Annotated in this window: 53 protein-coding genes and 2 pseudogenes (2 of these 55 cut by a window edge); 21 read left to right on the top strand and 34 right to left on the bottom strand. The window is 72.5% G+C overall.

Annotation, left to right across the window (positions count from 1 at the left end; translation table 11 throughout):
• On the top strand, positions 1–455 hold the 3' portion of the coding sequence (locus tag ACSLTV_RS13115; RefSeq protein WP_432135777.1) for a beta-glucanase. It extends 217 nt beyond the left edge of the window; the window shows 455 of its 672 coding nt (coding positions 218–672); the start codon falls outside the window, past its left edge; the stop codon is at positions 453–455.
• A gap of 47 nt (positions 456–502) precedes the next feature.
• Here ACSLTV_RS13115 and ACSLTV_RS13110 read toward each other — a convergent pair whose 3' ends face one another.
• From ACSLTV_RS13110 to ACSLTV_RS13040, 15 genes are all read right to left on the bottom strand, one after another.
• Positions 503–1,243 (bottom strand): sirohydrochlorin chelatase, encoded by a 741-nt coding sequence (locus ACSLTV_RS13110; RefSeq protein WP_435612164.1) that lies wholly within the window; start codon positions 1,241–1,243, stop codon positions 503–505.
• Between the two features lie 6 nt (positions 1,244–1,249).
• Positions 1,250–2,158, bottom strand: coding sequence for an ABC transporter permease (locus tag ACSLTV_RS13105; protein ID WP_432135775.1), 909 nt, complete (start codon positions 2,156–2,158; stop codon positions 1,250–1,252).
• Positions 2,145–2,930: an ABC transporter ATP-binding protein gene (locus ACSLTV_RS13100; RefSeq protein ID WP_432135774.1), complete on the bottom strand. Its 786-nt coding sequence runs from the start codon at positions 2,928–2,930 to the stop codon at positions 2,145–2,147. The genes ACSLTV_RS13105 and ACSLTV_RS13100 overlap by 14 nt, the downstream gene beginning before the upstream one ends.
• Before the next feature lie 73 nt (positions 2,931–3,003).
• A complete protein-coding gene (locus tag ACSLTV_RS13095) occupies positions 3,004–4,110 on the bottom strand; it encodes an aliphatic sulfonate ABC transporter substrate-binding protein (protein WP_432135773.1) in 1,107 nt (368 codons plus the stop codon).
• Positions 4,111–4,315: 205 nt separating this feature from the next.
• A complete protein-coding gene (locus tag ACSLTV_RS13090) occupies positions 4,316–5,650 on the bottom strand; it encodes a sulfate adenylyltransferase subunit 1 (protein WP_432135772.1) in 1,335 nt (444 codons plus the stop codon).
• A 2-nt stretch (positions 5,651–5,652) separates the two neighbouring features.
• Positions 5,653–6,588 carry a sulfate adenylyltransferase subunit CysD gene (cysD, locus tag ACSLTV_RS13085; protein ID WP_432135771.1) on the bottom strand — a complete coding sequence of 312 codons (936 nt, stop codon included), beginning with the start codon at positions 6,586–6,588 and terminating at the stop codon, positions 5,653–5,655.
• A complete protein-coding gene (gene cysC, locus ACSLTV_RS13080) occupies positions 6,585–7,121 on the bottom strand; it encodes an adenylyl-sulfate kinase (RefSeq protein WP_432135770.1) in 537 nt (178 codons plus the stop codon). The genes cysD and cysC overlap by 4 nt, the downstream gene beginning before the upstream one ends.
• A gap of 107 nt (positions 7,122–7,228) precedes the next feature.
• The gene (locus ACSLTV_RS13075) at positions 7,229–7,939 is read right to left on the bottom strand and encodes a phosphoadenylyl-sulfate reductase (protein ID WP_432135769.1); all 711 of its coding nucleotides are present in this window, start codon (positions 7,937–7,939) and stop codon (positions 7,229–7,231) included.
• Positions 7,936–8,124 (bottom strand): hypothetical protein, encoded by a 189-nt coding sequence (locus tag ACSLTV_RS13070; protein ID WP_432135768.1) that lies wholly within the window; start codon positions 8,122–8,124, stop codon positions 7,936–7,938. Before ACSLTV_RS13070 ends, ACSLTV_RS13075 begins: the two co-directional genes overlap by 4 nt.
• On the bottom strand, positions 8,121–9,821 hold the full coding sequence (locus ACSLTV_RS13065) for a nitrite/sulfite reductase (RefSeq protein WP_432135767.1): 1,701 nt from the start codon (positions 9,819–9,821) through the stop codon (positions 8,121–8,123). The genes ACSLTV_RS13070 and ACSLTV_RS13065 overlap by 4 nt, the downstream gene beginning before the upstream one ends.
• A gap of 144 nt (positions 9,822–9,965) precedes the next feature.
• On the bottom strand, positions 9,966–10,049 hold the full coding sequence (locus tag ACSLTV_RS13060) for a putative leader peptide (protein WP_310739661.1): 84 nt from the start codon (positions 10,047–10,049) through the stop codon (positions 9,966–9,968).
• 151 nt (positions 10,050–10,200) lie between these two features.
• Entirely contained in the window at positions 10,201–10,779 is a 579-nt protein-coding gene (locus tag ACSLTV_RS13055) for a GNAT family N-acetyltransferase (RefSeq protein WP_432156278.1), read from the bottom strand.
• Positions 10,780–10,796: 17 nt separating this feature from the next.
• Positions 10,797–12,227: a hypothetical protein gene (locus ACSLTV_RS13050; protein ID WP_435612163.1), complete on the bottom strand. Its 1,431-nt coding sequence runs from the start codon at positions 12,225–12,227 to the stop codon at positions 10,797–10,799.
• Between the two features lie 165 nt (positions 12,228–12,392).
• The gene (locus tag ACSLTV_RS13045) at positions 12,393–13,673 is read right to left on the bottom strand and encodes a GAF domain-containing protein (protein ID WP_432135764.1); all 1,281 of its coding nucleotides are present in this window, start codon (positions 13,671–13,673) and stop codon (positions 12,393–12,395) included.
• Positions 13,674–14,031: 358 nt separating this feature from the next.
• Positions 14,032–15,678: an acyl-CoA dehydrogenase family protein gene (locus tag ACSLTV_RS13040; RefSeq protein WP_432135763.1), complete on the bottom strand. Its 1,647-nt coding sequence runs from the start codon at positions 15,676–15,678 to the stop codon at positions 14,032–14,034.
• Positions 15,679–15,749: 71 nt separating this feature from the next.
• Between ACSLTV_RS13040 and ACSLTV_RS13035 the strand changes: the two genes are divergently transcribed.
• From ACSLTV_RS13035 to ACSLTV_RS13025, 3 genes are all read left to right on the top strand, one after another.
• Entirely contained in the window at positions 15,750–16,913 is a 1,164-nt protein-coding gene (locus tag ACSLTV_RS13035; RefSeq protein ID WP_435612162.1) for a YihY/virulence factor BrkB family protein, read from the top strand.
• A gap of 220 nt (positions 16,914–17,133) precedes the next feature.
• Positions 17,134–18,075: an AraC family transcriptional regulator gene (locus ACSLTV_RS13030; protein WP_432135761.1), complete on the top strand. Its 942-nt coding sequence runs from the start codon at positions 17,134–17,136 to the stop codon at positions 18,073–18,075.
• Between the two features lie 120 nt (positions 18,076–18,195).
• Complete coding sequence (locus tag ACSLTV_RS13025; protein WP_432135760.1) at positions 18,196–18,873, top strand: helix-turn-helix domain-containing protein; 678 nt, start codon at positions 18,196–18,198, stop codon at positions 18,871–18,873.
• Here ACSLTV_RS13025 and ACSLTV_RS13020 read toward each other — a convergent pair.
• Positions 18,870–19,424, bottom strand: coding sequence for a VOC family protein (locus ACSLTV_RS13020; protein WP_432135759.1), 555 nt, complete (start codon positions 19,422–19,424; stop codon positions 18,870–18,872). The two genes, ACSLTV_RS13025 and ACSLTV_RS13020, sit on opposite strands and share 4 nt — an antisense overlap.
• Positions 19,425–19,482: 58 nt before the next feature.
• Between ACSLTV_RS13020 and ACSLTV_RS13015 the strand changes: the two genes are divergently transcribed.
• From ACSLTV_RS13015 to ACSLTV_RS12995, 5 genes are all read left to right on the top strand, one after another.
• Entirely contained in the window at positions 19,483–20,166 is a 684-nt protein-coding gene (locus ACSLTV_RS13015; RefSeq protein WP_435612161.1) for a hypothetical protein, read from the top strand.
• Positions 20,167–20,251: 85 nt separating this feature from the next.
• The gene (locus ACSLTV_RS13010; protein ID WP_432135757.1) at positions 20,252–20,923 is read left to right on the top strand and encodes a ThuA domain-containing protein; all 672 of its coding nucleotides are present in this window, start codon (positions 20,252–20,254) and stop codon (positions 20,921–20,923) included.
• 305 nt (positions 20,924–21,228) lie between these two features.
• Positions 21,229–21,993 carry a GNAT family N-acetyltransferase gene (locus ACSLTV_RS13005; RefSeq protein WP_435612160.1) on the top strand — a complete coding sequence of 255 codons (765 nt, stop codon included), beginning with the start codon at positions 21,229–21,231 and terminating at the stop codon, positions 21,991–21,993.
• A 123-nt stretch (positions 21,994–22,116) separates the two neighbouring features.
• Positions 22,117–22,341: a translation initiation factor IF-1 gene (gene infA / locus ACSLTV_RS13000; protein ID WP_432135755.1), complete on the top strand. Its 225-nt coding sequence runs from the start codon at positions 22,117–22,119 to the stop codon at positions 22,339–22,341.
• A gap of 172 nt (positions 22,342–22,513) precedes the next feature.
• On the top strand, positions 22,514–22,714 hold the full coding sequence (locus tag ACSLTV_RS12995) for an SCO3870 family protein (RefSeq protein WP_432135754.1): 201 nt from the start codon (positions 22,514–22,516) through the stop codon (positions 22,712–22,714).
• Positions 22,715–22,813: 99 nt separating this feature from the next.
• Here the strand turns inward: ACSLTV_RS12995 and ACSLTV_RS12990 are convergent, their stop codons facing one another.
• Positions 22,814–23,860, bottom strand: coding sequence for a LacI family DNA-binding transcriptional regulator (locus ACSLTV_RS12990; protein ID WP_432135753.1), 1,047 nt, complete (start codon positions 23,858–23,860; stop codon positions 22,814–22,816).
• A gap of 271 nt (positions 23,861–24,131) precedes the next feature.
• The gene (locus ACSLTV_RS12985; RefSeq protein ID WP_432135752.1) at positions 24,132–25,145 is read right to left on the bottom strand and encodes a hydroxyacid dehydrogenase; all 1,014 of its coding nucleotides are present in this window, start codon (positions 25,143–25,145) and stop codon (positions 24,132–24,134) included.
• Between the two features lie 470 nt (positions 25,146–25,615).
• Here ACSLTV_RS12985 and ACSLTV_RS12980 point away from each other — a divergent pair.
• Positions 25,616–26,992 (top strand): annotated as a pseudogene (locus ACSLTV_RS12980) (carboxylesterase/lipase family protein); the annotation flags it as partial.
• Between the two features lie 815 nt (positions 26,993–27,807).
• Here the strand turns inward: ACSLTV_RS12980 and mmuM are convergent.
• Together mmuM and ACSLTV_RS12970 are read right to left on the bottom strand one after the other, a co-directional pair.
• Positions 27,808–28,749: a homocysteine S-methyltransferase gene (mmuM, locus tag ACSLTV_RS12975; RefSeq protein WP_432135751.1), complete on the bottom strand. Its 942-nt coding sequence runs from the start codon at positions 28,747–28,749 to the stop codon at positions 27,808–27,810.
• Positions 28,750–28,859: 110 nt separating this feature from the next.
• Positions 28,860–31,094 (bottom strand): autotransporter, encoded by a 2,235-nt coding sequence (locus ACSLTV_RS12970; RefSeq protein ID WP_435612159.1) that lies wholly within the window; start codon positions 31,092–31,094, stop codon positions 28,860–28,862.
• A gap of 212 nt (positions 31,095–31,306) precedes the next feature.
• Here ACSLTV_RS12970 and ACSLTV_RS12965 point away from each other — a divergent pair, with 212 nt between their 5' ends.
• Positions 31,307–32,410, top strand: a complete 1,104-nt coding sequence (locus tag ACSLTV_RS12965) for a glycoside hydrolase family 43 protein (RefSeq protein ID WP_432135749.1) — start codon at positions 31,307–31,309, stop codon at positions 32,408–32,410.
• A 1-nt stretch (position 32,411) separates the two neighbouring features.
• Entirely contained in the window at positions 32,412–33,824 is a 1,413-nt protein-coding gene (locus ACSLTV_RS12960; protein ID WP_435612158.1) for an RICIN domain-containing protein, read from the top strand.
• A 24-nt stretch (positions 33,825–33,848) separates the two neighbouring features.
• On the opposite strand, the gene ACSLTV_RS12955 is transcribed toward ACSLTV_RS12960, so the two are convergent.
• On the bottom strand, positions 33,849–35,588 hold the full coding sequence (locus ACSLTV_RS12955) for a rhamnogalacturonan lyase B N-terminal domain-containing protein (protein WP_435612157.1): 1,740 nt from the start codon (positions 35,586–35,588) through the stop codon (positions 33,849–33,851).
• Between the two features lie 366 nt (positions 35,589–35,954).
• Between ACSLTV_RS12955 and ACSLTV_RS12950 the strand changes: the two genes are divergently transcribed.
• From ACSLTV_RS12950 to ACSLTV_RS12940, 3 genes are all read left to right on the top strand, one after another.
• A complete protein-coding gene (locus ACSLTV_RS12950; protein WP_435612156.1) occupies positions 35,955–36,995 on the top strand; it encodes a rhamnogalacturonan acetylesterase in 1,041 nt (346 codons plus the stop codon).
• A 192-nt stretch (positions 36,996–37,187) separates the two neighbouring features.
• On the top strand, positions 37,188–39,008 hold the full coding sequence (locus tag ACSLTV_RS12945; protein WP_435612155.1) for a DUF2264 domain-containing protein: 1,821 nt from the start codon (positions 37,188–37,190) through the stop codon (positions 39,006–39,008).
• Positions 39,005–39,370 (top strand): VOC family protein, encoded by a 366-nt coding sequence (locus ACSLTV_RS12940; protein WP_435612154.1) that lies wholly within the window; start codon positions 39,005–39,007, stop codon positions 39,368–39,370. The genes ACSLTV_RS12945 and ACSLTV_RS12940 overlap by 4 nt, the downstream gene beginning before the upstream one ends.
• A 28-nt stretch (positions 39,371–39,398) precedes the next feature.
• Here the strand turns inward: ACSLTV_RS12940 and ACSLTV_RS12935 are convergent, their stop codons facing one another.
• The 6 genes from ACSLTV_RS12935 to ACSLTV_RS12910 all read right to left on the bottom strand — a co-directional run bounded on the left by ACSLTV_RS12935 (position 39,399) and on the right by ACSLTV_RS12910 (position 43,980).
• Positions 39,399–40,199, bottom strand: coding sequence for an FkbM family methyltransferase (locus tag ACSLTV_RS12935; RefSeq protein ID WP_435612153.1), 801 nt, complete (start codon positions 40,197–40,199; stop codon positions 39,399–39,401).
• The gene (locus ACSLTV_RS12930) at positions 40,130–41,149 is read right to left on the bottom strand and encodes a phosphotransferase family protein (protein WP_435612152.1); all 1,020 of its coding nucleotides are present in this window, start codon (positions 41,147–41,149) and stop codon (positions 40,130–40,132) included. The genes ACSLTV_RS12935 and ACSLTV_RS12930 overlap by 70 nt, the downstream gene beginning before the upstream one ends.
• Entirely contained in the window at positions 41,142–41,909 is a 768-nt protein-coding gene (locus ACSLTV_RS12925; RefSeq protein WP_435612151.1) for a hypothetical protein, read from the bottom strand. Before ACSLTV_RS12925 ends, ACSLTV_RS12930 begins: the two co-directional genes overlap by 8 nt.
• Before the next feature lie 47 nt (positions 41,910–41,956).
• A complete protein-coding gene (locus ACSLTV_RS12920; RefSeq protein WP_435612150.1) occupies positions 41,957–42,784 on the bottom strand; it encodes an endonuclease/exonuclease/phosphatase family protein in 828 nt (275 codons plus the stop codon).
• 75 nt (positions 42,785–42,859) lie between these two features.
• Positions 42,860–43,009, bottom strand: coding sequence for a hypothetical protein (locus ACSLTV_RS12915; RefSeq protein WP_435612149.1), 150 nt, complete (start codon positions 43,007–43,009; stop codon positions 42,860–42,862).
• 350 nt (positions 43,010–43,359) lie between these two features.
• A complete protein-coding gene (locus tag ACSLTV_RS12910) occupies positions 43,360–43,980 on the bottom strand; it encodes a TetR/AcrR family transcriptional regulator (RefSeq protein ID WP_435612148.1) in 621 nt (206 codons plus the stop codon).
• A gap of 87 nt (positions 43,981–44,067) precedes the next feature.
• On the opposite strand from ACSLTV_RS12910, the gene ACSLTV_RS12905 reads away from it, so the two are divergent.
• The 4 genes from ACSLTV_RS12905 to ACSLTV_RS12890 all read left to right on the top strand — a co-directional run bounded on the left by ACSLTV_RS12905 (position 44,068) and on the right by ACSLTV_RS12890 (position 46,662).
• On the top strand, positions 44,068–44,559 hold the full coding sequence (locus ACSLTV_RS12905) for a nuclear transport factor 2 family protein (RefSeq protein WP_435612147.1): 492 nt from the start codon (positions 44,068–44,070) through the stop codon (positions 44,557–44,559).
• Complete coding sequence (locus tag ACSLTV_RS12900) at positions 44,556–44,777, top strand: heavy-metal-associated domain-containing protein (protein ID WP_435612146.1); 222 nt, start codon at positions 44,556–44,558, stop codon at positions 44,775–44,777. The genes ACSLTV_RS12905 and ACSLTV_RS12900 overlap by 4 nt, the downstream gene beginning before the upstream one ends.
• Before the next feature lie 34 nt (positions 44,778–44,811).
• Positions 44,812–45,216, top strand: coding sequence for a tRNA (N6-threonylcarbamoyladenosine(37)-N6)-methyltransferase TrmO (gene tsaA, locus ACSLTV_RS12895; protein WP_435612145.1), 405 nt, complete (start codon positions 44,812–44,814; stop codon positions 45,214–45,216).
• Positions 45,217–45,432: 216 nt separating this feature from the next.
• Positions 45,433–46,662: a trypsin-like serine protease gene (locus ACSLTV_RS12890; protein WP_435612144.1), complete on the top strand. Its 1,230-nt coding sequence runs from the start codon at positions 45,433–45,435 to the stop codon at positions 46,660–46,662.
• A gap of 162 nt (positions 46,663–46,824) precedes the next feature.
• Here the strand turns inward: ACSLTV_RS12890 and ACSLTV_RS12885 are convergent, their stop codons facing one another.
• Both ACSLTV_RS12885 and ACSLTV_RS12880 read right to left on the bottom strand, forming a co-directional pair.
• On the bottom strand, positions 46,825–47,412 hold the full coding sequence (locus tag ACSLTV_RS12885; protein ID WP_435612143.1) for a TetR/AcrR family transcriptional regulator: 588 nt from the start codon (positions 47,410–47,412) through the stop codon (positions 46,825–46,827).
• A 69-nt stretch (positions 47,413–47,481) separates the two neighbouring features.
• Positions 47,482–48,039 (bottom strand): annotated as a pseudogene (locus ACSLTV_RS12880) (response regulator); the annotation flags it as partial.
• A gap of 315 nt (positions 48,040–48,354) precedes the next feature.
• Between ACSLTV_RS12880 and ACSLTV_RS12875 the strand changes: the two are divergent.
• Together ACSLTV_RS12875 and ACSLTV_RS12870 are read left to right on the top strand one after the other, a co-directional pair.
• A complete protein-coding gene (locus tag ACSLTV_RS12875) occupies positions 48,355–49,173 on the top strand; it encodes an ABC transporter permease (RefSeq protein ID WP_435612142.1) in 819 nt (272 codons plus the stop codon).
• Between the two features lie 160 nt (positions 49,174–49,333).
• Positions 49,334–50,203 carry a potassium channel family protein gene (locus ACSLTV_RS12870; protein ID WP_432136961.1) on the top strand — a complete coding sequence of 290 codons (870 nt, stop codon included), beginning with the start codon at positions 49,334–49,336 and terminating at the stop codon, positions 50,201–50,203.
• A gap of 10 nt (positions 50,204–50,213) precedes the next feature.
• Here the strand turns inward: ACSLTV_RS12870 and ACSLTV_RS12865 are convergent, their stop codons facing one another.
• The 5 genes from ACSLTV_RS12865 to ACSLTV_RS12845 form a co-directional block, all read right to left on the bottom strand.
• On the bottom strand, positions 50,214–50,606 hold the full coding sequence (locus tag ACSLTV_RS12865) for a GntR family transcriptional regulator (protein WP_432136962.1): 393 nt from the start codon (positions 50,604–50,606) through the stop codon (positions 50,214–50,216).
• A gap of 2 nt (positions 50,607–50,608) precedes the next feature.
• Positions 50,609–51,559 carry a DUF1648 domain-containing protein gene (locus ACSLTV_RS12860; protein WP_432136963.1) on the bottom strand — a complete coding sequence of 317 codons (951 nt, stop codon included), beginning with the start codon at positions 51,557–51,559 and terminating at the stop codon, positions 50,609–50,611.
• Between the two features lie 155 nt (positions 51,560–51,714).
• On the bottom strand, positions 51,715–54,588 hold the full coding sequence (locus tag ACSLTV_RS12855; protein ID WP_432156263.1) for a glycoside hydrolase family 2 TIM barrel-domain containing protein: 2,874 nt from the start codon (positions 54,586–54,588) through the stop codon (positions 51,715–51,717).
• A 12-nt stretch (positions 54,589–54,600) separates the two neighbouring features.
• On the bottom strand, positions 54,601–55,485 hold the full coding sequence (locus ACSLTV_RS12850; RefSeq protein ID WP_432136965.1) for a carbohydrate ABC transporter permease: 885 nt from the start codon (positions 55,483–55,485) through the stop codon (positions 54,601–54,603).
• Positions 55,482–55,941 carry the end of a carbohydrate ABC transporter permease gene (locus tag ACSLTV_RS12845; protein ID WP_432136966.1) on the bottom strand. 506 nt of this gene lie beyond the right edge of the window, so 460 of the gene's 966 nt are visible here — the last part of the coding sequence; its start codon lies beyond the right edge, outside the window; its stop codon occupies positions 55,482–55,484. Before ACSLTV_RS12845 ends, ACSLTV_RS12850 begins: the two co-directional genes overlap by 4 nt.

Raw genomic sequence — 55,941 nt, 5'->3', positions numbered from 1 at the left:
CCGAGGGCTTCCAGGTCCGCGCCGGGGACCGGCTCCGGGCCCGGGTGCGGCTGCCCGTCGGACTGGGGGCGTGGCCGGCGATCTGGACGTGGCGGGACGGCGGCAACGAGGTCGACGTGTTCGAGTACCACCCGGACAACCCCGACCTGCTCGAACTGACCAACCACGTACGGCGGTCGGGCGAGTACGTACGCGACGACGCCATCCGTCGCGGAGGCCTCATCGACGTGGGCGTGACCTTCGGCCGGCGCGACGTGGCGTGGTCGCTGAACGGCGAGGAGGTCTTCGCGGACGGGCGCGGCGTGGGCCGCGAATGGCACGCGTACCTCATCGTCAACCTCTCGGTGTCGGCGGGCCGCTACCACCCGCCTCCGGACCCTGACGTGACCGAGCTGTCGTACACGGTGGAGAGCCTCGTCGTGCACCGGCCCACGAGGTGGTGGCCGGCCCGCTGACGCCGTCCGGGCTCCAGAAGGCTCATGAAGATCTCTTCATGAGCCTTCTAGGCGCCGACCGCGGCCGCCAGCGGCAGGCGGGCGGTGTCGTAGCGGCGCAGCAGCAGGCGGGCCACCTCCGGGGCCGGGCCCAGGACCTCGGCCAGGACATCGGCGTCCGCCGCCCCACGCGCGATGCGGTCGGGGAGGAAGCCGGGCGCCAGGACGTACGGCGCCACCGCGACCCGCGCGCAGCCGAGCGCGCGCAGTTCCCGCACCGCGTCCTCGGTGCGCGGCGGGGACGCGGAGGCGAACGCGGGCCGCACGGCGCACCAACCGGTGTGCCGCCACTCCCGCGCGATTGCTGCGATCACCGCGCTCGCCTCCGGGTCGGAGGACCCCGCCGAGGCCAGCACGACCCCGGTCGAGGACTTGTCGGCCGGACTCAGCCCGGCCTCGTACAGGCGGCGCTCCAGAGCGGCCAGCAGCAGCGGCGACGGACCGAGCACCTCGGCCTGCCGGATCCGCAGCCGCGCCGGCGCCTGACGCAGCACCGCCGGGATGTCCGCCTTAGCGTGGAAGGCGCGGGTCAGCAGGAGCGGCAGCGCCACGACGTCCCGCACACCCTCCGCCGCCAGCGACTCCAGCACCCCCGGCACCGACGGCACGTTGAAGTCGAGGAAGCCGGTCTCCACCCGCAGACCCGGGCGCTGCGCGCGGACCCGCTCCACCAGGGCGTGCACGGTCGCGGCGTGCCGCGGGTCACGGCTGCCGTGTGCGACGACGAGAAGAACCGGCTGTCCGAACACGGGCGTTCAGCTCCTCGCCAGCAGACCGCGGCTGCGCAGCACCCACCGCTCCAGCGGACTGAAGATCAGCAGGTCGATCGCGATACCGACGAACAGGATCATGATGATCGCCTGGAACACCATCGCCATGGAACTGGCGTTGCGGCCGTTCTCCAGCAGCGCGCCCAGACCGACGCCCAGGTCGGGCGAGGAGGCGATGATCTCCGCGGCCATCAGGGAGCGCCAGGAGAAGGCCCACCCCTGCTTCAGACCGCCCAGGTACCCCGGCAGCGCGGCCGGCATGACGATGTGCCAGGCGCCCTTCAGCCCCGTCGCGCCCATGGTGCGGCCGGCGCGCAGGAACAGCGGCGGCACCTGGTCGATGCCGGAGACCAGGCCGTTGGCGATGGACGGCACCGCACCGAGCAGGATGACCGCGTACATCATCGAGTTGTTCAGGCCCAGCCAGATCACCGCCGGCGGCACCCACGCCACCGACGGCAGCGACTGCAGACCGGACAGGATCGGCCCGATGGCGGCGCGCACGAACTTCACCCGCGCCACCAGCAGACCCAGCGGCGTGCCGATGGCCAGCGCCAGCAGGAAGCCCAGCAGACCGCGCGAGACGCTGGTCCAGACGAACTCGTGGAGCGTGCCCTCCAGCCACGCCTCGCGGAACTCGGCGCCCACGTCGGCCGGCGAGGGCAGCTTGGTCGGGTCGTCGACGATCTCCAAGGAGATCAGCGCCTGCCAGGCGATCAGGACCACCACGACGGCGACGATCGGCGGCAGCACCTTGTCGATCAGGGTGCGGCGCAGCGGAGTACGGCTCGTCGTCGAGGTCTCCAGGGCGTCCAGGCCCGCCTCCAGACCGCCCAGCTCGCCGCCGCCGTCCTGGTCGCGCGCGGCCGGGTCGGTGGTCTCAGTGCTGGCCATGACGGCGGATCTCCCCACGCAGTACTTCGGTGATCTCTCGGGACAGTTCGGCCACCGGCGCGTCCTCGATCCGCCGCGGCTGCGGGATGTCCACCCGCCACTCACGGGCCACCCGGCCCGGCCGCGAGGACAGCAGCACCACGCGCTGCGCCAGCCGCACCGCCTCGCGCACGTTGTGCGTGACGAACAGCACCGACAGGCCGGTCTCCGCCCAGATCCGGGTCAGCTCGTCGTGCAGCACGTCCCGGGTGATGGCGTCCAGCGCCGCGAACGGCTCGTCCATCAGCAGCAGGTTGCTGTCCTGGGCGAGCGCGCGGGCCATCGCGACCCGCTGCCGCATCCCGCCGGACAGCTCGTGCACCCGCTTGCCGTACGAGCCCCCCAGCCGGACCAGTTCCAGAAGTTCCTCGGCGCGCCCGCGCCGCTCGCCCTTCGCGACCCCCCGGAGCTTCAGGGCGAGTTCGATGTTCTTGCCCGCGGTCAGCCACGGGAACAGGGCGTGCTCCTGGAACATCAGCGCCGGCCGGCCGTCGGTCGTGATGACCCCCGCGGACGGCCTGTCGAGCCCCGCCACCAGGTTCAGCAGCGTCGACTTGCCGCAGCCGGAGGCGCCCAGCAGCGTGACGAACTCGCCCGGCGCGACATCCAGCGAGATGTCGTCCAGGACGAGCTGCTGCCCGGCGGGCCCGGTGAAGGACTTCGATACGTGGTCGATTCGGGCGGCGTGCTCGACGGCCCGGGCGTCCTCGGCCTTGACGGTCGCGATGGCCATGGTCGTCACCTCCTGGGATCTTCGTTGGCTGCAAGCTGGACTGCGGGTCGGTCCGCGGGCTGGTGCACGGGGCTCACCCGGCGCCCAGGCCGGCGTCGTCGACGGCCGGCTCGCCGGCCGCCGCGAGGACCTTGTTGAGCGGCCCGAGGTCGTAGATGCCGGCCAGTTCGGGCCGTTCCAGCAGACCGGCCCGTGCGGCGTGCCGCGCCTGGACGGCGAGCGTCGCGGCCAGCGGGTCGTCGGTGAACCGGATGGACGCCCAGGCCGGGCCGAGCACGTCGGCCGGCAGCGGCTTTCCGGCGTCGGCCTTGAGCTGGGCGTTGGCCGCGGCCTTCGCCTCGTCCGGGTGGGCGTTGATCCACCGGTTGGTCTCGACCGACGCCCTCAGCACCGCCTCGACGGCCTTCGGGTGCTCCGCGAGGAACTTCTGCGACACGATGATGTTCGTGATCACGAACTTCTCGTCCGGCCACAGGTCGGACTCGTCCAGCAGCACCTTCGCGCCCTCGGCCACCAGCTTCGACGCGGTCGGCTCCGGCACCCAGGCACCGTCGACGGAGCCGGACCGGTAGGCGTCGGGCACCACCTTGTTGTCCGTGCGCACCACCGACACGTCGCCCTTGCCGCTCTGGGCGTCGACCGTCCAGCCCTGTTCGGCGATCCAGTCGAGGAGGGCCACGTCCTGGGTGTTGCCGAGCTGCGGGGTGGCGATCCGCCTGCCCTCGACGTCCGCCGGGGTCCTGATCTTCTCCGGGTTCACCACCAGCTTCACCCCGCCCGAGGCGGAACCCCCGATGATGCGCAGGTTGCGGCCCTCGGACCGGGTGTAGCCGTTGACGGCCGGGGACGGCCCGATCCAGCCGATGTCCAGGGAGCCCGAGTTCAGCGCCTCGATCTCGGAGGGTCCCGCGTTGAACACCTGGTACCGCGCCCGGGTGGCGCCGAGGGCCTTCTGGAAGAAGCCCTCGTGGTGCGCGACCAGGGCCGTCCCGTGGGTCAGGTTGCCGAAGTAGCCGATCCTCACGGAGTCGAGTCCGTCGATCTTCTCCGCCCCGGCCGCGATCTGCTGGCGGGCGTCGGCGTCGACGGCCTTGGAGCCGTAACCGCAGGCGGCGAGCAGCAGCAGGGGGAGCACGGCGAGCACCGCGAGCGTGCGGCGGGGCACGGGGGTGGCAGGCACGGGAGGGGTTCCTCTCGGTGGCCCGGCGGTCACGGTCTCAGAGCGTGGCCGGGAGGTCGGCAGGGCGTTTTCGTCGATGACGACGGCTGCGGGTGTACGTCATCGCGCACATCGCGCTACCCCGCCCTGCCCGCAGCCCAGAGCGCCGCTGCCGACGCGGCCGCCCTCCTTGGCGAACGTGGACCAGTAGTCGGTGGGATGCATGTCAGAAGTCCCACCCGTCGTCCTCGGCGCCGTCCCGGACGGGCTCCGGGGCGGCGAAGGACTCGCCGACCATGCCGGCGGTCAGCGTGGTGCCGTCGGCGGGGTCGATCAGGATGAAGGAGCCGGTGCGGCGCGAGTCGGCGTAGGAGTCGACCGGCAGCGGCTCGGCGGTGCGGATCTTCACCCGGCCGATGTCGTTGGCGGCCAGCTGCCCCGGGTGCGGGTGCAGCGACAGGTCGTCCAGCGTGAGCCGGGACGGGATGTCCTTGACGATCGCCTTGACCGTGCGGGTGCCGTGCTTGAGCAGCACCCGGTGGCCGACGGTCAGCGGCTGGTCGGCGACGTGGCAGACGGTGGCCTCGACGTCCTGCGTGGTCGGCGGCGCGTCCTTGCTGGGCACGATCAGGTCGCCGCGCGAGACGTCGACGTCGTCCGCCAGCAGCACCGTCACCGACTGGGTGGTCCAGGCGACGTCGACCGGGCTGCCCAGCAGCTCGATCCCGGCGATCTTCGTGGCGCGGCCGGACGGCAGGATCGTCACGTCCTCGCCGACGTGGAAGGTACCGGCGGCGATCTGGCCGGCGTACCCCCGGTAGTCGGGGTGCTCGGCGGTCTGCGGCCGGATCACGTACTGCACGGGCAGTCGCGCGTGGCAGTGCGCCAGGTCGTGGCTGACCGGGACGGTCTCCAGGTGCTCCAGCACCGTCGGGCCGCCGTACCAGTCCATGTGGGCGGAGGGCTCCACCACGTTGTCGCCCTCCAGCGCCGAGATCGGGATCGCGGTGACCTCGGGAACGCCCAGCTCGGTCGCGTACGCCGTGAACTCCTCGGCGATGGCCGCGAACACGGACTCCTGGTAGCCGACCAGGTCCATCTTGTTCACGGCGAGCACGACGTGCGGGACGCGCAGCAGCGCGGCGATCGCGGCGTGCCGGCGGGTCTGCTCGACGACCCCGTTGCGGGCGTCGACGAGGATCACCGTCAGCTCGGCCGTGGAGGCGCCGGTGACCATGTTCCGGGTGTACTGCACGTGCCCGGGGGTGTCGGCCAGGATGAACCGGCGGCGCGGCGTGGCGAAGTAGCGGTAGGCCACGTCGATGGTGATGCCCTGCTCGCGCTCGGCGCGCAGACCGTCGGTCAGCAGCGCCAGGTCGGGCGCTTCCTGGCCGCGGTTGCGGGACGCGTGCTCCACGGCCTCCAGCTGGTCGGCGAGGACCGACTTGGAGTCGTGCAGGAGCCGGCCCACCAGGGTGGACTTGCCGTCGTCGACGGAACCGGCGGTGGCGAACCGCAGCAGGGTGGTGGCCGAGAGCGCCTCGGTCGTGGTCGTGCTCATGTTTAGAAGTACCCCTCGCGCTTGCGGTCTTCCATCGCGGCCTCGGAGAGCTTGTCGTCGGCGCGGGTGGCGCCGCGCTCGGTGAGCCGGGAGGCGGCGATCTCGGCGATCACGGCGTCCAGCGTGGTGGCGTCGGAGTCGACGGCGCCCGTGCAGGACATGTCACCGACGGTCCGGTAGCGGATCAGCCGCTTCTCGACGGTCTCGCCGTCCTTCGGCCCGCCCCACTCGCCGGCGGTCAGCCACATGCCGTTGCGGGCGAACACCTCGCGCTCGTGCGCGAAGTAGATCTCCGGCAGCTCGATGCCCTCGCGGGCGATGTACTGCCAGACGTCCAGCTCGGTCCAGTTCGACAGCGGGAACACCCGCACGTGCTCACCGGGCGCGTGCCGGCCGTTGTACAGGTTCCACAGCTCCGGCCGCTGGCGGCGCGGGTCCCACTGGGAGAACTCGTCCCGCAGGGAGAACACCCGCTCCTTGGCCCGCGCCTTCTCCTCGTCGCGCCGGCCGCCGCCGAAGACCGCGTCGAACCGCTCGCTCTGGATCTTCTCCGTCAGCGGCAGCGTCTGCAGCGGGTTGCGGGTGCCGTCCGGGCGCTCCTTGAGGACGCCGCGGTCGATGTAGTCCTGCACGGAGGCCACGTGCAGCCGCAGCCCGTGCTCGGCCACCGCGCGGTCGCGGTAGTCGATGACCTCCGGGAAGTTGTGCCCGGTGTCCACGTGCAGCAGCGCGAACGGCACCGGCGCCGGCGTGAACGCCTTCAGCGCCAGGTGCAGCATCACGATGGAGTCCTTGCCACCGGAGAACAGGATCACCGGGTTCTCGAACTCCCCGGCCACCTCACGGAAGATGTGGACGGCCTCGGACTCCAGGGCGTCCAGGTGGGAGAGGGCGTACGGGCTTTCCGTGTCCTCGTGGACGGCGGCGACGGTCGTCATGCCAGTCCCCTTTCGGTGAGCAGGGCGTACACCGACGCCGCGGACTCCTGCACGGTCTGGTTCTGGGACTCGATGCGCAGGTCGGGCGTCTCGGGCTCCTCGTAGGGGTCGTCGACCCCGGTGAGTCCGGTCAGCTCGCCCGCCGCCTGCTTGGCGTACAGGCCCTTCACATCGCGTACGGAGCACACCTCGACCGGCGTGGCCACGTGCACCTCCAGGTACGCGGTGCCGCCCTGCTGGTGGCGCTTGCGCACGGCCTCACGGCTGTCGGCGTAGGGCGCGATCACCGGGACGAGCGCCTTGACGCCGTTGCGGGCGAGCAGTTCGGCGAGGTAGCCGATGCGCTGCACGTTGGTGTGCCGGTCCTCGCGGCTGAAGCCGAGGCCCGCCGAGATGAACTCGCGGATCTCGTCGCCGTCGAGCACCTCGACGCGGTGGCCCTCCGCGCGCAGCCGGCCGGCCAGTTCGTGGGCGATGGTGGTCTTGCCGGCGCTCGGCAGCCCCGTGAGCCAGACGGTGGCTCCGCTCGTCACGTGAGTCTCCTGAGTCGTGGTGGTCGTCTGCGCCGTGGGGCGCGTCACTTCGGTCACAGCAGTAACAGCCGCGGCTGTGGATGCCGTGTGTGCGCCGTGGGCGGCGGTCATGCGTGCAGTCCGCACTCGGTCTTGGCGCTGCCGGCCCAGCGACCGGCACGGGCGTCCTCGCCCGCCAGGACCCGGCGGGTGCAGGGCGCGCAGCCGACCGAGGCGTAGCCGTCCATCAGCAGCGGGTTGGTCAGTACGCCGTGCTCGGCGACGTAGGCGTCCACGTCGTCCTGCGTCCAGCGCGCGATCGGCGAGACCTTGACCTTCTGCCGCTTCTCGTCCCAGCCGACCACCGGGGTGTTCGCCCGGGTCGGGGACTCGTCGCGGCGCAGCCCGGTCGCCCACGCCTGGTAGCCGGTGAGACCCTCCTCCAGCGGCTGGACCTTGCGGAGCCTGCAGCACAGGTCGGGGTCGCGGTCGTGCAGCTTCGGCCCGTACTCGGCGTCCTGCTCGGCGACCGTCCGGCGCGGGGTGAGGGTGATGACGTTGACGTCCATCACCGCCTCGACCGCGTCCCGGGTGCCGATGGTCTCGGGGAAGTGGTAGCCGGTGTCGAGGAACACCACGTCCACGCCCTTCAGGACGCGGGAAGCGAGGTGGGCGACCACCGCGTCCTCCATGGACGAGGTCACGCAGAAGGACGTCCCGAAGGTGTCCACCGCCCACTGGAGGATCTCCAGCGCGGAGGCGTCCTCCAGGTCGCGCCCCGCCTGCTCGGCGAGTGCCTTCAACTCATCGGCCGTGCGCTCCTGCTGAGCCGCCGTCATGTCCGGTCCCCTCCGTTTTCGGCCTGCCGCAGACCCCGGGCGAGCAGTCCGAGGAACTTCAGCTGGAATGCGCGGTTGCAGGCCCCGCACTCCCAGGTGCCGTGCCTGCCCTCCCCGGCTTCGCTCGGCCGGAGGTCCTCGTCGCCGCAGTAGGGGCAGTAGAAGGGCGCCGCGCGCTCGCTCACGACAGGGCCTCCTCGGAGGCGCGGGCCGCCCAGGCGGCGAACCGCTCGCCGTCCTCGCGCTCGGCCTGGAACCGCTTGAGGACGCGCTCGATGTAGTCCGGCAGTTCCTGCGCCGTCACCTTCAGGCCGCGCACCTTGCGGCCGAAGCCGGGCTCCAGGCCGAGGGCGCCGCCGAGGTGCACCTGGTAGCCCTCGACCTGCTCGCCACGGTCGTCGACGACCAGCTGGCCCTTGAGACCGATGTCCGCCACCTGGATACGGGCGCAGGCGTTCGGGCAGCCGTTGAGGTTGATGGTGATCGGCTCGTCGAACTCCGGGAGGCGGCGCTCCAGTTCGTCGATCAGCGTCGAGCCGCGCTGCTTGGTCTCCACGATGGCGAGCTTGCAGAACTCGATGCCGGTGCAGGCCATGGTGCCGCGCCGGAACGAGGACGGCCGCGCGGTGAGGTCCAGCGCTTCCAGACCGTCGACCAGCGAGTCGACCTGGTCCTCCGCGACATCGAGGACGATCATCTTCTGCTCGACCGTGGTACGCACCCGGCCCGAGCCGTGCGCCTCCGCCAGGTCGGCGATCTTCGTCAGCGTGGCGCCGTCGACGCGGCCGACGCGCGGCGCGAAACCGACGTAGAAGCGGCCGTCCTTCTGACGGTGCACGCCGATGTGGTCGCGCCACTGCTGGACGGGCTGCTCGGGGGCGGGCCCGTCGAGCAGCTTGCGCCCGCCGAGGTACTCGTCCTGAAGGACCTGGCGGAACTTCTCCGCGCCCCAGTCGGCGACCAGGAACTTCAGCCGGGCCCGGTTGCGCAGCCGGCGGTAGCCGTAGTCCCGGAAGATCGAGATGACGCCCTCGTAGACGTCGGGGACCTCGTCGATCGGCACCCAGGCACCGAGCCGTACGCCCAGCTTGGGGTTGGTGGACAGGCCGCCGCCGACCCACACGTCGAAGCCCGGGCCGTGCTCGGGGTGGCGGACGCCGACGAACGCGACGTCGTTGATCTCGTGCACCACGTCCAGCAGCGGTGAACCCGAGATGGCCGTCTTGAACTTGCGGGGGAGGTTGGAGTAGGCCGGGTTGTTCAGCACCCGGCGCTTCATCTCCTCCAGGGCCGGGGTGGCGTCGATGATCTCGTCCTCGGCGATGCCCGCGACGGGGGATCCGATCATCACGCGCGGGGTGTCGCCGCAGGCGGTCACCGTGGACAGGCCCACCGCCTCCAGCCGGTTCCAGATCTCGGGGACGTCCTCGATCCGGATCCAGTGGTACTGGACGTTCTGCCGGTCGGTGATGTCGGCGGTGCCGCGCGCGAACTCCTGGGAGATCTCACCGATGACCCGCAGCTGCGCCGTGGTCAGCGCGCCGCCGTCGACGCGGACGCGCAGCATGAAGTACTCGTCGTCCAGTTCCTCGGGCTCCAGGACCGCGGTCTTGCCGCCGTCGATCCCGGGCTTGCGCTGGGTGTAGAGGCCCCACCAGCGCATCCGGCCGCGCAGGTCGCTGGGGTCGATGGAGTCGAAACCCCGCTTGGAGTAGATCGTCTCAATGCGTGTCCGCACATTGAGACCGTCGTCGTCCTTCTTGGCCTGCTCGTTGCCGTTGAGCGGGGTGAAGTGGCCCATGGCCCACTGACCCTCACCGCGGTGACGGCTCACCTTGCGGCGGGGCGCGGAGGCGGCAGGATTCTGCGGGGTGGCGGCCATCGTGAATACGTCCTTCGGGACTGTCGGGACTTCGAGAAAAACTGCAGAACGGCTCTGACCTGCGCATACGGGCGCACGAGTGCGTTGCCGTGCGCCTCGTCGCGCACAGGGAGACCAAAGGGGGATGCGGCGGTGCTGTGGGCGTCAGCTCGCCGGACAGATGGCGCTGGACATGCGGCCGAGGTCGACGTGCCGCCGACTCACCAAGGCAATTCCAGTTCCAGGCATGACGGAAGCGTGTCATGGCGATCTGGACACAGTCCAGCTTTGTCCAAAATGCGGACACCCTTGTCCCGAAGAGTGGGACAAGGGTGGTGTCGGTCACATGGCGCGGACGAGGGGTTGTCCGCGCAGGTCGGGCGCGGTAGGCGCCGCGGTCTCAGCCGGCCTCGGGGTGGGCGCCCGGCCACGGCCCCGGGGCCGCCACCGCGCGCTGCTCCTCCACCTTGGTGTCGAACAGCCGGAAACCGCGCCGCTGGTAATTGGCCATGGCGTGCTCGCCGTCCAGGCTGCAGGTGTGCAGCCACACCCGCTTGGTCTCGGCCAGCCCCGGCCAGCGCTCCGCGAGGTCCCACGCGCGGGCGGTGCCGTACGACAACAGGTGCCCGCCGATGCGCCGGCCCCGGAACGCCGGGATCAGGCCGAAGTACTCGATCTCCACGACCCCGTCGTCCCCCGGGGTCAGCTCCACGTACCCCGCCGGTGTGCCCCGCTCGTAGGCCACCCAGGTCTCCACCCCCGGACGCGTCAGGTGCTCCCGCCACCGGGCGTACGACCAGCCCAGCCGGTCCACCCAGCGGATGTCCCCGCCCACGGACGCGTACAGGAACCGGCTGAACTCGGGGGAGGGCACCTCGGCGCGCGTCACCACCACCTCCTCGTCGGGTGCGGCGGCGGGCAGCAGGTCGGCCGGGGAGGTCTGCTCCAGGGACCAGGTGGTCACGGGGATGTTGCTCATGCCGGTCAGACAACCATCTACTCGGCCGATCTGTCGATGTCCGCCAGCTCCAGCGCGAACAGCGTCCGCCCCGACTGCGCCCACACCTCGCCGGTCCGGGGCCAGTAGGACAGCGACCGGGTGAGCCCGCTCCAGCAGCGGTGGACACCCGAGCCGCAGGTCGGGGAGCGCGCTCCCGCTCCGTCCTGCCGCCACAGCGTGCCGTGCTCGTGCCCCGGGGCGGCCGCCCGCGTCACGTACCAGGCGCCGTCGCGGGCCAGTACCCCGCGCACCCCGGTCGCCTTCGTCTCGTACACCTCGTCCGGCACCGCCCGCCCCGCGGCGTCCGTGACGAGCGGCCCGGAGCGCTCCGGCACGGCGCTGAACGCGTAGCGCCACAGGCGCGCTCGCCCGTCGCCGTCCGGGGTGGTCCGCTCGGCGGCGACCAGGCTGGGCGGGGTGGTGCTGCGGTCCAGCGACACGGAGGCGGTGGAGGGGGTTCCCGGGCCTCCGGCCGGACGGTAGGTGCCGACCGCGGGCAGGACGAACCGGGCGTGGTGCGCCGACCAGCCGCCGGGCACCCGGCCCACGGCGTCGCCGGGCGCGGTGGCCCGGTGGATCCGGTTGACGTCGTACACGTACAGCGCCGTGCGGTCGCCCTCGTCGGCGGTCACCAGCAGCCGGTCCCGGAACCAGACCATCCCCGCCACCCGCGACTCCAGGGCCCGGTAGTCCCGGCCGCCCTCCACGGGCACGACGAGCAGCACCCACGTGTAGCTGAGCCGCTCCGGATCGTCCGCGTCGACGAAGGCGACCCGAGCCAGACGGCCGCCGCCGTCCCTGCCACCGGGCCCCGGCGCGCCGTCCGGTACGACGGCGTCCCCGGCCTCGGCGGCACCGCTCGCGCCCGCCTCGTCCGTCGTGCCGCCCGCCTCGGTCGTCGTGCTCCCCGCGTCGGACGTCCCGTCCGGCTCCGTCTCGTCGCCGACCGTCGACCAGCCCGCGAGGATCACCTGGTGCGCACCCCAGCGGCCGTCGTCGGAGGCGTCACCTGAGGTGGTGACGGCACCGGCGTGCCAGCCGCGGGTGTCCTCGGCGTCCCAGCAGTACGCCCGGGTGGCCGCCGGCGCCTCGGGCAGCGCGCCCCGCTCATCGGGGGCGCAGTCGTCGGCGCCGCGCAGCGTGTGGTCGGCGTCGGCCAGCACCTCCCCGACACCGAGGGGGCGCCCCATGGCCGAGGCCAGCCGGTCGAGGGCGGCGCGCGGCACCGGCTCCTCCGCCAGCCGCGCCGCGCCGGCCTCGGCGCCGGTGGCGGCGAGGGACCTCAGTGCCCCGGGATCGTCGGTGACCGTCGCCTGGGACGCGCTGATCAGCGTGGCGGCGCCGGTGAGCGCCAGAGCGGTTCCGGCCAGGAACGCGCGCAGCGCCCTGCCGCGCCTGCGCCGGCGGTGTCGGCCCCGATGCTTCATTCGTCCTCCCGAGGCGAGCCAACTGCGCCCGGTGGTCCGTACGTTGACACAGGAGCAGGTGGGGTGGCCCGTAGGGGGGATGCTACGGCAGGGGACCCGGGCCGCGGACGAAGACTGCGCAGATACCCGGAAGATGTCCCGGCGGCCGCCCGAATGCGATAGGAATCAGCCACGTTCGCGCCCGGCGGCCACCGTAGGTGCCGAGGAGTGCGTGAGCAGGTCCCGAGGGTCGTCGGGCAGCAGCAGCTCGACGTCGGCGTCCTCGCTGAAGCGGTACGGGCGATGCTCCAGCAGACCCCCGAGATACCGCCGCACCCGCGACATCTCGGCCCGCACCGTCACCGTCCGCCCCGGGTCGCCGAACACCTCCCCGGCCAGGTCGGCCGCGCTGCGCCCCCCGTCGCGCACCGCGAGGAGGTACAACAACTCCGCGTGGCGCGGGCTCAGTTCGTGCGACCAGGTGCCCGCCGCCCCGGACACGCGCACCGACCAGCGGCGCGGCCGGGTCAAATCCAGCACGATCCGGGTGGTGCCCGGCGGCAGCGGCTCGTCGGCGGCCCGGATCAGCCAGCCCCCGTCCAGCGGCTCCACCGCGCACACCCCGAGCGCGGGCAGCCACCGGCGGCCCGGCAGCGGCGGCTTGGGCAACGTGATCCGGCTGGTGTACGGCATCCCGCTGACCGCCGCCGTCCAGCCGTCCCGGTCCACCACCGCGGCCCGGCCGCCCAGCCGGGCGAGGATCGGCGCCGCCACCGCCCGCAGCCGCTCCAGCGCCACCAGATGCCTCTCGCGCAGCCGCGCCTCCGCCAGCTTCGCCACCGAGTCCACCCAGGCCAGAGTGGCCGGATGCATCGTCTCCAGGGGGCCGCTGACATCCACCACGCCGATCAGCCGACCGTCCCGCGGGTCCGTGATCGGGGCGCCCGCACAGGTCCACGTGGTCTGCGAGCGCACGAAGTGCTCGGAGGCGAACACCTGGACCGGCCCCCGCACCACCGCCGGGGTGCCGATGCCGTTGGTGCCCACCACGTCCTCCCGCCAGTCGGCGCCGACTTCGAAGCCCAGCACGTCCGCCCGGCGCAGCACCGGCACGCAGCCCTCCCGCCACAGCACCCGGCCGTCCTCGTCGGCGACCACCATGATGTGGTGCGCGGTGTCCGCCACCGACAGCAGTCCCTCCCGCAGGACCGGCAGCACCTCCTTCAGTGGCGAGGCGTCCCGGCGCCGGCGCACCTCCTCGGAGCTCAGCAGCCCCGACCGGCGGTCGTGCTCCGGGTCCACACCGTGGCGCAGCATGCGCTCCCACGACTGCTCGATCACCGGGCGGGGCGCCACCCGCGCCCGCTGCCCGGCGAGCCTGGCGTCGCGCACCTCGCTGAGCACGCGCGCCGCCCGGGCGGCGTCCACGGCCGCGAGCTGCGCCACGTTCACGGGCGACTTCGCCACAAGGGCCTCCCGAAGAGCAGAAGCGGTCCGGCACACAGGGTTCACCAGAGGACGCGGGCGGGTGTCAAGCCGTCGGGCCGACGGTTTCCGGCCGCTCCGGTGCGTCTCATACTGCCGCCCCGCACGCACGGAAGGGCACACTCCGGTCACACCGTCAGCAAGTTGCAACCCTCTGCAACCCTGGTGCGCCCCCGCGCCGCTGATTGAAGATTGAGCAACGCCGTCCCGAGCGGCGTTTCTGGCCTCGCAGGGCCAATCCGGCGGGGGTGGTGCCGTGTCGGCGCAGCACCACCCCCGCCCCCCCCTTCAGCGCCGCTCGCGGCTCACGGCCTCCGGCCGGGCGACCGCCCCCCACGGCTCATTCCGGCCGGGCCCGGGCCACCACGGACGCCACGTCCAGGGAGTGCGGCAACGACCCGAAGGACGCGCCCGCGTCCCCGCCCAGCCGGCCCGCGCAGAACGCGTCGGCGACCTCCGGGGGAGCGAACCGGACCAGCAGCGCCCCCTGCAACACCAGGGCGAACCGTTCCGCCAGCCGTCGTGCCCGGGCCTCGGCCCCCTCCAGATCGGCCAGCTCCGTCAGCAGGTCCTTGATCGCCGTGTCCAGCCGGTGGTCCGCCCCCCGCGCCAGACCGACCTCCCGCAGATAGGCGTCCAACGCCGCCGGCTCGCGCCGCAGCGCCCGCAGCACGTCCAGCGCCTGCACATTGCCGGCGCCCTCCCAGATCGAGTTCAGCGGCGACTCGCGCACCAGCCGGGGCATCCCGGACTCCTCGACGTAGCCGTTGCCGCCCAGGCACTCCGCGGCCTCCACGACCACCGGCGCGCACCGCTTGGTCACCCAGTACTTCGCGGCCGGCACCGCGACGCGCAGCAGCGCCCGCTCGCTCTCGCTCCCGTCGTCGCAGGCCGCCGCGAGCCGCATGGCCAGCGTCGTCGCCGCCTCCGACTCCAGCGCGAGATCCGCCAGCACGTTGCGCATCAGCGGCTTGTCGACCAGCTTCCCGCCGAACGCCTCCCGGTGGTCGCAGTGGTGCACGGCCTGCGCGACCGCCTGCCGCATCAGCCCCGCCGAGCCCAGCACACAGTCCAGACGGGTGGCCGCCACCATGTCGATGATGGTGCGCACCCCCCGCCCCTCCGGGCCGACCCGGCGCGCCCACGTCCCGTCGAACTCGACCTCGGCGGAGGCGTTCGACCGGTTGCCCAGCTTGTCCTTGAGGCGTTGCAGCAGGAACGGGTTGCGGGTGCCGTCGTCCAGCACCCGCGGCACCAGGAAACAGGTCAGACCGCCCTCTCCCGCCGACGGGGCCGCCTGGGCCAGCACCAGGAACCCGTCCGACATCGGCGCCGAGCAGAACCACTTGTGCCCGGTCAGCTCGTACGCTCCCGCCTCGGCGAGCGGCCGCGCCGACGTGGTGTTCGCCCGGACGTCGCTGCCGCCCTGCTTCTCCGTCATCGCCATGCCGAACAGGGCACCCGCCTTCTGCCCTGCGGGCCGCAGCTGCCGCTCGTACAGCCTCGACGTCAGCCGCGGCTCCCACTCGGCGGCCAGCTCCGGCTCGGCGCGCAGCGCCGGGACCGCCGCGTGCGTCATGGACAGCGGACAGCAGGTGCCGGCGTCGACCTGTGTCCACACCAGGAACCCGGCGGCCCGCCGTACATGCCCGCCGGGCCGGGTCCACGCGGCCGTCAGGCCGGCCCCGGCACCCTTGCCGAGCAGCCGGTGCCAGGCCGGGTGGAACTCCACCTCGTCGATGCGCCGCCCGTAGCGGTCGTGGGTGTGCAGCCGGGGCGGGTTCTCGTCGGCCTGCACGGCCCACTCCCGCAGCTGGGCCGACCCGGCGGCCCGGCCCAGGGCCGAGAGCTCGCTTCTCGCCTCGCCGAGCACCGCCGGGTCCAGATGTCGCTCGACGGCCGCCACCAGGGCACGATCGGCGCCGTAGACGTCGTATCCGATCAGAGGAGGGGGCTGGTTGATCACGGAGTGCGTGCTGCCTGCCATACCGCGAACCTACCCCGACGCAGGGCCCACCGGGGATGAGTGCACCCTCGTACGGCGGATACCTTTAGGACGTGCAGCCAGCAAGTCAGTCACCCGAGCAACCCGGAGCCGCCGCGGGGCGTCTGCACCGGGCGCGTGCCCTCTACCGGAACGTCTCCAAGCGACGGACCGCCTGGCTGCTCCTGAAGGACACGGTCAACTCCTGCATCGAGTACCGCATCCTCGGCCTCGCCGCCGAGGCGGCCTTCTTCACGCTGCTGTCCGTGCCGCCGCTGCTGCTCAGCCTCATCGGACTCCTCGGCTACGTCGACGACTGGACCGGCACCGACACCATCACCAGCCTGGAGACCAACCTGCTGGAGGCCTCCCGCACGGTCCTGTCCGACAAGGGCGTCCAGCAGATCGCCCAGCCGATCCTCGACGACGTGATGAAGGGCGGCCGGCCCGACGTCATCTCCATAGGGTTCCTGTTCGCCCTGTGGTCGGGTTCACGCGCGGTCAACGTCTTCATCGACACGATCACCGTCATGTACGGCCTGGACGGCGTCCGGGGCATCGTCAAGACCCGGCTGGTCGCCTTCCTGCTGTTCATCGCCGCGCTGCTGATCGGCTCGGTCGCGCTGCCGCTGATGGTGGCCGGGCCGGACGCCGTCGTGCGGCTCGTGCCGGGGTCGGCGACCCTCGTGCAGGTGCTCTACTGGCCGGTGGTCCTCGTCCTGTCGGTCGTCTTCCTCACGACCCTGTACCACGTCTCCGTGCCGGTGCGCTCCCCGTGGATCGAGGACGTCCCGGGCGCGCTGGTCGCCCTCGGCATGTGGGTGCTCGGCAGCTTCCTGCTCCGCCTCTACCTGCAGAGCACCATCGAGGGGGCCACGATCTACGGCTCGCTCGCCGCCGCCGTCGCCGTCCTGCTGTGGATCGGCGTGTCCGCCTTCGCCGTGCTGGTCGGGGCCGCCGTCAACGCCGCGATCGACCGTGTGTGGCCGGCCGCCGCGACCGCCGCCGCCCGCGCGGCCAACGAGCGGCTGCGGGAGGAGGAGGCCGCCGAGTACGTCGCCCGCATCGCCGCCGCCCGCGCCCACGAGGACCCGGACGACCCCGACATGCCGTCCGAGTTCCCCGAGCGCTGGTCCCGCTTCCTCCCACCCGAGGACGTCACGGGCCGCCTGCGCACGACGGCGCGTACGGCCCACAAGGGGGGTCCCGGGGACGGCGGCACGCCGAGGGAGAAGTAGCGGCGCCGGGGCGCGCCCGTCCGCAAGTCCCGGCCGGCCCGCCTGGGGCCGTGCGGGCCGCGGGGCGTGCGGGCCGCGGGTCCCCCGCCCCCGCGGGGGCAGTGCGGGCCGCGGGTCCACCGCCCCAGCCACCGCCGTGGCCCGTACGAAGGCCGTGGCCCGCGCCGCTCGGCCGCCCGCGCGTGCTTCCACCGCACGAGCGCGCGCATACGCTGACGCCATGGACGTACTCGCCGGGCTGCTGGACGGGCCGCGCGCCAGGGGCGCCTTCATGATCCGCGCATGTTTCGACCCGCCCTGGAGCGTACGGGTCGAGGACCGGGCCCCGCTGACGGTGATGCTCGTGGTGCGTGGCGACGCGTGGATCCTGCCGGACGCGGGGGAGCGGGTACGGCTGGCGGCGGGCGACCTCGCCATAGCGCGCGGGCCCGACGCCTACGCGTGCGCCGACGATCCCGGAACCGCCCCGCAGGCCGTGATCCTGCCCGGCGGCCGGTGCACCTACCCCGACGGGCGCTCGCTGAACGGGTCCATGGACCTGGGCGTGCGCACGTGGGGCAACCGGCTGGACGGGGAGACGGTCGTCCTGATCGGCACCTACCAGATGGCGGGCGAGATCAGCCGCCGGCTGCTGGCCGCGCTGCCGCCGTTGCTCCACCTGCCCGCCGACCGGTGGCCCTCCCCGCTGACGCCGCTGCTCGCGGAGGAGATCGTCCGAGAGGAACCCGGCCAGGAGGTCGTCCTGGACCGGATGCTGGACCTGCTGGTCATCTCCGCGCTGCGGGCCTGGTTCGCCCGCCCGGAGGGGGCGGCACCGGCCTGGTACCGGGCGCTCGGCGACCCCGTGGTGGGACGGGTCCTGCGTCTCCTCCAGGACGACCCGGCCCGCCCGTGGACGGTGGCGGCGCTGGCGGCCGAGGCGGGCGTGTCGCGGGCCGCCCTGGGCCGCCGCTTCACCGACCTGGTCGGCGAACCCCCGATGACCCACCTCACCGGATGGCGCCTGGCCCTGGCCGCCGACCGCCTGCGCGACACCGAGGACACCATCGGGGCGATCGCCCGGCAGGTCGGGTACGGCAGCGCCTTCGCGCTGTCCGCCGCGTTCAAGCGGGTCCACGGGGTGAGCCCGCAGGAGTACCGGGGCCGCCTGGTGGCCGTGTAGCGGCGCGGGACGGGCCCCCGTACGACCCGGGCCCGATCGGCCCCGCCGTACGGCCGGGCGGGCGGCCCCGCTGTACGGCCGGCCCGGGCGGACCCGCCGGAAGGGCCCTAGCCTGTCCGTGTGTACCAGGAGCGCCCCTCCCGACTTCCCGGTGCGGTCCTCTGGAGCAACGAGCCCTCGGCGGCCGCCCCCCGGCCGGTGCTGCCCGACGGCTGCATGGACCTGCTGTGGCACGAGGGCCGCCTCCTGGTCGCCGGCCCCGACACCCACGCCCACACGCCCGGCGGCCCGCCCACCCCCTGGTCCGGCGTCCGCCTCTTCCCCGGCACGGCACCGGACCTCCTGGGCGTCCCGGCCCACGAACTGCTCGACCGCCGCGTGGACCTGGCCGACCTCTGGCCGGCCGCCCGGGTACGCCGGCTGACCGCCGGGGTCGAGGCGGCCCCCTGCCCCGCCCGGGCCCTTGAGGAGATCGCCCTCGCGTACGCGGCCCCGCCCGAACCGGCCCTGCGCAGGCTGGTCACCGCGCTCGCCGAGGGCCGCCCGGTCGGCGCGCTCGCCGACGAACTCGGCCTCAGCGCGCGCCAGCTGCACCGGCGCTCGCGGCACGCGTTCGGCTACGGCCCGAAGACCCTGGCCCGCGTCCTGCGCCTTCAGCGCGCCGTGGCGCTGGCCCGCGACGGCGTACCCCTCGCGACGACGGCGATCCGGTCCGGTTACGCGGACCAGGCCCACCTCGCCCGCGACGTGCGGGAGCTGACGGGCCGCACCCCCAAGGACCTGCTGCGAGGGTCCTAGAGCCCTGCTGACGGATCCCCGTGGCGTCCCAGCGGCGCGAACAGATCCACCCCGTTGCCGTCCGGGTCGTGCACGACGGCGTACCGCTGCCCCCACACGGCGTCCCAGGGCCCCAGCTCACCGTGGTACCCGGCGCCCACCAGCTCCTCGTACACCCGGTCGACCTCCTCCGGACCGGCACAGAGGAACGCGAGCGAGGCCCGTCCGCTCCCGGACGGCGCACGCCAGTCCGGGTGGAAGGACCGCACACCCGCCTCGGTGTCCAGCAGCAGCCGCATCCCGCCGCCCAGGCCGGCCTCCGCGTGCGGCCCCTCCTCGGCCCCCTCGGGGAAGGCGAGTCCGAGCCGGCGGTAGAAGGCGACAGCGGCGGCCATGTCGGAGACGACGAGTCCGACGGCGTCGCACCGCGGAGTCACCCGTGAGGTGGTCCGCGCGGCCGCGCGCGAAGTCGTACGTGAACCCGTAGACGCACCTGTATGTGAACCCGTATGTGAACCCATACGCCGACCGTAGGCTGCTCCCGCCCTGCCGGTCTTGAACGAATCGGACACGTCGGCGGAGCCACACCCGGGCCGCCCTCGTGGAACCCCGGTGCGTCAGGATGGCCGCATGATCCGTTCCGTACGCGCCCTGCCGGCCCTCCTCCTGGTCGCCCTCCTGACCGCCGGCTGCGGCACCGAGGAGCCGGGCTCCCCGTCCGCCGCCCCGGCCGGAACCGGCGCCCCGACGGGAACCGCCACCCCGACCGGAACCGGCGCCCCGGCACCCGCAGACCCGGCCGAACTCGCGTCCCGAGCACAAGCGTTGGGCATAGCGCCGGAGCACGTCTACACCACCGAGGCACCCGGCTACACCCTCGCCCGGCAGTCCGTCGGCGTCTACGGCGGGGACGGCTTCTCCGCGACCTACGTCTCGCCCGGCACCGGCGCCCAGCTCCACCTCTACGTCGACCGGGGCACCCTGACCGCCGAGAACTGCCCCATCTGGCCCGCCACCGACGACTCCGCGGCCAGCACGCCCTGCACCCGCGACGGCGACGCCTGGGTCCGGGGCACCGGGAAGGCCACGGGCTACCTCGTCCCCCGTCAGGGCCACGTCGTCCGCGTCACCGGCGAGAACGTCCCCCGCGCCGTCCTGCGCACCGCCGCCACCCGCCTCCACCGCCCCACCGCCGAGGAACTCGACGCCCTCCTCCCGCCCGCCCCGGCGAGCGGCGGCGAGCCGGTGGAACGCGGAGACCTCCCGCCCGTGGGGGACGCAGCCCCCGACAACGACGTCAACACGGGCGGCTGACCGGGCGGGACGGCGGTCCGGCAGCCGGAACCCTCGCCCCGAGCGGAACGCCGGACGGGAGCGGGCGCGGCCGTAGGGTCGGAGCATGACCGCGCGACTGCTCGTGTACACCCGCACCACCGACTACCGTCATGACTCCATCCCGGCCGGCGTCGCCGCCCTGCGGGCGCTGGGGGAGTACGACGTCGACCACAGCGAGGAACCGGCGGCGCTGGAAGGACCGCTGGACCGGTACGCGGCCGTGGTCTTCCTGTCCACGAGCGGCGAGGTGCTGACCCCGGCGGGGCGGGAGCGGCTCGCCGCGTACGTGGAGGCGGGCGGGGCGTTCGTGGGGGTGCACGCCGCGGCCTGCACCGAGTACGGGTGGCCGTACTACGGGGAGTTGCTCGGGACCTGGTTCGAACGGCACCCCGACCACCAGCCGGGCAAGGCGGTCGTCGAGGACCACGACCACCCCGCCACCCGGGGGCTGCCCGCCGTCTGGGACCTCACCGACGAGTGGTACGACTTCCGCGGCAACCCGCGTCCGGTGGTCCGGGTGCTGCTGAGGGCGGACGAGACGTCGTACGAGGGCGGGGGGATGGGGCCTGACCACCCGCTCGCCTGGTGCCGTGACCAGGGCGCCGGCCGGGTGTTCTACACCGCGCTCGGACACGCCCCGGAAGCCTACGAGGACGCGCTGTTCCTCGCCCACCTGCGAGGGGGGATCGACTGGGCGGCGGCAGCCTCCGGGCGTACCGGCCGCGGGGGGCGGTGACCCGGGAGCCGGCCGGCGCATCCGGGGCCCGGTCCGGCACCGTTGCCGATGAGGGGGGCGAGGGAAAACACGGCAGCCGCGGCGCTGCGCAGGAGGACCGCGGCCGCACTCGCTGCCGGGAAAAGGGTTGGGCGGACCGACCGGCCGGCTGGTACGTTGCGAGGGACCGTGACTTCGCCGGAGGAGGTGAGACCCGTGAACGCTGTATCGAGATGGGTGCTCCCTCTCTCCGTCACGGTGTTCGACTGACCTGGGTGTCGTCGGGAGCGCCTGTGTGACAAGGCACTCCTGAGAGGCGAACACCCATGAACACCGTGATGATCACGCGGGTCACGCAGACCGAGTGGCAGGCCGTGGCCGACGACCGGATCGTCGGCCGGGGCGATGTCTCGCACCGGCCCGACGGACGGCGGTTCATCAGCATCGACGCATGGCAGGACGCGGCCTTCGACCGGATCGCCGCCGCGATGCTCACGGACCTCCCCGAGCCGCTGCACACCCTGGTCGGCGAGGCCGACGACGAGTCCCGAGATCACTGGGAACGGCTCGGCTTCGCCGTCGGACGCCGCGAGTCGGAGTACGTCCTGCCCACCGACCCCGGCGAAACCGGGCTCGGCGCCCTTCGACTCCCCGCCGGAGTGACGGTCCTGCCCGCCGGCGAGGCCGACGAGAGCCCGCTGCGCGCGCTGGACCGCGCGCTCCGTGAAGAGATCGAAGCCACCGTCGGCTGGCGTACCATGCCGGCCGAGGTACTGCCCCAGCCGGCCGTGCCCGTTCCGGTCGACCCGTCGAAGTACGCGGTGGCGGTGCGCGACGGCGCGTACGTCGGACTGGTGCGGGTCGCGCCGGTGCCCCGCCGGGCGCGGATCGGGCTGCTCGCCGTCGAGGCCGGTCACCGCCGGCACGGCATCGGGCGCGCGCTGCTGGCCCACGCCCTGGGCGAGCTGCACCGCGCCGGGCGCGACTCGGCCTGGGCCGAGGTGGACGCGTCCAACACGCCGGCGTCCGCGCTGGTCGAGAGCGCCGGCGCCCGGCGAACGGGCGGTTACCAGGAACTGGTACGCCGATGACCCCCCGTCCGCACACTCCCCCACGACCCTGACCTCACACGACCCATCGCCCCGCCCACGACCCACAGGACCCACAGGACCCACCGACCCCGCCCGACACACAGAATCGAGAAGCGAGAGACCTTGGCCAGAACCGCAAGCGGCCTGGAAGTCGAGGGCACCGTCCTCGAATGCCTGCGCAACGCCACTTTCACGGTGGAATTGGAGAACGGGCACCACGTGCTCGCACACATCAGCGGGAAGATCCGCAAGAACCGCATCAGGATCCTCCCGTACGACCGCGTCCTCGTGGAGCTCAGCCCCTACGACCTGACCCGCGGCCGGATTCTCTACCGGTACCGGAACTGAGCGGCGGCGACGCGCGCCCGTGCCCCCGGGCGCGCGTCGACCGCACGCCCCACCGCTCCCCGCGACAACGCCCTGATCGCCGATACCGCCCGAGTCCTGGTCGAGGCCCTGAACTCATCCGCGGAGTAGGCTCGATGGTGATCGATCGTCTGATGGCTTGGAGGAAGTACCCATGACGAAGGGCCCGTTCGTCGCCATGGCAGCCGCGACCACGGCGCTGGGGACCGTACTCGGTTCCCTGGCGCTCCAGTTGCGGGCACACGGCTATGAGCAGTACGTCGACTCCGTGGCCACCTTCAGCGTCCTGATGTACGTCACCGCGGCCCTGGTCGTGGTGACGTGGGTCCGAGACGGCCGACCGCACGCGAACTGAGGGCGCCGCCGGCCCGCCGGGGGTCGGCGGATCTTCGGCGGGACCGTGCTCTTGGGGGTTCGGCGAATCCTCTCGGGGGCGCCGTGCCCGCCCGGAGGTTCAGCTGCCCTCCGGCGGCGCCGTGCTCGCGCGTTGGACCAGGCGGGTCGAGAGTTCGGTACGGGTTCCCTCGGGGTGTTCGCCGTCCATCATGCGCACCAGCAGCCGCAGCGCCGTGGCCGCCATCTCGGCCAGCGGCTGCCGGACGGTGGTCAGCGGTGGACCCGCCCAACGGGACTCGGGAAGGTCGTCGAAACCGACCACGCTGATGTCGCCGGGCACGCTCAACCCCCGCTCCGCCACCGCCCCGTACACTCCGAGGGCCATCCGGTCCGAGCAGACGAACACCGCCGTCGGCGGGTCGGGCAGGTCGAGCAGTTCACGCATGCGGCGGCGGGCCACCGCCTCCTCGAACGCGCCGTAGCGGACGTACTCGGGCCGCAGAGGCAGACCCGCCGAGGCGAGCGCGGAACGGTAGCCGGCCACTCGGGCACCACTGCACATACGCCGGCGCAGCCCGGCGATCACCGCTATCCGCTCGTGGCCGAGGCCGATCAGGTGCTCGGTCGCGGTCACTCCGCCCTGCCAGTTGGCCGCGCCCACCGACACCACGCCGGACGGCGGCTCCGCCGCGGGGTCGATCATCACGAACGGGATGCGGTGCTGTGCCAGCCACGCGTACTGCGACTCCGACAGTTCGGCCAGGTTGAACAGAACCCCGGCCGAGCCGCGCGTGGTGAGCTTGTCCAGCCAGCCGCGCCGCGGCCGGTCGCCCTTGGTGCGGGCGAGGCCGGCGGAGACCACCACGTCCAGTCCGGCGTCGTGCGCGGCGGCCTCCACGCCGTGCAGCACCGCTCCTGACCAGGAACTCTCCAGTGAGTGCACGACCAGGTCGACCAGCCGGGGCGGCTTCGACGCGTCGAACCGCGGCCTGCGGACGTAACCCAGCCGCTCCAGCGCCTCCGTGACCCGGCGCCGGGTCTCCGGGGCCACGTCCTCACGGCCATTGACGACTTTGGACGCGGTGGGTACGGACACGCCGGCCTCGCGGGCGACGACCGCCAGCGTGGGTCCGGCCGTCGTGCTCGTACTCCCCGTGCGGCCCATCGGGAACCACCTCTCCGGCCCGCCCGAGGGCCAGCGAAAGCTCGACCAGCGCTGATGTCGCGACCGGGCGCATGTCGCCGGTCGACAGAAAGCGCTTGCTATCCTAAGGCGGTGTCAGCGCGGCGGGAAGACACCCGCCCTTGCCGGACCTTGAGGCCGGGAACTGCCGTCCCCTGGTGGGGAGGCGTGGGCAGGGGGGTGGGGGCGCGGTGCCGGATTCGGGGCGCGGGCCGCGGTGGGCAGGGCGGTGCGAGGGGGGCGGGGCGCGCCGTCACGCCATCCGGGCCAGGTCCGCGAGGCGCACCTGATGGGCCAGCGGAGCGCCCGCGGCCAGCCGCTCGGCCTCCTCGACGACGATCCTGCCGAGACGCTCCAGCTCGTTGCCGAGTGAACCCGCGATGTGGGGGGTGAGGAAGACGTTGGGCAGTGCGTAGAGCGGGGAGTCGGCGGGCAGCGGCTCGGGCTCGGTGACGTCCAGCACGGCGCGCAGCCGCCCCGAGACCAGCTCGGCGGTGAGCGCGTCGGGGTCGATCAGGGCGCCGCGCGAGGTGTTGATCAGCACGCCGCCGTCCCGGATGAGGGCGAGCCGCCCGGCGTCGAGCATGCGGTACGTCTCGGGGATGTCGGGGGCGTGCAGGCTCACGATGTCGCTCCGTCGCAGCAACTCCTCCAGCGACACCGCCTCGGCGCCCAGCCCGACGGCCTCGGCGGGGGTCACGTACGGGTCGTGCAGGAGAACCGTGAAGTCGAACGGGCGCAGCAGTTCGAGCAGCCGACGGCCCACGCGGGACGCGCCGACGACCCCGACGCGGCGGCCGACGTTGCCGGTCGCGGCGGTGTCGGCGGGGGTCGGGCAGGCGTGCGTGGCGCGGAAGCGCTCGCGGTGCGTGAAGACGTCCTTCCCGGCGAGCAGGATCATGGCGAGGGTGTACTCGGCGACCGGCAGCGCGTTGCCGGTGACCGCGCTGGAGACGGCGACACCGCGCTGCCACAGGGCCTCCCCGACGAGCGAGCGGACCGAGCCCGCCGCGTGGAGCACGGTGCGCAGCCGGGGCGCCGCTGCGAGGACGCCCGCGTCCAGTGGGGGGCAGCCCCAGCCGGTGATCAGGACGTCCGCGTCGGCCAGCGCGCCGGCCACCGCCGGGGCGGCGAAGTCCCGTACGACGAGCTCCGGGTCGATGGCGGACGCCTGCCGCAACCGGGCCATCAAAGGCGCGGGGAAGAGCAGGGGCAGGTGCACCGGATCCATCGCGAACACGGCCCTCGGAGGCTGGGGGTGGGGCATGACCCTCCTGACGCGGGGGTGACGGGAACCGTCTTGGGGAGAAAGCGCATTCTAAAGTAGCTCGGTGGTGGCGGGAAGCGCCGGTCGCTGCGGGGCTGCGGGGCTGCGGGGCTGCGGGGGTCGCGGGGGCGTGCGAGATGTCTTATGCGGGTGGTCGGGATTCGGCATACGACATACGACATACGGCGAACGGCATGCTGAATGCGAAAGACGGCATGCGGCATGCGGCATGCGGTGTCGTGCCCACACCGACGCACGGGAGGTGACGGCCGACGCATCTGAAGGAGCCGCTGTACGCCGAACGGCCTCGTGCCGAGCCGGCGGGCCGGAATACCGGCTGCGGATGTGGTGCTGTGGGTATACGCGGTGCACGAGCGCGGTGAAGGGCTGGTGGGCGCATGACGGCGGACCAGACGGACCACCCCGGGGGACCTGCGGCAGTCCCGGGTGTGAACCCGGGCGCGGCCCCCGTGGTAGACACCCCGTACGGGGCCGTGCGCGGCCGGTACGAGCGCGGCGTCGCGGTCTTCAGGGGGATTCCCTACGCGGCACCCCCGTTCGGTCCGCGCCGGTTCCGGCCGCCGGTGCCGCCCGACCCCTGGGACGGCGTGCGCGACGCCGGCTCCTTCGGCCCCACGGCGCCCAAACCGCCGTACTCCGAGGCCTTCGACAAGTACCTCTCCGACCCGGTGGTGCCGGGCGACGGATGTCTCAACCTCAACGTGTGGACCCCGGAGCCGGGGCCCGCTGCCCGGCTCCCGGTCCTGGTGTGGCTCCACGGCGGCGCCCTGACCAGGGGATCCTCGGCCGTCCCGGTCTACGACGGCCACGCCTTCGCCCGGGACGGCGTGGTGTGCGTCTCGGTCAACTACCGGCTGGGCGTCGAGGGCTACGGCCTTTTCCCGGACGCCCCGCCCAACTCCGGCCTGCGCGACCAGCTCGCCGCCCTGGAATGGGTCCACCGGTCGATCGCGGCCTTCGGCGGCGACCCCGACCGCGTCACCCTCGCCGGGCAGTCCGCGGGCGCCATCAGTATCGGCGCCCTGATCGCGGCGCCCCCGGCCCAGGGCCTGTTCCGCCGGGCCGTACTGCAGAGCGGTCCGCCCGAAGCCTCCGAACGGGACAAGGTGCGCCGCATGGTCCGCCGGATGGCCGCCCGGCTGAAGGTGCCCGCCACCGCCGAGGCGTTCGCCGCCGTCGACCGCGCGTTGCTGCTGCGCGCCCAGACCGAGGTCGGCAGACTCAGCAGCCCCGTCCTGGGCGGCCCCGCCTTCGGCATCGTCGTCGACGGCGACCTCGTCCCGCGCAACCCGCTGGAGGCACTGATCGAGGGGGCCGTGGCACGTGACACCGAGTTGCTGATGGGCTGGACCCGCGATGAGTACCGGCTCTGGCTGGTCCCCGGCGGACTGCTGGAACGCGTCGACCGGCTCGGCCCGGTCGCCGTGGCCGGTGCCATGGCCCGCTGCCACTGCGGGCACGAGGTGCCGCGCGGCTACCGTGCGCTGCAGCCGCGTGCCGGCACAGCCGAGATCATCGGGCAGATGGTCACCGACCACCTCCTGCGCCGACCGCTGCGACGGCTGGCCGACGCCCGGCCCGGCAGCTCGTGGCTCTACGAATTCGCCTGGCCGTCCCTGCTCCCCGGCCTCGGCGCCTGCCACGCCCTCGAACTCGGTTTCGTCTTCGACACCGGCGAGGTCCCCGAGTCCACGAAGCTCGCGGGCCGGGGCGCACCGCAGGAGCTGGCGGAGGCGATGCACGGGGCGTGGGTGCGGTTCGCGGAGACCGGAGATCCGGGGTGGGAGGCGTGGGACGCCCGGCATCCGGTGCGGGTGTTCGGGGATGCGGCCGGTCTCGGTGGGCCCGACCTCGACGGAGCCGGACTTGAGAAGACAGGCTCTGAGGAGATCGGCCTCGTCGGGGGCGGCTTGGGTGAGGGTGGCCTTCGTGCGGTCGGCCTCGGTGGGGACGGTCGTGAGGGAACCGGACTCGGTAAGGCCGGCCACGATGCCACCGACGGCGGTGGAGCCTACCGCGATGTCACCCAGCGTGATGGAGTCGACCTCGCTGGAGCCGAGCTCGGTGGGGCCGGCCTCGGTGGTCCGGATCGCAGCGGGGACGGAGAAGGTGGGCGGTACGCGGGCGACGGCGAGCGGTATACCACCTGTCGCAGACCGTATACCGCATACGGTCTGCGAGATGCCGAACTGAGCCTGTGGACCGCCGCCGAGTCGCCGACGACGCCACCCGGCACCGGCAGTGGCGACCCGGCGACGGTCGCCCCGTCACCGACGGACGCCGTCCCGGCGGCGGAGGCGACGGCGTCGGAGGCTGCCGTGGCAGAGATCGAGGGAATCGCCCCACCCGACGCGGCCCCCACCGAACCCGGGGGCGCCATGCGTTCCCTGGAACTGCGGGCCGCGGTGCGCCGACTGCGCCGGGCCACCGGGACCCGGCGCCGCTGACGGGTCAGCGGGCCCGAAGCGACAGCGCTCGCTCGGCAGGGATCGATCCTGGCAGAGGCAGAGGCAGAGGCAGAGGCAGAGGCAGAGGCAGAGGCAGAGGCAGAGGCAGAGGCAGAGGCAGAGGCAGAGGCAGAGGCAGAGGCAGCCGCGCTCGCAAGGGGCCCCGACACGAGGCGATGACCCTCGGTGGGCCGTCAGTCCCTGCGGGCGGGCCGCAGGCCCCGGGCGATGGCGGCGACCGCCTCGGGCCCCACCCGGCAGCAGCCCCCGATCAGCCGGGCTCCGGCCTGTTCCCAGCCGCGCACCTGCTCCGGGGAGAAGGTGGCGCGGCCTGTCCAGGCGCGGGCCCGGGCGTCCCAGCCCTCGCCGCTGTTGGGGTAGACCACCACGGGCTTCCCGGTCACTCGCCGGGCGGCCGCCACAGCCGCGTCCACGTCCTGTGGGGCGCAGCAGTTCACCCCGACCGCGATCACCTCGTCGGCGTCGGCGGCCGGCGCGAACGCTTCCTCGAGCGGCTGACCGGCCCGAGTCCGGCGACCGTCGACGGTATACGAAAGCCAGGCGGGTGTATTCAGTCCACGGACCGCCCGCAGCAGTGCTCGCGCCTCCTCCACGTCCGGCACCGTCTCCAGCGCCAGCACGTCCGGCCCGGCGGCGGCCAGCACCTCCAGCCGGGGGCGATGGAACCCCTCCAGTTCGGCCACGCTCAGCCCGTACCGGCCCCGGTACTCGGAGCCGTCCGCGAGCATCGCACCGTACGGCCCGGCCGACGCTGCGACCCACAGCGGGCGCGTCACGCCGCGGGCGTACGCCTGCCCGGCCGCCGCCCTCGCCAGCTCCACGCTGCGGCGCAGCAGCCCGGCGGCCTCCGCACGGCCGGTCCCGCGCCGCGCGAAGCCCTCGAAGGTCGCCTGGTAGCTGGCGGTGGTCGCCACGCTCGCCCCCGCCAGGAAGTAGGCGAGATGTGCCTCGGTGATCGCCTCCGGCGTGTCCGCGAGCAACCGTGCCGACCACAGCTCGTCGCTCAGGTCGTGCCCGGCGGCTTCCAGCTGGTTCGACATACCGCCGTCGAGTACAACGGCCCCGGCGCCGATCGCCTCGGCGAGGGAGGGGCGGACGGGAATGCGGCTGGTCATGCGACGACGTTAGCCGACGGGGAGCTGAGGTCCCGCGGCCACTGGCGGCCCCTCCACGGTCGGACTCCCTCGCGACGCCACGCCTGCCCTCACCCCCGAGACCGATCGGCTCAGCCCTCGGCCCGCCCCCGCCCGTGCCCCCGCCCGTCACGACGCGCAGGCCGGGTGCCGCTCCGCCCCGGCCGTCGTCGGCCGTTGCCGCTGGTCCGCAGGGTCGCCGGGACGACCAGTCCGCCCAGCATGCCGAGCGCCAGGACGTACGGCCACCATCCGAATTGCTCGCTCCCGGCCGAGCCCGCCCCCTGTGTCGCCGGGAAGCCCGCGCCCGCGGAGCCGGGCCCGTGCCGGAGGCCGGTGGGGGTGTCGGTGACGGCGGTCAGTACCACGTCGTTGCCGTCGCCGCCCCGGTAGCTGATCCGGTACACGGCGCCGGCGAGCCGCACCTCCGCCCCCTCGGGCAGTCCGTCGAAGGTGCCGGTGGTGGCGGCGGTGCCGGCATGGTCGAGGACGGTGACCGGGGGACGGGCGGTGGGCGAGGTCGCGGAGGTGGAAGCGGAGCCGTGGGCGGACGCGGTACTGCCGGAGGACGCGGTACTGCCGGCGGACGCGGTGGTAGCGGCGGGGGCGGCCGCCGGCAGGTCGAGCCCCCCGGCCAGCCGTGCCTTGCCCCGCACCCGCAACGGCACTCCGCTGAACCGCAGTTGACCGCTGGCGGTTTGCGTGTAGTCACCGGTCACCGTCAACCCGCCGTTCACCACACCCTCGTTGGCCACCCCGCCCAGTACGCTGCCCACTCCGCTGAGCGAGCTGGTGACCCGTAGTGCCCTACCGCCGGTGTCCAGTCGCGCGCCGGGCGAAGTGAGCTCGATCGCCCTGGTGTTGGCGAGCGTGGCGCCGTCGCGCAGAGCCAGAGTCCCCTTCTCGACCGTCGTCGTGCCGGTGTACGTCACCGCCGCGCCGGACAGCGTCGTCGTCGCCGTTCCGGATTGCACGAACGACCCGGAGCCGCCGACCCGGGACAGCGTCGCGGGTGTGGAACGGTTCTGCGCCACCAGGGTGCCGTTGTTCACCACGCGGCGGCGGTCGGTGCCCATCAGCAGCGAGCCGTCGCCCCGTTCGGAGCCGAGCCGCAGCACCGCGCCCTTCTCCACGGTCGTGGAGCCGTCGTAGTACTGGGCGGCGGCGAACGTCACGTCGTTGCCGGGCGTACCGGCGATCAGGACGTCCCCGGCGCCGGGAGCGGAGAGCGTGTCGTGGAAGACGCCCCCGCCGATGGGGGCGCCCAGGGTCACCGGTCCGTCGTAGTCCAAGGTCAGCTTCGAGCGTGTGCGGGCGGCCAGCAGGTTTATGTATACGGTCTCCGCCGTGCCCGGCATGAAGATGCGGTGTGTGGAGCCGTCGCCCCAGTGGACGTCAGCACCCTTGATGTTGATGCCGCGCTTGTTGACGTGCTTGGGCGCGGGCGTCCAGTTCAGGGCCGGGTCGCTGAGCGAGGGGTCGGTGTCGCCGCCCCGGTCCGACCAGCTGTACTGGCCGGTGAGGATCACCTTCCCGCCGGGCCGCGACTGGATGTTGATGTCGCTGCCGTACTCGCGCTGGTAGAAGTCCATACCCATGGTGACGGTCTGGCCGAGCGGGGTGTCCACGGTCCAGGTGCCCTGGTTGAGGACCTTGCGCACGCCGGGCAGCGAGGTCGCGAACTCCGGCCGCCCCGCGTTGACCTGCGTGCCGTTGTCGATCACTCCGGTGAAGGGGTGGGCCCCGGACAGGTCCCAGGTGCCCCAGAGGAACCGCGGCTGGGTGATCAGCCCGGAGCCGGTGATGGTCCCCAGGTTGTAGGCGCTCTTCAGGGCCAGCCGCAGGGTGCCGTCGACGCGGATGTTGTCCTGGTTGAGGTGGAACGCGGGGGTGTCGTAAGGGAAGTGGCCGATCAGCCCGGTCGTACCGCCGTCGCCGTACTGGAGCGTCGCGCCGCGCTCGACGATGACGGCGGGCGGGTCGGGGGCGGTCGTGGTGACGTACGGGTGGTTGCCGCCGCGGATCCGCACGCTCTGGTGCCGCCGTGACGGCGGCAGGGTGAAGTCACTGTCCTTGAGGAGGACCAGGGCGCCGGTGCCGCGCACGGTGAGCGTGCCCTCGCCGCGGAACACCCCTGCGTACGTCGTCGTCCCGGGTGGCAGGCTGACGACCGTGTCGCCGGTGAGGGTGACGTCGCGGCCCGCGAGCACGTCTTCGGTGACGTCACGGGGGCCCGCCGCCCACGCCGGGGGAGCGGTGAGGGTGAGGCCGACGGCCGTGGCCAGCGCGCCGACGGCCGCCGCTGTCTTCTGGGTGAGGCTGTGCACGCCCTGGGAGACGCGCGGGCGACCGGCCGATAACAGAAATTCGACGACTGTTCCCTCCGCCCGGGGCAGCCGTGTCCCCCGTGCGGTGAAAGCGCTGTCTGTCAATCACGTCGGACCCGTTGACCTCCCCCTGGCGCACCCTTACCTTTTCGGCGTTCGTAATGGCAGATGGTGTCCGTGATCTCGAACGAACGAAGGAAAGGCAGCCCCCCATGAGCCGCGAGGACGACCTGCCCGAGCTCCCCCACACCCCCACCCGACGCGTGATGCTGAAGGGCGCCCTGGCCGCGGGCGCTCTCGCCGCCGTGACCTCGGCAGAGGCGAGCGCCGCCCCCGACCACCGGAAGGCGGCGCCCTACCTGAACCCGCTCGTCCCCCACCGCGCCGACCCGCACATCCACCGGCACACCGACGGCCACTACTACTTCACCGCCACGGCACCGGAGTACGACCGGATCATCCTGCGCCGCTCCCGCACCCTGAACGGCCTGTCCACGGCCACCGAGTCGGTGATCTGGCGCGCCCACCCGACCGGGGACATGGGCGCGCACATCTGGGCGCCGGAACTGCACCGGATCGACGGCAAGTGGTACCTCTACTTCGCCGCCGCGCCCGCCGAGGACGTCTGGCGCATCCGGATCTGGGTGCTGGAGAACTCCCACCCCAACCCGTTCAAGGGCACCTGGATCGAGAAAGGGCAGGTCAAGACCGCGTGGGAGACCTTCTCCCTGGACGCCACCACCTTCACCCACCGCGGAACCCGCTACCTGTGCTGGGCCCAGCACGAGCCCGGCATGGACAACAACACCGCGCTGTGGCTGTCGGAGATGGCGAACCCCTGGACGCTCAAGGGCCCGCAAGTCCGGCTGTCGACCCCTGAATACGACTGGGAGTGCATCGGATACAAGGTGAACGAGGGCCCGTACGCGCTCCGGCGCAACGGCCGGATCTTCCTCACCTACTCGGCCTCCGCCACCGACCACCACTACTGCGTCGGCCTGCTGACCGCCGACGCCGACGGCGACCTGATGGACCCGGCCGCCTGGGCCAAGTCCCCGACCCCCGTCTTCACCGGCAACGACACCACCGGGCAGTACGGCCCCGGCCACAACTGCTTCACCGTCGCCGAGGACGGCCGCACCGACGTCCTCGTCTACCACGCCCGCCCGTACAAGGAGATCGTGGGCGACCCGCTCGACGACCCCAACCGCCACACCCGCATCCAGCGGTTCGGCTGGCACCCGGACGGTACCCCGGACTTCGGCATACCGGTCGCGGACACCATGGCGGGGGACGCCGCGAAGGGACGTGTGTGACATGAGACGTGTGTACGCGGTTCTGGCCGCCCTCTGCCTGGCCCTGGCCGGTGCCCTCGCCGGCGCCGGACCCGCCCAGGCCGCACCCCGGACCGTCCTCAGCGGCACCCAGTTCACCGACACCGCGGGCAGTCCCGTGCACGCACACGGCGGTGGCGTCCTGAAGGTCGGCGCCTACTACTACTGGTTCGGCGAGCACCGCGACGCCGACAACACCTTCCGCTACGTCGACGCCTACCGCTCGACCGACCTGCGCACCTGGGAGTTCCGCAACCACGTCCTGACCCGGGCCGGCAGCCCGGAACTCACCACCGCCAACATCGAGCGGCCCAAGGTCATGTACAACGCCTCCACCGGCAAGTTCGTGATGTGGATGCACAAGGAGAACGGCACGGACTACAGCGAGGCCCGCGCGGCCGTCGCCGTCTCCGACACCGTCGACGGCGACTACACCTGGCGGGGCAGCTTCCGGCCGCTCGGGCAGCACATGTCCCGGGACATCACCATCTTCGTCGACACCGACGGCGCGGGCTACATGGTCTCCGCCGCCCGCGAGAACTACGACCTGCACATCTACCGGCTCACCGCCGACTACACCGGCGTCGCCGGCCTGGTCGCCAACCCGTGGCCCGGCGGCCACCGCGAGGCACCGGCGCTGTTCAAGAGGGGCGGCGTCTACTTCATGCTGACGTCCGGCGCCACCGGCTGGAACCCCAACCAGCAGCGGTACGCCACCGCCACCAGCCTCAGCGGTCCCTGGTCGGCGATGCGTGACGTCGGCGACTCGACGGCATACGGATCGCAGACCGCATACGTTCTGCCGGTGCAGGGATCCGCGGCCACCTCGTATCTCTACCTGGGAGACCGCTGGGGCAACTCCTTCGGCGGAACCGTGAACGACTCCCGCTACGTCTGGCTGCCCCTGACCTTCCCGTCCGCCACCTCCCTCTCGATGTCCTGGGCCCCGGAGATCACCGTCGACACCACCGCGGGGACCGTCACCGGCACCTCCGCCGCCTACCGGACGCTGATTGCACGGCACTCCGGCCGGTGCGCGGACGTCGTCAGCCGGTCGCAGTGGCCCGGGGGCCGGATCAAGCAGTACGACTGCAACGGCGGCGGCAACCAGAGCTTCTGGTTCCGGCCCGTCGACGACGGCTCCTACCAGCTGATGGCCCGTCACAGCTCGCTGTGCGTGCAGGAGAACGCCACCGACGTCACCCAGGAGACCTGCGACGCCTCGGTCACCGCCCAGCAGTGGACGCTCACCACCACCGGCGGGTACGTGAACGTCAGGTCCCGCGCCACCGGGGAGTGCCTGGACGTGAGCGGCGCGTCCACCGCCAACTCCGCCGCGATCATCACCTATGCCTGCAACGGAGGGACCAACCAGCAGTGGACGCGCGGCTCGTGACGCCCCGGCGGTCCGGACGGGGTCTCAGTCCAGAAGGTCTATCGCGTCGATCGCCGTCCCCGCGCTGAGGTAGGACGTCAGCCCCGACCCGCTCACCACGTTGATCCTCAGCTGGTTGTACTGACCGTCCGTGCGCCAGGCGGACGCCGGGATGTCATAGGTGAACGTGTGGTTGTTGCCCCGGTACGAGCCGTTGGTCAGTGACCTGGTGTTCGGCTGGGTGGGCGGGGAGGGGATGGCGGACGTCCAGGTGTCGTTGACGACGATCTGCGGACGGCCGTTGGCGTACGCCGTCGTCACCCCGATGCGCAGCGTGTGCGCGGCGGCGGCCTGGGCGGCGGTCAGCCGGAAGTGGACGACGATGCCGCTGTTGACGTCCTTCCACAGGTAGCACGGGAAGGCGGAGGTCTCGGAACCGCTGCCGATCACCACATTCCCGGTCCACGGCGCGGCTCGCACATCGGAGGGGTGCGCGTACGTCATCAGCTCGGCGTTCTTGAAACCGCGCGGGGTACCGTTCCAGTCGCCGATCCGCCAGATCGCCCGCGCGTGGGAGGGGTCGGCGGCGGGGGAGAGCGCGATGGTGTGGAGCGCGGTCGTCCGACCGGCGGATACCGTCACCTGCATACTGTGGACAGCCAACTCGTCCTTGTAGACGGTCAGCGTGTACGTCCCGGGCAGCACGCCCGCGACCGAGAAGTAGCCGTCCGAGGTGCGCGCCGGGCCCCAGTACTGCGCGTTCGCGTTGGCGAGCCCCACCGTGTACGGGTACGCAGGATCCCGCCCGCTGATGCCGACGCCCGCGACCCTGCCCCGGCCGGTGGCGCCGACGTATCCGGGGATCCCGAGATCGTCCGCCCACGGTGTCGTGAGCGTGCCCGGGAACGGTGCCGAGGAGGGGGCGCCACCGTCGGTGAAGGCGATCACGTACGGGCCCTGGAGGCCGAAGCGCTGGGCCTCGGTCTGGTTCTGGCCGTAGTACAGGATCTCGTACAGGCCGCCGCCGTCGGCGCTCTGGTGGCGCAGCAGCGAGCGGTAGAACGGCCCGCCGGAAGCCTTCTCGTGGTTGCTGCGGACGATCCACAGGCCGACGCCGCCCGCGCTCCAGCCGATGTGGTCGTAGTCCATCACGCGCAGCCGGGAGTAGTGCTTGGAGCGGGTCTGCCCGTCGTTCTTGCGGAACACGTCCGACGCCTCGATGGTGGTGGGCGCGTAGGTGTAGGAGTCCGGCTCGTCGTTGAGGAACATGCCGGGGCGCGTGCGGACGATGAAGCGGGTCGCCGAGACCGAGGTGTCGGCCTTGTGGGTCCACAGGTAGACGTTGTTCTCGCCCTTGCGCGCCGCGTAGTAGTGGCGCAGCGTGCCGTACGCGACCGAGACCAGGATGGTCGATCCGGACTGGCGGATCGTCACCTGCGAGGTGCCGAGACCGGATTCGATGTGCGAGTTCTTGCCGCCGTAGCCCTGGTACTCCGTGCCGCGGTAGACCAGCGAGCTCAGGTCGCCGTTGGACTTGCGGACCTTGAGGACGAGGTCGGCGCCGGTGTCGACGACGTAGTTCGTACCGTCGTCGCGCCAGCCGAAGGAGGCGGTGGAGGCGGCGGTGGCGGCGGTGGCGAGCGGTCCGGTGAGGGCGGCGGAGCCCGCGGTGGCCGCGGTGCCGAGGACGAAGGCACGGCGGCCGACCGGTGCGCCGGGTACGGGGGAGCCGTCGGGGGACGGTGGCGGGGGTGGGGACGACGGTCCGTGCGGGGATGTGGACATGGGGTTCCTCCTTAGGGGAGGTGCGTGGGGAGTGCGGGTGCGAGTATCGGTGCCCGAGGGGCGGCGCGGGCCGGCACGAGTGCGATGCCGTACGAAGACGGCGGCGCCGGCGTCCTCCGGCGCCCCGCGCTCCCGCGCACGGCGGCCGCCCGCTCGCCGGTGGCGGGCGGGTGGCGGCACCCGACGGCGGCCCGGTCCGTCGGGGCAGGCAAGTGCAGGGTGACAGTTGAATCGATTTCGCGAAAGGGCTTTCGAGGAGTGGGTGTCGGAGGTGAGGGGAAATCTGGTCAAGGGGTGGAAAGCGCTTGTGGCAACCGGTACGGTCCCCACCGCCGGGCACTGTAGCCGTGACGGAGGAGCCGGCAAGTGAGACGATTCAACCTCGCCGTGCTGACCGCGGTGAGCATGACCACCGCCCTGACGGCCGTGCCGGCCCACGCCGGTGAGGGCGGCAGGCCTCTCGGCATCGCGAACTGCACCGCCACGGCCTGCCACTTCGACGTCCCGCCCGGCACCTACGACGTGAAGGTGCTCCTCGGCGGCGAGGAGGCCTCCAGCACCAGCATCGCCGGTGAGACCCGACGCGCCCTGCTCCCGGAGACCGCCGCGTCGGCCGGTGGACGCGTCGCCCGCAGCTTCACCGTCGACGTCCGCACACCCGAGGGCGAACCGACCGGAGCCGCCGGGAGCCCCGGCCTGGACCTCACCCTCGCCGGCACCGCTCCCGCGCTCGCCGCGATCAGGGTCACCCCGGCCCGGCACGCCCGCCAGATCTTCCTGGTCGGCGACTCCACGGTCTGCGACCAGCCCGGTGAACCGTATACAGGATGGGGTCAACAGCTGCCGGAATACCTACGGCGAGGACTGTCGGTCGCCAACCACGCCGACTCCGGCGAGAGCACGGTCAGCTACCTCGCCGACCCGCTGCTGTGGGACACCGTCGCACCCAGGATCCGCCCCGGCGACCTCGTCCTGATCCAGCTCGCCCACAACGACAAGCAGACGGACGAGACGACGTACCGGACGAACCTGGAGACACTGGTGGCGGGTGTCCGGGCCGAGGGTGGCCGGCCGGTGCTCGTCACGCCGATCGTGCGCCGCTGGTTCAGCCCCGACGGCACACTCGACAACGACATCGCGCTGCTGGTCAACGGCCTCGGCGTGAACCACCCGGCGGTGATCCGCGCGGTGGCCGCGGCCCGGCACGTACCGCTGATCGATCTCACCGCGAAGACCAAGACGCTGGTGGAGGCTCTCGGCCCGCAGGACTCCAAGGCGCTCTACCTCTACAACGAGAAGCGGGACAACACCCACACCTCCGTGCACGGGGCCACCGTGTTCGCGGGCCTGGTCCGCGACGCGCTGCGTGACCAGCACCTGGTACCCGGGGGGCTGGTGCGGCAATGAGCGCGGCGTGAGCACCCGGGGCCAGGCCACCGGCCCGGTCGACCCCGGGACCGTGCCACGGATGATCCCCGTACGAGACCCTGGGGCGCGCGACCGGAACCGGAGCGCCACGGGCCCCTGCCGGCAGGACCGCCCCTCCCGGCAGGCCCCCCGCCGGGAAGACCGCCCCCCGCCGGAAGGACCGACTCACCCATGCACCTGCCTCCGCCCGCCGCCGACCGTAGCCCGTACACCGGATACACCCGGGCGCACTGGGAGTCGGCCGCCGACGCTCTGCTCGCCGCCGCGGCCCTCTACGCCGACCGGAGCCGGGCGCTCTACCACTTCCCCGGCGACCGCGTGAGCTGGGCCGGCCGGTTGTCCGACGGCCTGGAGGGATACGCGCGGACCCTACTGCTCGCCGCGTTCCGCCGCGACGAGACGGTGCTCGAACGGTACGCCGAGGGCCTCGCCGCCGGCACCGCGGGCGTGTGGCCCCGCATCGAGGACCGCGGCCAGCCGCTGGTGGAAGCCGCCTCCATCGCCCTGGCGCTGCGGCTGACCCGGGAGTCGCTGTGGGACCGGCTGGACGACGCGGTGCGGCAGCGGGCGGCGGCCTGGCTCGCGGACGCGCTCACGGCCGAGGCCTGGCCGTGCAACTGGGAGCTGTTCCCGGTGACGGTCGGCGGGTTCCTGGAGTCGGTCGGATACGAGGCGGCGGCGTCCCGCAAAGCGGTGGAGCGCGGACTGGAGCGGATCGAACGGTGGTATGTCGGCGACGGCTGGTACACCGACGGTGACGGCCGGAAGTTCGACTACTACAACGGCTGGGCGATGCATCTGTATCCGGTGGTGCATGCATGGCTGGCGGACGACAGTGACCTGTTGTCTGTACACGGTCCGCGGTTGTCCGCCCACCTCGCCGACTACGCCCGGCTCTTCGGCGCCGACGGCGCACCGATGCACCAGGGCCGCTCCCTGACGTACCGTTTCGCCACCACGGCCCCGCTCTGGCTCGGCGCGCTGACCGGTCACACCCCACTGTCCCCGGGTGAGACCCGCCGACTGGCCTCGGGTGCGCTCAGGTACTTCCTGGAGCGCGGCGCGGTCGACGACCGGGGCCTGCTCACCCTCGGATGGCACGGCCCTGACGAGCGCGTCCTGCAGGGGTACTCGGGTCCCGCCTCCCCCTACTGGGCCAGCAAGGGCTTCCTCGGCCTCCTGCTGCCGCCCGACCACGAGGTGTGGACGGCCACCGAGGAACCCGGCCCGGCCGAACGCGAGGACGCGGTCACCCCGCTCACCGCGCCCAACTGGCTTTTGCAGACAACCTGTTCGGACGGGCTGGTGCGGCTTCACAACCACGGCAGCGAGGACGTCCGCTACGACCCGTACTACACCCGCCTCGCCTATTCGACCGTGACCACACCCTCGGCGTCGAACGACAACAGCGTGATCGTGGGAGGGGATCCGGGCCGCACGGGGATCGTTCCGCTCGGCGCCGGGACGACGTGGGCGGCTTCCCGGCACACCGCGGCCGGCGGCACCGCCGAGGTCACGACTCTCGTGGTCGCGTCCGGCGCGACCGAGGTACGGGCGCACGTGGTGACGGGCGCGCCCGCCGGGACGCCGGTACGGATCACCGGGTGGGCGCCGGCGGAGGGCGTACGGACTGAGCTGCTGCCGGTGACCGGGATCGGTGCCGAACTCACCGTGGAGACCGACCCGTCGGGCCTCCCCTCCGTGACCGGCCGCACCGGCGAGGCCGTTGCCGTGACCGGCCGCACCGGCGAGGCGTCGGGCGGGGGTGCGGGCGCAGACCCCACCCTCTTCGTCACCCTCGCCCGTCTCACCGCAGAACCGGAACCGGCCCCGCTGGAGCGGACGGTGACGGTGGAGGTGTGCGAGGCGCACGAACTGCACCTGAGCTGGTCCGACGGCGGGCGGGAGTGCCACCGGCTGCCGCTCGGTCCCGGCCGGGAAGGGAAAACCTGTCGCTTTCCGTCCTCGCCCGCCGAAGAATTCCCGGCATGACATCTCGCATCCACCACGCCACCGTCGACTGCGCCGACGCCTACGCCCTCGGCCGGTTCTGGGCCGAGGTACTGGGACAGCCGGTCCACGACGACGACAAGCCGGGCGACCCGGAAGTGCTGATCGAGGGGGCCGGACTGCTCTTCGTCACCGTGCCGGAGGGCAAGACGGTGAAGAACCGTGTTCATTTCGACCTCCAGCCCACCGACCGCACGCGGGAGGAGGAGGTCACCCGCCTCCTCGCCCTCGGCGCCACCCTGGTGGCCGACCGCCGCAACGCCGACGGCACGGGCTGGGCCCTCCTCGCGGACCCCGAGGGCAACGAGTTCTGCGTGGAACGGAGCGCGGCGGAGCGGGGGTGAGGGAGCGGGAGGTGAGGCAGGGCGTGGTTCAGCGCGCTGAAGCAGTAGTCGCCGTGAGGGCGAGGACGTGACGCGAGGCGTCATGGCGGGAGCGAGAGCGGGAATGGGGCCGACGAGCAAGCGACTGTACGGTGTAGCCCGCCGACGTGAGGAAGTCGTGCGTCTCTTCCCCTGTGCCGTGAACCTCGCAGATGATCGCCGGCCGAGCCTCCGCCAGGGTGTCGGCCATCCCTCGAAGGACGCTGAGTTCCGCACCCTCGACATCGATTTTCACCACGTGCGGCAACCTGATCTGACCGTAGCGGACCAGTTTGTCGATGGACCAGCAACGGACAGGAATCGCAGCGCGGGCCCCGGGTGGCGGCGGTAGCGAGTTCAAGCGTGCCCAGAAGGGCTCACGAGCCGGTGCCAGCATGGCCGTGCCGACGCGGTCCGTGATGGCGCACGGCATCACGGACACGTTGAGTGAGCTGGAGATGCGGACGTTGTGGCGGAGAGCCTCCACGTTTCCGGGCAGCGGTTCGAAGGAATACACGCGCCCCTCTGATCCGACTCGTTGGGACCCGAGGACTGTATGGAAGCCGACGTTGGCTCCAATGTCGTAGAACACGTGACCGGGCTGAAGCAGGTCGTGAAGCGTCGCTTGGACATGGGGCTCACTGGTGCCCAGGGCGAAACTCGGTGCAGACCCGCCGGCGTTGAACGGTGTGCCTGAGCAGGCCCCGAAGGGGATGATCACGTCGCGTCGGCGAAGTGGACTTAGCAGTTTTCGCGCCAGGGCGGCTCCACGTGTATCGCCGAACCGTGGACTGACCAGGCCCAGGGCCATCCGGGGTGGTACGAGCCGGACGAACCGCAGGAGCATTCCGCTGTCGGCGGGAACTCGACCGGCTCCGGTCTCGCCGGGCTCATGGTGCCTCCGCGCGCCTTCCGGAGTGGGACGCATGTGACCTCCCTATTCACGTCCAACGTGGCGCCCCGCAGTATCCGCCACACGGAAGCCCATCGCCTGACGGCCTTCAGGTCGAGGGAGCGGCGGGCCCGATAGGCGTTGAGGTATGCCCGGGAGAACGCCCAACGCCCCGCCGGTGCCGCTGCACAGGCCCATCGAGGGGCCGACTCGGGTATGGCACCGCATGCGATCGTAACGAGTGTGATCGCCACGTCGGCGGCGGAGTTGCCGCGGACGGCACCGGACCAGTCGACGGCCAGCCACTCGCCGCTCGCGGGCCGTCGCAAGAGATTGGCCGGGTTGAAGTCACCGTGCAGGAGCCGATTGCCGGTGGGCAGGGTGCGCATGAGCTCGCCGAGGATTTGCCGGGCGCTCCGCGGTAATTGACGGCACGCGATGTGCGAGAGCACGACCTCATGCGCCGTAGGCAGCATCGCGGGTGCTGTCACGTCATGGATTGCCGCGTGGACGGTTCCCATGATGCGGCCGGCCGCCATCACGGACCATGGGGCCGTGCTCATACTGTGCAACAGGTGAGAAGGCTCCAGGCGTTCCATCACCAATCCATAGTGGCCGCCTATGTTGGCGGGTCCGTGTGGCCGGGGTACAGGAGCTCCACGATCCCACGCGGTGACGTGGGCCTTGAACGCCCAGTCGTCAGGACCGCTTCCGCGGCGGCTCACTCGGAAGACGCTGTCAGCGTCCAGGGCGAACACCTGAGCTTCGCTTCCCTGGCCGATGAGGATGCCCGCTGACGACGCGCCAGGTTCTGCGTCGGACCGAGCCAACCGACCGAGGGTGAGTGTCGCGGACGCCGGGTCATCCACGAGACCGCACCGAGGTCAGCCAGTCCGCGCTGGGCAGGTGCGGCAACGTGTCACGATACGGTTCCCATGCCTGATCGGGTTCCGCCGCATCCCGCCAGAGATTCTCGAACACGCGCCTGTAGAGGTGTATCAGGTGCTGCCCCCCGGAGCTGCTCGCGGTGGTGATGACAAGTGAGTTGGAGGCGCCGGACAGCGGTCGGCCTCCAGGGTCGGCGAGTCCGCGATCGTCGTAGGAGTACCAGCCGACCGCCAGGACTTCGTCGGCAAGCAGTCTTCCCCGTAACGAGGCAGTTGCCGAATAGCACTTGAGCTGCAGTCCGATGCTCCGAGCGCGGTCCGCCGGGATACGGTACGCAAGCGCGCGGAGTCCCTCCGCGAGCCGGTAGTCCCGCTGGTAGTCACTGATCGCGGCAGACGGGTGAGCGACAAGGAGCCGTATTTGCTGAGTGCAGCCCTCCTCGCCGAGTTTCGCGAGTAGCGGAAGAGCGCCGAATGCGCTGTATTCCAGCATATCGACTGTCCGGGGCCGCTCACGGACGACATGGGCGATCAGGTACGGCACGGCCTCGTCGTCATTCTTGCAGGCTGTGACCTCGTAATGCTGCACGGCCCGGCCCTGCAACGTGATCTCGAGCAGCATGGTGAGCAGAGTGAGGTCAGCGCCGATCATGACGGCCAGACTGGCGGACAGACTCAGGGCTCCGACCGCCGATGCCACCACCGAGGCGACCGGGGGAAGGACGAGGCAGCCGAGCAGCATACGCCGGACTCTGCGGTTCTCCAGCCGCGACGGCTCTGCAGTACCTGTCATGGCGACTCGGCGTGTTCAATGTCCAGGCGACTGACATCTATGTCGACCACGATGGGGTAGTGGTCGGATATCTGGTCGGTTTCGGCGTTCTTGAGTACCCGGTAGTCGGTGACAATCGCTGCCAAGGGTTCTGTCGCGTAGCAGTAGTCGAGTCGCAGCCGGGGAAAGGAAGGTCCTGGTAGGGGCAGCGGGGTCGGTAAAGTGTGGCCGGTCGAGCCGCGAAGACGCCCCACATCCACCAGGCCTGCGGATTCCAGACATTCAAGGGCGCGAGCATCCACTTTCCCACTGCCATCCGACGCCAGATAGCGGGTTCGGATCCGGAGCTGCGCCTTCGCGAACGTGGACGTGTGATCTGCATGAGGTTCCGGCGAGTTCAGGTCGCCGACGACCAAAGCGGGCTCATCGCCGCGCAACAGCCTTATCAGATGCTCTGCCTCGGCCAGCCGGATTTCTGGAGAGTCCGGACACCAGTGTGCACCCAGGGCGTGCAGTACACCCCCGTTAGGGAGAGGGATTCGAATACTGATCAGGGCATGGAAGAAGTCGGGGCGGCCGAAACGCGCACATGTGGCGCCGAGTTCATGTCGCACAAAGGCGGCGACGTGGTATCCGCTGTCTGCAGTGGAGAGGAATCCGGCCAGTCGCAACCGACGTCCCACGTCGTTGAGGAGGCGGTTGTCCTGCGCGTCGAAGTTGCGGGCTTCCTGGAGGAAGACAAGGTCAGCCTCACAGGACCGGATGATATCGACAGCGCGGCCCAGTCGGTACCGATCGCCATTGTCCTGGCCGCCGTTGAGTAGATTCCAGCTGATGATCCGCATGCGTGGAGCGCCCCCGCATCAGCCCGTTCCTGCAATAGGGAGAATTCTGGATCGATGAGACAGGCCAGTCAACCCTCACGCATCGGACTCCTCCAGCCCATGCGGACGCAGCGTGGCCCTGGCGATGTTGTTCGGCGTGGGGTCGGGCTTCGTGCAGAGGACCTCGCGGGCTTGGTCCGCCGCCCGGGCGGGGCTCTCGCAGACGAAGCCGAGGAATCGGACCATGTTCCGCAGGCGGGTGGAGGCGGGTGGAGGCGGGTGTGGCCGAGCTGAGGACGCCCGCGCCCTGCCGAGCGGTCGCGGCTACCTGTGCTTTGTCGCGGGCGCTGGTCGTCATCGACTGGTGCATGAGGTGGTCGTCGGCGACATAGCGCTCGCCGCGCCGGTCGTCGCGCTCCCGCCGGGCTGACAATCCGTGCGACCACCTCATACAGAGACATCGTCGCCCGCAGAGTGTGAAGGCTTGTCCGTCCCGCTCCAGGTCGGCCCCGGAGTGAGGAACCGGCGGAATGGGCGGCTCCCCGGTCGAGTGGACCGTCGTCTCAGTCCGGGCCTGGCAGGGAGCACGCCCCAGTTCACCGGGAACGGGAGGGGGGTGAGCTGTCCGGTCGTGCGGTCGCGCCGAGCAGGCGGAGCAGGCTGGTGCGGAGGGCGTTCTGGGCGGCCGTGGCGGTGAGCCGGCCGGCGTCCTGTTCCTCGCTCGCGGCGTGGCCGAGTCTGATGGCCGCCGCGACCAGCCAGTTCACGGGGAGCCGGTCGTCGAACTCCCCGCTCTGACGGCCGCGCCGGATGACTCGTTCGATGCGGTCGGCGACGGGCGTATGCCGTTCGCGGTCCTCCTCCGCGCCGACGGGTTGGCTGCCGATCAGCCGCAGCAGTACGGGATAGCGGCCGGTCACTTCCGCACCTGCGTCGAGCATGCGCAGCAGGGTGTCCGCGGCGGAGCCCGTGTCGAGGTCGGCGGCGTCCATGGCGGCGACCGCCTCGTCGGTGATCCGGCCGACGACGGCCTCCAACAGCCTTTCCCGCGACGGGAAGTGGGCGTAGACGGTCGGGCGGGTCACGCCCGCTGCGCCGGCGATCGTCTCCAGACCGGCGTCGGGATCGGCGTTGAGGACCCGGGTCGCGGCGTCAAGGATGGCGGCCCTGCTGCGAAGGGCGTCGGCGCGGCGGTTGCGGGCGGGCGAAGACATCATCTCTTACATGTTGCCAAATTTGTCGAGCGCTGTATATTTTACAGGCTGTAAAAGATCCTGGGTGAGCAGCAGACTGACGGGAGCGACATGCGTCCACGCGGCAAGACACCTGACAGGACGAACGGCAACACGAACGGCGATACAAGCGACCACACACCCGGTGGGACATCCGTCACGACCGACCCCAAGCAGTTCATCGCCGACTTCTTCACCTCGTTCACCGAGGACCTCCTGCGGTCCGACGAGGACGCGGCGCTGATCGTCGACCGCTATCACACCCCGGACATCGTCGAGATCGCCGACGGCCACCGGATGGACCGCGACAAACTCGTCGCGCACACCCGCCCGGTGCGCAAGAACCGGCCCACCATCCGCGTGGAGGTGCACGACGCCGTCGCCGAGGCCGACCGGATCGCCGCCCGCTACACCCTGCACTCGTCGCAGCGCGGCAAGAACCTCGCGGTCGAGGTCTACTTCTTCGGCAGGTTCGCCCCGGACGGCCGGATGCGCCAGGCCCACATGGCCACCCGCATCGTTCCGGCTGCCGACGGCCCCGAGCGGGCGCAGGCGCCGTCATGACCGGAACCGCCTACACCGTCACGGGTATGGCGTGCGGGTGCTGCGCGGCTGCCGTCACCGAGGAACTGGAGCGCATCGCCGGTGTCACCGCCGTGGCGGTGGACGTCGACACCGGTACCGTCGTGGTGACCAGTGACAGGGAACCGAGGACGGCGGACGTGCGTGCGGCGGTCGAGGAGGCCGGCTACGGACTTGCGGCCGCGGACGGGGCCAGGTGACCGGCACGCCGGCCGTGGAAGGGAGGCAGCTCTCATGACCGCCGACAGGTTGCGCCCGGTCGGGCGCGTCGAGTCGTCGCTGACGGACCGCGCCGCGGCGCCCCGGCAGCCCGACGAGGGCGCACCCGAGGCCTGGCTCGTCTTCGACGCCCGGTACGCCCCGGCCCTCGACGGTCTGGCCCCGGGCACCGACGTCCTGCTGCTCACCTGGCTCGACCGTGCCGATCGCGACACGCTCGCCGTGCACCCGCGGGGGGACGCCGCCCGGCCGCTCACCGGCGTATTCGCCACCCGGGCCCCCGACCGGCCCAACCCGATCGGCCTGCACACCGTCCACATCCTCGCCGTCAATGGCACGCGCCTGCACGTCCGCAACCTCGAAGCGCTCGACGGCACCCCGATCCTGGACGTCAAGCCCCTCCTCACCCCGGACCGTTGACCCTCCTCGCGGGCGCTTGAAGATGGCCAGGAGGTGACGGGGATGCGACGGGGCGATGCCATCTGTCTCCGGTCGGTCGTGCGGTGGTTGTACGGGGCATCCGCAGTGGGCACGATGGGGTGATCACTGAGCGCCTGTGCCGCAGGGGGGTTCCGAGCCCCTGGGGGCGCGAGGTGCTGCGCGAGTCACGTCCGCCGAAGTCGCTGGGGGAGAGCCATGAGGAGAAGGACGAGAGCGGGCCACGGGGCCCTGGCCGTGGGGCTGTTGGCCGCGACCGGGACGCTGGGCGCGGGGCACGCCGAGGCGGTCGTGGGGGACCCGGCCGCCGACGGGGTGATGCCGTACACGGCGAGGATCGAGATAGGCGACATGGACCGGGCCTGCTCGGGCGCGCTGATCGAGGCGCGGTGGGTGGTCACGGCGGCGAGCTGCTTCGCCACCGACCCCGCGCAGCCCACGACGGTCGCCGCGGGCGCGCCCCCGCTGCCCACCAGGGCCGTCGTGGGCCGCACCGGTGCGAGCGGCACGCCCGGGCAGGTCCGCGACGTCGTGGAACTGGTGCCCCGGGCGGACCGGGACCTGGTCCTGGCGCGGCTGTCCGCACCGGTCCGCGACATCGCCCCGGCGACCCTCGGCGCCCAGGCGCCGGCGGCCGGCGAGGAGCTGACGGTCGCCGGCTACGGCCGCACCCACGACACCTGGGTGCCCGACCGCCCGCACACCGGCGCGTTCACCGTCACCGGCACCCGCAGCGGAGAACTGGACATCGACACACAGAGCGGCGCGGTCTGTCAGGGCGACGCCGGCGGTCCGGCGGTCCGGACCGGCACCGGGGAACTGGTCGCCGTCAACAGCCGTTCCTGGCAGGGCGGCTGCCTCGGCTCGGACGCGACCGCGCGCGGTGCCGTCGAGACCCGCCTGGACGACATCACGGACTGGATCGGCGCCCACGTCGCCCGCTGGTCCCTGAAGTCGCTCGTCAACGGCAAGTACGTCGCCGCCGAACTGAACGCCACCGGCACCCGGGAGGGCGCGCTGCGCGCCCGCAGCGACACCGCGGAGGGCAGCTGGGAGCAGTTCACCCTGCACACCGGCGACGCCGGTACCACGGTGTCCCTGCGGTCCGTCGCCAACGGCCTGTACGTCAGCACCGAGAACAACGAGACCGGCGCCTACGAGGGCATGCTCCGCGCCCGCACCGAGGTCCCGCACGGGTGGGAGCGCTACACCCTGGTCCCGCAGGGCGCGCAGAACTACGCCCTGAAGGCGGCGAGCAACGGCAGGTACGTCGCCGTGGAGGCCAACTACACCGGCGCGGACGCCGGTCTGCTGCGCGCCCGCTCGGACAGCGTCGCCACCTGGGAGCGGTTCACCTTCCAGCACGCCGACAACTTCCGCGTGGCGGGCGTCGCCCCGGCGGCCCCGGCCCCGCTGCCGCTGGGCTGACCCGCGCGTCGGCGGCGACGCCCCGGCCGCCATCCGCCGCCCCGGCCCGCATCGGCCCGCACCGGTCAGCGGCGTGGAGCGGCACCGCACCATCGCGTGCGGTGCCGCCACCGGAGCGCCGCCGGGCGGGCGCCGGTGCGGGCCGGGCGGGCACCGGCCGGCTCAGAGGTCCGTGGGCTGTCCGTCCCGCGGCCAGTGCAGCAGCGTGACGTGCAGGGCGTCGACGGCCCGGTCCCAGGACCGCTGGACATCGCGGGGTGCGTCGAAGCCGCCCGACGACTCCAGGACGCAGTAGCCGTGGAAGGTGCTGCGCAGCAGCCGCACGGCGTCGGTGAGGTCGGGTTCCGCCAGGCCGTAGGGGCGCAGCAGACCGTAGACGAAGTCGGCGGTGCGGCGCATCACGAGGGAGCCGGCCACCGGGTCGGGGTCGACGCGGCTCTGGGTCGCCGCGTACCGTCCGGGCCGCTCCAGGGCGTACGAGCGGTAGGCGCCGGCGAACGCGGCCAGCGCCTCCCGGCCGGTGCGCCCGTCCACCGCCGCGGCGATCCGGTCGACCATCTCGCCGCCGGCCAGCAGCGCGACCCGTGCCCGCAGATCCCCCAGGCCGCGCACGTGCGAGTACAGACTCGCGTCCCGCACGCCGAAGCGCCTGGCCAGCGCGGACAGCGTGACCCGGTCGAAGCCCACCTCGTCGGCGAGGTCGGCGGCCGCCGCCGTGATGCGGTCGGCGGTGAGTCCAGCGCGGGCCATACGATCTCCGACTCCCGGGAGGAAAACCTAGAGCACCCGGGAAAGATAGAGGGCCCCGCGTCCGGCCGCCTAGCGGCCCGGCCTGACCAGTCCGGTCTCGTACGCCAGCACCACCGCCTGCGCGCGGTCCCGCAGCCCTGACTTGGCGAAGATGCGGGCGACATGGGACTTCACGGTGGCCTCGCTCAGGGTCAGCCGGGCCGCGAGTTCCGCGTTGGACAGACCGCGGCCGAGAAGCGTGAGGACCTCCCGCTCGCGGGGCGTCAGCGTCGCCAGCGCGGCGGTGCCTGCGGACGGGCCGGCCTCCGGTTCCGCGGCGTAGCGTTCCACCAGACGGCGGGTGATGGACGGGGCCAGCAGCGCGTCACCCGTGCCGACCAGGCGTACGGCCGCCACCAGGTGCTCCGGTGTGACGTCCTTGAGGAGGAAACCGCTCGCCCCGATCGACAGGGCCGTGTACACATAGCGGTCCAGGTCGAAGGTGGTCAGCATCAGCACCCGGCAGTCGCGGGACCGGGCCAGGATGCGGCGGGTGGCGTCCAGTCCGTCCATGGTGGGCATCCGGATGTCCATCAGCACGACGTCCGGGCAGAGCCGCCGCGCCATCGACACGGCCTCCACGCCGTCCTGCGGCGGCGCGGGCGATCAGCGCGGGCAGCGCTCCCGGAACCGCACGCGCCCGCGGCGTCCAGCTCCGGCTCGCGGGAAGCCGGCTGCCGCGCCCGGTGAGCCTGGGCCTGGGGCTGCCGTTCGCGCGGCCCGGCCGCAGCGCCCTCACCCTGGCCGCCGTCGTCCTCGGCGTCACCACGGTCACCTTCGCGACCGGCCTGGCGACCACCATGAACCGGCTGGGCAGCGCCGGACGGGACGCCTACCAGGTCACGGTCTACGCGACCCACTACCGCGACGGAGGTCACCGCCCGGGGCGATGTGGAGGTGAGCATGACCGGGTCCGCGTACAAGGTGATGCTGGAGGGGCGTCGCGGGGACCGCCCCCGGCTGGACAGCGTGCTGACCGGGGGGCGCTGGACGCGCTCGCCCGGTGAGGCCGTCGCCGGGTCCGCCTTCCTGCGGCAGAACGGCCTGCGGATCGGCGACCGGATCCGGCTGGAGAAGGGCGGACGCGGTGAACGGCTGCTGATCGTCGGGGAGTTCATGGCGAGCGACGCGCGGATGCTGGTCACGGACTGGCCCACCTTCGCCCGGCTGGCCCCCGCGGAGAAACCCATCGCCTACCACGTACGGCTGCGCGACGGCACCGATCCCGCCGCCTACGCCCGCGCGGCCCGAGCCGTCGACCCCGCGCTCAGCCCGCACCCGCGGGGCGGCAACGCCGTCACCGCGACCGTCGTCGGCTCCGCCGGCGCTCTCACCCTGCTGCTCGCGTCCGTCGCCGCCCTCGGCGTCTTCAACACGGCCGTCCTCAACACCCGTGACCGGCGGCGCGACCTGGGCATGCTGAAGTCCATCGGTATGACGCCGGGGCAGGCGACCGCGATGACGGTGACCTCGATGGCGGTCCTCGGTGCGATCGGCTCGCTCCTCGGCGTCCCCCTGGGCATCGCGGGATACGAACTGGTCGTGCCGCGCATGGCCGATGCGGTGGACATGAGCCTCCCGGCGTACATGACCGACGTGTGGCGTGCTCCGGCGCTGGGCGGCCTCGCGTCGGCCGGGGTGGTCATCGCGGTGGCGGGGGCCTACGTGCCCGCCCGGCGAGCGGGACGGCTGACCATCGCCCAAGTGCTGCGCAACGAGTGAGCCGGGACCGGGCACGTGGTCGCTGACCGGCCGTACGGCGGCGGTCTGCCCCGGTCCGCCGCTCGCGCCCGGCCGGTGGGGACACCGTGCGGATGTGCTCGGTGCGGATGTCCGGGCGACCGCATGCTGGTGCCCTTGCCGGTCGGGTCGAGGAGGGCGCATGAACTGGGTGGTCACGCTGGTCGGCGCGGTCATCGTGATGATCATCCTGCGGGACGTGTTCCACACGCTGTGGCACCCGACCCGGCACGGCGGACTGAGCCGGGCGGTGATGATGACACTGTGGCGGCTGTCCGCGCGGGGCCGGCGCGGTGGCGGCTCGGCGGGGGTGGCAGGACCGCTCGGCATGGGCTGCGTGGTGGCGATGTGGGCCGGCGGCGTCGCCGTGGGCTGGGCGATGGTGTACTGGCCGCACATGCCGCACGGCTTCGTCTTCTCCGGCGAGCTGGAGGCGGAGCGGCACTCACGGCCGGTGGACGCCCTGTACGTCTCCCTGGTGAACCTCGGCACGCTCGGCCTCGGCGACATCGCGCCCGCCCGGGACTGGCTGCGGATCGTCGCGCCGCTGGAGGCACTGGTCGGGTTCGCGCTGCTGACCGCCACCGTCTCCTGGGTGCTCGGCATCTTCCCCGCGCTGGCCCGGCGGCGCACGCTGGCGCTGCGCATCCGGCAGATGCGCCGGGCGGCCCGCGAAACCGGGGAGACGGACGCCGGGCCGGAGGCCGCCGAGCTGCACGGGCTGGCCGCCGACATCGCCCGGGTCAGCGTGGACTTCGCCCAGTACCCGGAGTCGTACTACTTCCACGACGGATCCGGAGACACCGCGCTGGCCGGCGCGATCGGCCACGCCGCCGAACTCGCCGACCGGGGACGGCGGTCCGCCGACCCGGGCGTGCGCAGGGCGGCGGCCGTGCTCGCCGCCGCCCTGGACGACGTCGCCGCGACCCTCGACGTGCGCTTCCTGCGCACCGGCGGTACCCGGTGCGAGGTGCTGGCCGCCTACGACCGTGACCACCGGGGGGCGCGCTGACGCCCGTGGGTCATGCCCCGGGCGCGGCCGGCGGGGCGACCGGGGCCCCGGTCAGGCCGTCGCGGACCAGGGACAGGAACTCCTGGTCCGTCAGGCCGAGCCGGCGGGCCTGGGAGACCAGCCGGTGCACGCCCTCGGTGAGACGGGCCCGGTCGACGACGCCGGGCCCGGCGGTGATCGCCGCCCCGCGGCCGCGCCGCAGCTCGATCAGGCCCTCGTCGCGCAGCCGCCCGTAGCCGCGCAGCACCGTGTGCACATTGACGCCCAGCGACGCGGCGACCTCCCGGGCGGGCGGCAGCCGTTCGCCGGGCGTGGCGGTGCCGTCGGCGATGGCACCGCGCACACAGGCGGCGATCTGCTCGCCCAGCGGCACCGGCGAGTCGGGCAGCACGCGGAACAGCATCGCTAGCCACGCTCCCGTGCGCGGCGTTCGACCAGGCCGTTGAGCAGCGCGGCCGCCGTCGCCGCGTCGTCCACGGTGACGACGTACTCCGGGCCGTCGGCCGTGCGGACCGCCAGCGCCTCGCCCGAACGCAGCACCACGCCCCGCTTGTGGGGGCGGATCCGGTAGCCCCAGCCGCCGAAGTCGCCCATCGCGTCGACCTGGACGCTCGCGGCGTCGGCGACGCGGTCGAGCGGTACCGTCAGCCGCGGCCCGGGCAGCACCGCGGAGGCGACCGTCAGACCGCGCCGGTCGACGGTGACCCGGACCCGCGCGAAGGCCAGGCAGAGCAGGCTGAGGACGAGCGGCACCGCCCCTGCCCACCAGGGGCCCGCCACCAGGCCGGACACCCCGCAGAGCGCGATCACGGCGGCGGCCGGCAACAGGGCTCGGGAGGACGTCGAGCGGCTCCAGGCCGCCGCCTCGCCGTCGGCCAGCGGCAGCGTGGGCGACGCGGGGCGGCCGGCCGGCTCCGGGCCGGCGCCGATCACCCACCAGGCCGCGGCGCCCGCGGCCAGGGCCGCCGGGACCAGGACGGCCAGGTGCCACAGCGGCATGCCGGCCCGGGCCGGATCGTCGATGTCCGTGTTGACCAGGACGATCCCGAGGAGCGGATACCCGACCGTGACGGCCGTGCCGACGGCGGTCGCCGCAGTGAGCCGGGACCCCGCCGAGCCGCCTGCCCTGAGCGTCAGCAGGGTGAACAGCACGCCCAGCCCGACGAGCAGCCCGCCACCGAGCCACAACGCCCCGGCCCGGCTCATGAAGCCGTCCGCCGAGCCGTCCCCCGAGTAGTGCGTGGCCATCCGCTCCGGCAGCCGGTCGTACCGGGCCAGGAACACCGCGACGTAGCCGACGGCCACCGCCCCGAACGGCAGACCCGCCAGTGCGGCCCTGCCTCTCGTGTTCATCATCGCCCCCCCTGGGATTGTTCGCATTGAAGTAGAACAACCTCAGCATACGGCGTCTGTCTCCGGCGGGCGTACCGGGCGGCCCGATCGACGGCCCGGTACGCCGCCCTTCCCGTGGGGGGAGGCCCTGGAGGACAGGAGAACAGGGGGAGCGGAGATCAGCCGGCCGTGGAGAAGACGAACGAGAACTCGGCGGGAGCGACGGTCAGGAAGTACCGCGGCAACGGGCCGGGGCCGCAGGACTGGGAGCCGACGCCGTGCTGGCCGTGATCGAGGTTGACCCACACCGTCTCCCCCGGCACCAGGTCCGTGCGGTGCCGGGCGGCGTCCAACTGCTCGGTGGTCCAGCGGCGGGCGGTGAACCAGAACGCGGGATCGCCCTCCACCCGCAGGCCGCCGAGCTCCGCCCAGCGCACGTCGGCGCGGGCGCCGTTCTCCTGCGGACGGACGTACGGCGTCTGCAGATCGTCCACGGTCGACCGCCAACTGCCGACCATCGACGCCGTCCTGCTGTCCGGATAGGCCTCACCGGGCCCGCCGCCGAACCACCGCACCGCGTCCGCCGAACCCGGCAGACCGAACCGGACGCCCAGCCGGGGCAGCGGCACCGTCCAGTCGCCCTCCGGCGCCACCGACACCGTCAGCCGCAGCCGGTTGCCGTCCGACGTCCAGCGGTAGACGGTCGACAGACCCAGCTCCCAGGCGGCGGGCGCCACCCGGGTGCGGACCGTCAGCGCGTCGTCGCCGGTCTCGACCGCGTCGAGCCGGTGCCGCATGCGGTGCAGGCCGAGCTTGCGCCACAGCAGCCCGTGCCGGACGTCCGACTGCCAGGGCGCGCCGTCGTCGTTGTCGGTGGGCGCCCGCCACACGTCCAGCCGCAGCCCGGTCACCGGCACCGACCCGATGCTCCGCAGGGCACCGGTGCGCGCGTCGAACGCGGCCGGGCCCAGCGTGATCACCCCGTCCGCCACGACCGGCCCGTCGGTCGCCGCCACCGACGGCACCGCGCGTGCGGCGACGGGCAGCCGGCCCCACGCCACCACATGACCGCGCCCGGCCCACGCGGTGTCCTCGGCGAGCACCGCCCGGACCGTCCACGCCGTCTCCGCGCCCGGCGGGACCTCCGCCGGCGGCTCGGGCAGCTTCACCTCGGCCGACCCGCCCGCCGCCAGCACCGGGACGGACAGACCGCCCGACTCCGCGGTCTCCCCGTCCACCTGGAACGCCCACTCGAAGCGGAGCGCCGACAGGTCGGCGAAGTCCTGCTTGTTGGTGACGCGGACCGTGCCGCGGGGGCCGTCGCCTTCGATCGCGACCGGCTCGATCACCTTCTTGTACTCGACCAGACCGGGCGACGGCGTCCGGTCCGGGAACACCAGGCCGTCGCAGACGAAGTTCCCGTCGTGCAGTTCCTCGCCGAAGTCGCCCCCGTAGGCGAAGCCGTGGCGGTCGTCCTCGATGCCGTGGTCGATCCACTCCCAGACGAACGCGCCCTGCAGCCGCTCGTGCGCCTCGAAGATCCGCTGGTAGTCGGCGAGCCCGCCGGGCCCGTTGCCCATGGCGTGCGCGTACTCGCAGAGGATGAACGGCAGTCCGCGCCGCTTGTGGGTGCCGCCGTCCAGGCGGCGGCCGATCCGCTCGACCTCCTCGTGGGAGGCGTACATGCGCGAGTACACGTCCGTGTCCCGGCAGTCGGGGTCGCCCTCGTAGTGCAGCAGCCGGGAGGCGTCGCGGCCGCGGATCCACTCGGCCATCGCCGTCAGGCCCCGGCCCGTGCCGGCCTCGTTGCCGAGCGACCAGACGATCACCGACGGGTGGTTCTTGTCCCGCTCGACCATGCGGGCGGCGCGGTCCAGGAGCGCCGGCGTCCAGCGGTCGTCGTCGACGGGGTTGTCCCGCCAGTCCTGCTCGACGAAGCCGTGGGTCTCCAGATCGCACTCGTCGATCACCCACAGGCCGTACTCGTCGCACAGGTCGAGGAAGGCGGGGTGCGGCGGGTAGTGCGAGGTGCGGACCGCGTTGACGTTGTGCCGTTTCATCAGCAGCACGTCCTCGCGCATGGTCGCCAGGTCGAGCGCGCGGCCCTTCTCGGGGTGCCACTCGTGCCGGTTGACCCCCTTGAAGAGGATCGGCCTGCCGTTGACCTTGATCAGGCCGTCCTCCAGGGCGACCGTGCGGAAGCCGATGCGCAGCCGCACCCGTTCGCCCTCGGTGGCGAGCACGCCGTCGTACAGCTTCGGCGTCTCGGCCGTCCACGGCCGGACGGTGGCGGTCGCGGCCTCGCCGGTGGCGATGTCGATGCCGAGATCCGGGACGGTCACCCGGCCGTCGACGTCGGAGTCGACCCGCAGCGTGCCCTGACCGGTGGTGTGGTCGTAGGACGCGTGCACGAAGAAGTCGAGCGCCGAGCCCGCCGGGCGGTGCAGCAGTGTCACGTCGCGGAAGATGCCGGGCAGCCACCACTGGTCCTGGTCCTCCAGGTAGGAGCCTGCGGACCACTGGTGGACGCGTACCGCCAGGACGTTGCCGGCCGGCTTCAGCAGATGGCCGACCGCGAACTCGTGCGGCAGCCGGGAGCCCTTGAACTCGCCGACGTCCGTGCCGTTCAGCCAGACGCGGGCGCAGGACTCCACGCCGTCGAAGCGCAGCACGGCACCGCCGTCGGTGAGGTCCGGCCAGTCGGCGGGCAGGTCGAAGACGCGGACGTGGTCGCCGGTGGGGTTCTCCGTGGGCACCCGGGGCGGGTCGACGGGGAAGGGGTAGAGGTGGTTGGTGTAGATGGGGGAGCCGTGCCCCTGCAGCACCCAGTGGCCCGGGACGGCGACCTCGGCCCAGTCCCCGCTTTCCCGGCCGTCCGCCGCGAACGAGTCGTCCTCGGCGTCCGCCGCCTGGGACAGTCTGAACCGCCAGGTGCCGTTCAGCGACAGCGACTTGGCGTCGGAGGAGGCGTACCAGGAGCGCGGTGGCAGCGCTCCCGAGCCGGGGGAGACGTCCTCGACGTAATCGATGGCCGTGGTCGTGCGGAAAGACATCGGTCTCCTAGGTCAGCCCTTGATGCCGGTCTGCGCGATCCCCTGCACCAGCCAGCGCTGGAGGAAGAGGAACACGAACAGCAGGGGCAGGATGGAAATGGCCGTGGCCATGAAGATCAGGTGGTAGTTGACGGTCTGGTTGGTCATGTACGACGACAGCGCCACCTGCACCGTCCAGGCGCTGGGGTCCTGCCCGATGACCAGCGGCCACAGGAAGGCGTTCCAGCCGTTGATGAAGGTGATCGTCGCGATGGCCGCGAAGAAGTTCAGCGAGTTGGGCACGACGACCCGCCAGTACGCGCCCCAGTAGCCGAGTCCGTCCACGCGCGCCGCCTCCTCCAGCTCCCTGGGGAATCCCAGGAAGTACTGCCGGAAGAGGAAGCAGGTGAAACCGCTGAACAGGCCGGGGACGATCAGGCCCCGGTAGGAGTCCACCCAGCCCAGCGACGACACCAGCACGAAGCTGGGCACGAAGGTGACGGCCGCGGGGACCATCAGGGTCACCAGCACCGCGTAGAAGATCTTGTTGGCGTGCCGGTAGGGGATCCGGGCGAGGCCGTAACCGGCGAGCGAGCAGACCAGCAGCACGCCGACCGTGTGCAGGACGCCGACGATCAGCGAGTTCCCCATCGACTGGCCGAAGTCGACCGTGGTGTCCTCGAACGGCTCGGTGATGTTCCCCCACTGGATGTCGGTGGGGAAGAACTTCCAGTTCTCGCCGGTGATCTCCGGGTCGGTGGAGAGCGAGTTGCGGATCAGCAGATAGAACGGGACCAGGAACAGCGCGGCGGCGACGCCGGTGGCGACGTACAGGCCGGTGGAGCCCATCACCCCGCCGCGCCGGTTGCCGCGCGGCCCGCCGGCCGCCCGGTCGGTCTCTGGTGCGGTCGTCGTCACTTGGACTCGTCACCCCTTCCGAAGCCCATGATCCGGCCCTGGAACAGGGTCACTACGCAGATCAGCAGGGTGAGGATCACGGCGCCCGCGCTGCCGCGCCCGTAGTCCTGCTCCTGGCCGAGGGCGGTGTAGTACAGCTCGACCAGGGGCGGCCGGCCCCAGGTGGTGCGGTTGAGCAGGTTGAAGAACTCGTCGAAGGCCTGGTAGGCGGCCACGAGCAGCAGCAGGATCACGGCCGTCGAGGTGGCGCGCAGCTGGGGCAGTGTGATGTGCCGGAACGTCTGCCAGCCCGGCTTGGCGCCGTCGATCGCGGCGGCCTCGTACAGCTCGCCCGGGATGTTCTGCAGCGCGGCCAGGAAGAGGATCATGTAGAAGCCGGACTGCAGCCAGAGCCGGGCGGTGACGATGACCAGCCAGTACCACGGCGGGTCGGGGTTGGCGAGCCAGGCGACGTTC

It is taken from the genome of Streptomyces sp. bgisy159, from assembly GCF_965341775.1.
Lineage (GTDB): Bacteria > Actinomycetota > Actinomycetes > Streptomycetales > Streptomycetaceae > Streptomyces.
The sequence above is the reverse complement of the archived record's forward strand: the minus strand, read 5'-3'. Positions and strand labels throughout refer to the sequence as shown.

Bases quoted from the DNA above. Each gene is read 5' to 3' on its own strand.
- ACSLTV_RS12945 (WP_435612155.1), top strand. From the start codon at position 37,188: ATGCACCTGCCTCCGCCCGCCGCCGACCGTAGCCCGTACACCGGATAC.
- ACSLTV_RS12865 (WP_432136962.1), bottom strand. From the start codon at position 50,606: ATGCTGTTCCGCGTGCTGCCCGACTCGCCGGTGCCGCTGGGCGAGCAG.
- ACSLTV_RS13050 (WP_435612163.1), bottom strand. From the start codon at position 12,227: ATGAAGCATCGGGGCCGACACCGCCGGCGCAGGCGCGGCAGGGCGCTG.
- ACSLTV_RS12965 (WP_432135749.1), top strand. From the start codon at position 31,307: ATGAGCCGCGAGGACGACCTGCCCGAGCTCCCCCACACCCCCACCCGA.
- ACSLTV_RS13100 (WP_432135774.1), bottom strand. From the start codon at position 2,930: ATGGCCATCGCGACCGTCAAGGCCGAGGACGCCCGGGCCGTCGAGCAC.
- ACSLTV_RS13090 (WP_432135772.1), bottom strand. From the start codon at position 5,650: ATGAGCACGACCACGACCGAGGCGCTCTCGGCCACCACCCTGCTGCGG.
- ACSLTV_RS12990 (WP_432135753.1), bottom strand. From the start codon at position 23,860: ATGGGCCGCACGGGGAGTACGAGCACGACGGCCGGACCCACGCTGGCG.
- ACSLTV_RS12985 (WP_432135752.1), bottom strand. From the start codon at position 25,145: ATGCCCCACCCCCAGCCTCCGAGGGCCGTGTTCGCGATGGATCCGGTG.
- mmuM (WP_432135751.1), bottom strand. From the start codon at position 28,749: ATGACCAGCCGCATTCCCGTCCGCCCCTCCCTCGCCGAGGCGATCGGC.
- ACSLTV_RS12885 (WP_435612143.1), bottom strand. From the start codon at position 47,412: ATGGCCCGCGCTGGACTCACCGCCGACCGCATCACGGCGGCGGCCGCC.
- ACSLTV_RS12860 (WP_432136963.1), bottom strand. From the start codon at position 51,559: ATGATGAACACGAGAGGCAGGGCCGCACTGGCGGGTCTGCCGTTCGGG.
- ACSLTV_RS12940 (WP_435612154.1), top strand. From the start codon at position 39,005: ATGACATCTCGCATCCACCACGCCACCGTCGACTGCGCCGACGCCTAC.
- ACSLTV_RS13075 (WP_432135769.1), bottom strand. From the start codon at position 7,939: ATGACGGCGGCTCAGCAGGAGCGCACGGCCGATGAGTTGAAGGCACTC.
- ACSLTV_RS12920 (WP_435612150.1), bottom strand. From the start codon at position 42,784: ATGCGGATCATCAGCTGGAATCTACTCAACGGCGGCCAGGACAATGGC.
- ACSLTV_RS12905 (WP_435612147.1), top strand. From the start codon at position 44,068: ATGCGTCCACGCGGCAAGACACCTGACAGGACGAACGGCAACACGAAC.
- ACSLTV_RS13105 (WP_432135775.1), bottom strand. From the start codon at position 2,158: ATGGCCAGCACTGAGACCACCGACCCGGCCGCGCGCGACCAGGACGGC.
- cysD (WP_432135771.1), bottom strand. From the start codon at position 6,588: ATGACGACCGTCGCCGCCGTCCACGAGGACACGGAAAGCCCGTACGCC.
- ACSLTV_RS13055 (WP_432156278.1), bottom strand. From the start codon at position 10,779: ATGAGCAACATCCCCGTGACCACCTGGTCCCTGGAGCAGACCTCCCCG.
- ACSLTV_RS13030 (WP_432135761.1), top strand. From the start codon at position 17,134: ATGGACGTACTCGCCGGGCTGCTGGACGGGCCGCGCGCCAGGGGCGCC.
- ACSLTV_RS12925 (WP_435612151.1), bottom strand. From the start codon at position 41,909: ATGCTGCTCGGCTGCCTCGTCCTTCCCCCGGTCGCCTCGGTGGTGGCA.
- ACSLTV_RS12955 (WP_435612157.1), bottom strand. From the start codon at position 35,588: ATGTCCACATCCCCGCACGGACCGTCGTCCCCACCCCCGCCACCGTCC.
- ACSLTV_RS13015 (WP_435612161.1), top strand. From the start codon at position 19,483: ATGATCCGTTCCGTACGCGCCCTGCCGGCCCTCCTCCTGGTCGCCCTC.
- ACSLTV_RS12960 (WP_435612158.1), top strand. From the start codon at position 32,412: ATGAGACGTGTGTACGCGGTTCTGGCCGCCCTCTGCCTGGCCCTGGCC.
- ACSLTV_RS12900 (WP_435612146.1), top strand. From the start codon at position 44,556: ATGACCGGAACCGCCTACACCGTCACGGGTATGGCGTGCGGGTGCTGC.
- tsaA (WP_435612145.1), top strand. From the start codon at position 44,812: ATGACCGCCGACAGGTTGCGCCCGGTCGGGCGCGTCGAGTCGTCGCTG.
- ACSLTV_RS13060 (WP_310739661.1), bottom strand. From the start codon at position 10,049: ATGCCTGGAACTGGAATTGCCTTGGTGAGTCGGCGGCACGTCGACCTC.
- ACSLTV_RS12910 (WP_435612148.1), bottom strand. From the start codon at position 43,980: ATGATGTCTTCGCCCGCCCGCAACCGCCGCGCCGACGCCCTTCGCAGC.
- ACSLTV_RS13040 (WP_432135763.1), bottom strand. From the start codon at position 15,678: ATGGCAGGCAGCACGCACTCCGTGATCAACCAGCCCCCTCCTCTGATC.
- ACSLTV_RS12890 (WP_435612144.1), top strand. From the start codon at position 45,433: ATGAGGAGAAGGACGAGAGCGGGCCACGGGGCCCTGGCCGTGGGGCTG.
- ACSLTV_RS12855 (WP_432156263.1), bottom strand. From the start codon at position 54,588: ATGTCTTTCCGCACGACCACGGCCATCGATTACGTCGAGGACGTCTCC.
- ACSLTV_RS12935 (WP_435612153.1), bottom strand. From the start codon at position 40,199: ATGGCCCTGGGCCTGGTCAGTCCACGGTTCGGCGATACACGTGGAGCC.
- ACSLTV_RS12995 (WP_432135754.1), top strand. From the start codon at position 22,514: ATGACGAAGGGCCCGTTCGTCGCCATGGCAGCCGCGACCACGGCGCTG.
- ACSLTV_RS13010 (WP_432135757.1), top strand. From the start codon at position 20,252: ATGACCGCGCGACTGCTCGTGTACACCCGCACCACCGACTACCGTCAT.
- ACSLTV_RS12875 (WP_435612142.1), top strand. From the start codon at position 48,355: ATGACCGGGTCCGCGTACAAGGTGATGCTGGAGGGGCGTCGCGGGGAC.
- ACSLTV_RS13005 (WP_435612160.1), top strand. From the start codon at position 21,229: ATGAACACCGTGATGATCACGCGGGTCACGCAGACCGAGTGGCAGGCC.
- ACSLTV_RS12870 (WP_432136961.1), top strand. From the start codon at position 49,334: ATGAACTGGGTGGTCACGCTGGTCGGCGCGGTCATCGTGATGATCATC.
- ACSLTV_RS12915 (WP_435612149.1), bottom strand. From the start codon at position 43,009: ATGGTCCGATTCCTCGGCTTCGTCTGCGAGAGCCCCGCCCGGGCGGCG.
- ACSLTV_RS13065 (WP_432135767.1), bottom strand. From the start codon at position 9,821: ATGGCCGCCACCCCGCAGAATCCTGCCGCCTCCGCGCCCCGCCGCAAG.